Origin of the sequence: Phreatobacter sp. (assembly GCF_022843985.1) — a bacterium.
Classification (GTDB): Bacteria; Pseudomonadota; Alphaproteobacteria; order Rhizobiales; family Phreatobacteraceae; genus Phreatobacter.
The window spans coordinates 1-55,567 of the sequence record NZ_JALHMP010000017.1 but is presented as its reverse complement, the minus strand read 5'-3'; the positions used below and the strand labels follow the sequence as shown (position 1 = coordinate 55,567).

At 64.9% G+C, this 55,567-nt stretch carries 55 protein-coding genes, 1 tRNA gene, 1 pseudogene and 1 other annotated feature (1 of these 58 cut by a window edge); of the genes and pseudogenes, 32 read left to right on the top strand and 25 right to left on the bottom strand.

Annotated elements, in window-relative coordinates:
* From Q0C57_RS13130 to Q0C57_RS13115, 4 genes are all read left to right on the top strand, one after another.
* On the top strand, window positions 1-474 hold the final stretch of the coding sequence (locus tag Q0C57_RS13130) for a cysteine desulfurase (RefSeq protein ID WP_296576881.1). 783 nt of this gene lie to the left of the window's left edge; 474 of the gene's 1,257 nt are visible here — the last part of the coding sequence; its start codon lies beyond the left edge, outside the window; its stop codon occupies window positions 472-474.
* Window positions 475-516: 42 nt separating this feature from the next.
* Window positions 517-888 carry an SUF system Fe-S cluster assembly protein gene (locus tag Q0C57_RS13125; protein WP_296576880.1) on the top strand — a complete coding sequence of 124 codons (372 nt, stop codon included), beginning with the start codon at window positions 517-519 and terminating at the stop codon, window positions 886-888.
* Window positions 889-992: 104 nt separating this feature from the next.
* Window positions 993-1,370: an iron-sulfur cluster assembly accessory protein gene (locus Q0C57_RS13120; protein ID WP_296576879.1), complete on the top strand. Its 378-nt coding sequence runs from the start codon at window positions 993-995 to the stop codon at window positions 1,368-1,370.
* A gap of 2 nt (window positions 1,371-1,372) precedes the next feature.
* Complete coding sequence (locus tag Q0C57_RS13115; RefSeq protein ID WP_296576878.1) at window positions 1,373-1,732, top strand: TfoX/Sxy family protein; 360 nt, start codon at window positions 1,373-1,375, stop codon at window positions 1,730-1,732.
* Here the strand turns inward: Q0C57_RS13115 and Q0C57_RS13110 are convergent.
* Both Q0C57_RS13110 and Q0C57_RS13105 read right to left on the bottom strand, forming a co-directional pair.
* Window positions 1,719-2,771, bottom strand: coding sequence for a GGDEF domain-containing protein (locus tag Q0C57_RS13110; RefSeq protein ID WP_296576877.1), 1,053 nt, complete (start codon window positions 2,769-2,771; stop codon window positions 1,719-1,721). The two genes, Q0C57_RS13115 and Q0C57_RS13110, sit on opposite strands and share 14 nt — an antisense overlap.
* Before the next feature lie 114 nt (window positions 2,772-2,885).
* Window positions 2,886-4,382 (bottom strand): DEAD/DEAH box helicase, encoded by a 1,497-nt coding sequence (locus Q0C57_RS13105; protein WP_296576876.1) that lies wholly within the window; start codon window positions 4,380-4,382, stop codon window positions 2,886-2,888.
* 263 nt (window positions 4,383-4,645) lie between these two features.
* Here Q0C57_RS13105 and Q0C57_RS13100 point away from each other — a divergent pair, with 263 nt between their 5' ends.
* A complete protein-coding gene (locus Q0C57_RS13100) occupies window positions 4,646-5,374 on the top strand; it encodes an alpha/beta fold hydrolase (protein ID WP_296576875.1) in 729 nt (242 codons plus the stop codon).
* Window positions 5,375-5,377: 3 nt separating this feature from the next.
* On the opposite strand, the gene Q0C57_RS13095 is transcribed toward Q0C57_RS13100, so the two are convergent.
* Together Q0C57_RS13095 and parE are read right to left on the bottom strand one after the other, a co-directional pair.
* On the bottom strand, window positions 5,378-5,839 hold the full coding sequence (locus Q0C57_RS13095) for a hypothetical protein (protein ID WP_296576874.1): 462 nt from the start codon (window positions 5,837-5,839) through the stop codon (window positions 5,378-5,380).
* Window positions 5,840-5,841: 2 nt separating this feature from the next.
* Window positions 5,842-7,887, bottom strand: a complete 2,046-nt coding sequence (parE, locus tag Q0C57_RS13090; protein ID WP_296576873.1) for a DNA topoisomerase IV subunit B — start codon at window positions 7,885-7,887, stop codon at window positions 5,842-5,844.
* A gap of 227 nt (window positions 7,888-8,114) precedes the next feature.
* Here parE and Q0C57_RS13085 point away from each other — a divergent pair, with 227 nt between their 5' ends.
* From Q0C57_RS13085 to argC, 4 genes are all read left to right on the top strand, one after another.
* Window positions 8,115-8,603: a TspO/MBR family protein gene (locus Q0C57_RS13085; protein WP_296576872.1), complete on the top strand. Its 489-nt coding sequence runs from the start codon at window positions 8,115-8,117 to the stop codon at window positions 8,601-8,603.
* A 14-nt stretch (window positions 8,604-8,617) separates the two neighbouring features.
* A complete protein-coding gene (locus Q0C57_RS13080; protein WP_296576871.1) occupies window positions 8,618-8,809 on the top strand; it encodes a twin transmembrane helix small protein in 192 nt (63 codons plus the stop codon).
* 17 nt (window positions 8,810-8,826) lie between these two features.
* Window positions 8,827-9,405, top strand: coding sequence for a cob(I)yrinic acid a,c-diamide adenosyltransferase (locus tag Q0C57_RS13075; protein WP_296576870.1), 579 nt, complete (start codon window positions 8,827-8,829; stop codon window positions 9,403-9,405).
* A 215-nt stretch (window positions 9,406-9,620) separates the two neighbouring features.
* Window positions 9,621-10,670 carry an N-acetyl-gamma-glutamyl-phosphate reductase gene (gene argC, locus Q0C57_RS13070; RefSeq protein ID WP_296576869.1) on the top strand — a complete coding sequence of 350 codons (1,050 nt, stop codon included), beginning with the start codon at window positions 9,621-9,623 and terminating at the stop codon, window positions 10,668-10,670.
* A 33-nt stretch (window positions 10,671-10,703) separates the two neighbouring features.
* On the opposite strand, the gene Q0C57_RS13065 is transcribed toward argC, so the two are convergent.
* Together Q0C57_RS13065 and phaC are read right to left on the bottom strand one after the other, a co-directional pair.
* Window positions 10,704-11,138, bottom strand: a complete 435-nt coding sequence (locus Q0C57_RS13065) for a thioesterase family protein (RefSeq protein ID WP_296576868.1) — start codon at window positions 11,136-11,138, stop codon at window positions 10,704-10,706.
* A gap of 2 nt (window positions 11,139-11,140) precedes the next feature.
* Window positions 11,141-12,901, bottom strand: a complete 1,761-nt coding sequence (phaC, locus tag Q0C57_RS13060; protein WP_296576918.1) for a class I poly(R)-hydroxyalkanoic acid synthase — start codon at window positions 12,899-12,901, stop codon at window positions 11,141-11,143.
* 1,012 nt (window positions 12,902-13,913) lie between these two features.
* Here phaC and Q0C57_RS13055 point away from each other — a divergent pair.
* From Q0C57_RS13055 to recJ, 6 genes are all read left to right on the top strand, one after another.
* Window positions 13,914-14,357, top strand: coding sequence for a hypothetical protein (locus tag Q0C57_RS13055; protein WP_296576867.1), 444 nt, complete (start codon window positions 13,914-13,916; stop codon window positions 14,355-14,357).
* 109 nt (window positions 14,358-14,466) lie between these two features.
* Window positions 14,467-15,696: an LL-diaminopimelate aminotransferase gene (locus Q0C57_RS13050; RefSeq protein WP_296576866.1), complete on the top strand. Its 1,230-nt coding sequence runs from the start codon at window positions 14,467-14,469 to the stop codon at window positions 15,694-15,696.
* A gap of 31 nt (window positions 15,697-15,727) precedes the next feature.
* Window positions 15,728-16,534 (top strand): 4-hydroxy-tetrahydrodipicolinate reductase, encoded by an 807-nt coding sequence (gene dapB, locus Q0C57_RS13045; protein WP_296576865.1) that lies wholly within the window; start codon window positions 15,728-15,730, stop codon window positions 16,532-16,534.
* Window positions 16,535-16,626: 92 nt separating this feature from the next.
* A complete protein-coding gene (locus tag Q0C57_RS13040) occupies window positions 16,627-17,946 on the top strand; it encodes a homoserine dehydrogenase (RefSeq protein ID WP_296576864.1) in 1,320 nt (439 codons plus the stop codon).
* Between the two features lie 32 nt (window positions 17,947-17,978).
* Window positions 17,979-18,980 carry a class II fructose-bisphosphatase gene (gene glpX / locus Q0C57_RS13035; protein ID WP_296576863.1) on the top strand — a complete coding sequence of 334 codons (1,002 nt, stop codon included), beginning with the start codon at window positions 17,979-17,981 and terminating at the stop codon, window positions 18,978-18,980.
* Window positions 18,981-18,984: 4 nt separating this feature from the next.
* Window positions 18,985-20,784 (top strand): single-stranded-DNA-specific exonuclease RecJ, encoded by a 1,800-nt coding sequence (gene recJ, locus Q0C57_RS13030; RefSeq protein WP_296576862.1) that lies wholly within the window; start codon window positions 18,985-18,987, stop codon window positions 20,782-20,784.
* Here the strand turns inward: recJ and Q0C57_RS13025 are convergent, their stop codons facing one another.
* Window positions 20,785-21,285: a hypothetical protein gene (locus Q0C57_RS13025; protein ID WP_296576861.1), complete on the bottom strand. Its 501-nt coding sequence runs from the start codon at window positions 21,283-21,285 to the stop codon at window positions 20,785-20,787. It abuts the gene before it with no gap.
* Between Q0C57_RS13025 and lysM the strand changes: the two genes are divergently transcribed.
* From lysM to Q0C57_RS13005, 4 genes are all read left to right on the top strand, one after another.
* Window positions 21,275-21,823 carry a peptidoglycan-binding protein LysM gene (gene lysM, locus Q0C57_RS13020; protein WP_296576860.1) on the top strand — a complete coding sequence of 183 codons (549 nt, stop codon included), beginning with the start codon at window positions 21,275-21,277 and terminating at the stop codon, window positions 21,821-21,823. The two genes, Q0C57_RS13025 and lysM, sit on opposite strands and share 11 nt — an antisense overlap.
* A gap of 70 nt (window positions 21,824-21,893) precedes the next feature.
* Entirely contained in the window at window positions 21,894-22,871 is a 978-nt protein-coding gene (locus Q0C57_RS13015) for a tripartite tricarboxylate transporter substrate binding protein (RefSeq protein ID WP_296576859.1), read from the top strand.
* A gap of 67 nt (window positions 22,872-22,938) precedes the next feature.
* Window positions 22,939-23,014: transfer RNA gene (locus Q0C57_RS13010), tRNA-Glu, on the top strand.
* A 154-nt stretch (window positions 23,015-23,168) separates the two neighbouring features.
* Window positions 23,169-23,585, top strand: a complete 417-nt coding sequence (locus tag Q0C57_RS13005; protein WP_296576858.1) for a DpnI domain-containing protein — start codon at window positions 23,169-23,171, stop codon at window positions 23,583-23,585.
* 38 nt (window positions 23,586-23,623) lie between these two features.
* Here the strand turns inward: Q0C57_RS13005 and Q0C57_RS13000 are convergent.
* Both Q0C57_RS13000 and Q0C57_RS12995 read right to left on the bottom strand, forming a co-directional pair.
* A pseudogene (locus tag Q0C57_RS13000) lies at window positions 23,624-24,851 on the bottom strand (IS3 family transposase).
* Window positions 24,449-24,567 (bottom strand) — a sequence feature (AL1L pseudoknot). It overlaps the preceding pseudogene by 119 nt.
* 48 nt (window positions 24,852-24,899) lie before the next feature.
* Entirely contained in the window at window positions 24,900-25,694 is a 795-nt protein-coding gene (locus tag Q0C57_RS12995) for an ion transporter (RefSeq protein WP_296576857.1), read from the bottom strand.
* A 530-nt stretch (window positions 25,695-26,224) separates the two neighbouring features.
* Here Q0C57_RS12995 and Q0C57_RS12990 point away from each other — a divergent pair.
* Both Q0C57_RS12990 and Q0C57_RS12985 read left to right on the top strand, forming a co-directional pair.
* Window positions 26,225-28,438: a methyl-accepting chemotaxis protein gene (locus tag Q0C57_RS12990; RefSeq protein ID WP_296576856.1), complete on the top strand. Its 2,214-nt coding sequence runs from the start codon at window positions 26,225-26,227 to the stop codon at window positions 28,436-28,438.
* Between the two features lie 577 nt (window positions 28,439-29,015).
* Window positions 29,016-29,897 carry a DMT family transporter gene (locus Q0C57_RS12985; RefSeq protein WP_296576855.1) on the top strand — a complete coding sequence of 294 codons (882 nt, stop codon included), beginning with the start codon at window positions 29,016-29,018 and terminating at the stop codon, window positions 29,895-29,897.
* Between the two features lie 433 nt (window positions 29,898-30,330).
* Here the strand turns inward: Q0C57_RS12985 and Q0C57_RS12980 are convergent, their stop codons facing one another.
* The 7 genes from Q0C57_RS12980 to Q0C57_RS12950 all read right to left on the bottom strand — a co-directional run bounded on the left by Q0C57_RS12980 (window position 30,331) and on the right by Q0C57_RS12950 (window position 37,056).
* Window positions 30,331-31,041 (bottom strand): glycosyltransferase family 2 protein, encoded by a 711-nt coding sequence (locus Q0C57_RS12980; protein ID WP_296576854.1) that lies wholly within the window; start codon window positions 31,039-31,041, stop codon window positions 30,331-30,333.
* On the bottom strand, window positions 31,038-32,471 hold the full coding sequence (locus tag Q0C57_RS12975; protein ID WP_296576853.1) for a glycosyltransferase 87 family protein: 1,434 nt from the start codon (window positions 32,469-32,471) through the stop codon (window positions 31,038-31,040). The genes Q0C57_RS12980 and Q0C57_RS12975 overlap by 4 nt, the downstream gene beginning before the upstream one ends.
* Window positions 32,468-33,058, bottom strand: a complete 591-nt coding sequence (locus Q0C57_RS12970; protein ID WP_296576852.1) for a rhodanese-like domain-containing protein — start codon at window positions 33,056-33,058, stop codon at window positions 32,468-32,470. The genes Q0C57_RS12975 and Q0C57_RS12970 overlap by 4 nt, the downstream gene beginning before the upstream one ends.
* Window positions 33,059-33,078: 20 nt before the next feature.
* Window positions 33,079-33,909: a DUF547 domain-containing protein gene (locus Q0C57_RS12965; RefSeq protein ID WP_296576851.1), complete on the bottom strand. Its 831-nt coding sequence runs from the start codon at window positions 33,907-33,909 to the stop codon at window positions 33,079-33,081.
* Window positions 33,910-33,954: 45 nt separating this feature from the next.
* Window positions 33,955-34,671, bottom strand: coding sequence for a VTT domain-containing protein (locus Q0C57_RS12960; RefSeq protein ID WP_296576850.1), 717 nt, complete (start codon window positions 34,669-34,671; stop codon window positions 33,955-33,957).
* 11 nt (window positions 34,672-34,682) lie between these two features.
* Window positions 34,683-36,134, bottom strand: coding sequence for an FAD-dependent oxidoreductase (locus tag Q0C57_RS12955; protein WP_296576849.1), 1,452 nt, complete (start codon window positions 36,132-36,134; stop codon window positions 34,683-34,685).
* Between the two features lie 151 nt (window positions 36,135-36,285).
* A complete protein-coding gene (locus tag Q0C57_RS12950; protein WP_296576848.1) occupies window positions 36,286-37,056 on the bottom strand; it encodes an IclR family transcriptional regulator in 771 nt (256 codons plus the stop codon).
* A 173-nt stretch (window positions 37,057-37,229) separates the two neighbouring features.
* On the opposite strand from Q0C57_RS12950, the gene Q0C57_RS12945 reads away from it, so the two are divergent.
* The 10 genes from Q0C57_RS12945 to Q0C57_RS12900 all read left to right on the top strand — a co-directional run bounded on the left by Q0C57_RS12945 (window position 37,230) and on the right by Q0C57_RS12900 (window position 45,466).
* A complete protein-coding gene (locus tag Q0C57_RS12945) occupies window positions 37,230-38,081 on the top strand; it encodes a fumarylacetoacetate hydrolase family protein (protein WP_296576847.1) in 852 nt (283 codons plus the stop codon).
* Window positions 38,082-38,127: 46 nt separating this feature from the next.
* Window positions 38,128-38,931, top strand: a complete 804-nt coding sequence (gene hpaH / locus Q0C57_RS12940) for a 2-oxo-hept-4-ene-1,7-dioate hydratase (protein WP_296576846.1) — start codon at window positions 38,128-38,130, stop codon at window positions 38,929-38,931.
* 10 nt (window positions 38,932-38,941) lie between these two features.
* A complete protein-coding gene (locus tag Q0C57_RS12935) occupies window positions 38,942-39,325 on the top strand; it encodes a RidA family protein (protein ID WP_296576845.1) in 384 nt (127 codons plus the stop codon).
* The gene (locus Q0C57_RS12930; protein WP_296576844.1) at window positions 39,322-39,957 is read left to right on the top strand and encodes a flavin reductase family protein; all 636 of its coding nucleotides are present in this window, start codon (window positions 39,322-39,324) and stop codon (window positions 39,955-39,957) included. Before Q0C57_RS12935 ends, Q0C57_RS12930 begins: the two co-directional genes overlap by 4 nt.
* Before the next feature lie 19 nt (window positions 39,958-39,976).
* On the top strand, window positions 39,977-40,849 hold the full coding sequence (locus Q0C57_RS12925) for an amidohydrolase family protein (RefSeq protein WP_296576843.1): 873 nt from the start codon (window positions 39,977-39,979) through the stop codon (window positions 40,847-40,849).
* A 27-nt stretch (window positions 40,850-40,876) separates the two neighbouring features.
* Window positions 40,877-41,851 (top strand): tripartite tricarboxylate transporter substrate binding protein, encoded by a 975-nt coding sequence (locus Q0C57_RS12920; protein WP_296576842.1) that lies wholly within the window; start codon window positions 40,877-40,879, stop codon window positions 41,849-41,851.
* A gap of 218 nt (window positions 41,852-42,069) precedes the next feature.
* Window positions 42,070-42,873, top strand: coding sequence for an ABC transporter ATP-binding protein (locus tag Q0C57_RS12915; protein ID WP_296576841.1), 804 nt, complete (start codon window positions 42,070-42,072; stop codon window positions 42,871-42,873).
* 1 nt (window position 42,874) lies between these two features.
* Complete coding sequence (locus Q0C57_RS12910; RefSeq protein WP_296576840.1) at window positions 42,875-43,711, top strand: ABC transporter permease; 837 nt, start codon at window positions 42,875-42,877, stop codon at window positions 43,709-43,711.
* 100 nt (window positions 43,712-43,811) lie between these two features.
* Window positions 43,812-44,834 (top strand): ABC transporter substrate-binding protein, encoded by a 1,023-nt coding sequence (locus Q0C57_RS12905; protein WP_296576839.1) that lies wholly within the window; start codon window positions 43,812-43,814, stop codon window positions 44,832-44,834.
* Window positions 44,834-45,466 (top strand): isochorismatase family cysteine hydrolase, encoded by a 633-nt coding sequence (locus Q0C57_RS12900; protein WP_296576917.1) that lies wholly within the window; start codon window positions 44,834-44,836, stop codon window positions 45,464-45,466. The genes Q0C57_RS12905 and Q0C57_RS12900 overlap by 1 nt, the downstream gene beginning before the upstream one ends.
* 2 nt (window positions 45,467-45,468) lie before the next feature.
* On the opposite strand, the gene Q0C57_RS12895 is transcribed toward Q0C57_RS12900, so the two are convergent.
* From Q0C57_RS12895 to Q0C57_RS12875, 5 genes are all read right to left on the bottom strand, one after another.
* Window positions 45,469-46,929 carry a class I adenylate-forming enzyme family protein gene (locus Q0C57_RS12895; protein ID WP_296576838.1) on the bottom strand — a complete coding sequence of 487 codons (1,461 nt, stop codon included), beginning with the start codon at window positions 46,927-46,929 and terminating at the stop codon, window positions 45,469-45,471.
* A complete protein-coding gene (locus tag Q0C57_RS12890) occupies window positions 46,929-47,792 on the bottom strand; it encodes an amidohydrolase family protein (RefSeq protein WP_296576837.1) in 864 nt (287 codons plus the stop codon). Before Q0C57_RS12890 ends, Q0C57_RS12895 begins: the two co-directional genes overlap by 1 nt.
* Window positions 47,789-48,949 (bottom strand): acyl-CoA dehydrogenase family protein, encoded by a 1,161-nt coding sequence (locus Q0C57_RS12885; RefSeq protein ID WP_296576836.1) that lies wholly within the window; start codon window positions 48,947-48,949, stop codon window positions 47,789-47,791. The genes Q0C57_RS12890 and Q0C57_RS12885 overlap by 4 nt, the downstream gene beginning before the upstream one ends.
* A gap of 118 nt (window positions 48,950-49,067) precedes the next feature.
* Entirely contained in the window at window positions 49,068-50,009 is a 942-nt protein-coding gene (locus tag Q0C57_RS12880) for an ROK family protein (protein ID WP_296576835.1), read from the bottom strand.
* A 12-nt stretch (window positions 50,010-50,021) separates the two neighbouring features.
* Window positions 50,022-50,567 (bottom strand): recombinase family protein, encoded by a 546-nt coding sequence (locus Q0C57_RS12875; protein ID WP_296576834.1) that lies wholly within the window; start codon window positions 50,565-50,567, stop codon window positions 50,022-50,024.
* 172 nt (window positions 50,568-50,739) lie between these two features.
* Between Q0C57_RS12875 and Q0C57_RS12870 the strand changes: the two genes are divergently transcribed.
* Entirely contained in the window at window positions 50,740-51,753 is a 1,014-nt protein-coding gene (locus tag Q0C57_RS12870) for a hypothetical protein (protein ID WP_296576833.1), read from the top strand.
* 163 nt (window positions 51,754-51,916) lie between these two features.
* On the opposite strand, the gene Q0C57_RS12865 is transcribed toward Q0C57_RS12870, so the two are convergent.
* The 4 genes from Q0C57_RS12865 to Q0C57_RS12850 form a co-directional block, all read right to left on the bottom strand.
* Window positions 51,917-53,884, bottom strand: a complete 1,968-nt coding sequence (locus tag Q0C57_RS12865) for an AAA family ATPase (RefSeq protein WP_296576832.1) — start codon at window positions 53,882-53,884, stop codon at window positions 51,917-51,919.
* A gap of 115 nt (window positions 53,885-53,999) precedes the next feature.
* On the bottom strand, window positions 54,000-54,284 hold the full coding sequence (locus Q0C57_RS12860) for a helix-turn-helix transcriptional regulator (protein WP_296576831.1): 285 nt from the start codon (window positions 54,282-54,284) through the stop codon (window positions 54,000-54,002).
* Complete coding sequence (locus Q0C57_RS12855; protein WP_296576830.1) at window positions 54,277-54,639, bottom strand: type II toxin-antitoxin system RelE/ParE family toxin; 363 nt, start codon at window positions 54,637-54,639, stop codon at window positions 54,277-54,279. The genes Q0C57_RS12860 and Q0C57_RS12855 overlap by 8 nt, the downstream gene beginning before the upstream one ends.
* A 76-nt stretch (window positions 54,640-54,715) precedes the next feature.
* Window positions 54,716-55,477: a hypothetical protein gene (locus Q0C57_RS12850; RefSeq protein WP_296576829.1), complete on the bottom strand. Its 762-nt coding sequence runs from the start codon at window positions 55,475-55,477 to the stop codon at window positions 54,716-54,718.
* Window positions 55,478-55,567 lie beyond the last annotated feature (90 nt).

Genomic DNA, 55,567 nt, shown 5'->3' with positions numbered 1-55,567 from the left:
AATGGCGGCGGCGAGATGATCTCGGTCGTCACCACCGAGGGCGTCACCTACAACGATCCGCCGCACCGCTTCGAGGCCGGGACCCCGGCCATCGTCCAGGCCATCGGCCTTGGCGCGGCGCTCGACTACATGCGCTCGATCGGCCGTACGGCGATCCGCGCCCATGAGGACAGCCTGGTCCGCCATGCCCATGAGCGGCTCGGGGCGATCAACTCCCTGCGCATCTTCGGCACTGCCCGGGACAAGGGCGCCATCGTCTCCTTCGAGATGAAGGGGGCCCATGCCCACGACGTCGCCACCGTCATCGACCGCTACGGTGTCGCGGTCAGGGCGGGAACCCATTGCGCCCAGCCGCTGCTTCAGCGATATGGCGTGACCTCGACCTGCCGCGCCTCTTTCGGTCTTTACAACACGACCGATGAGGTGGACCGTCTTGCGGAAGCCCTCCTCAAGGCCCAATCTCTCTTCGGCTGAGGCATTGCTGCCTTGGACCCTGACCCACGGACCTTGAACCCGATGGACGAGACCCAGACCCTCAACACCACCGTCGGTGGTGATACCAACGCCATCCCGCCGGAAGAGCTGGACCGTCTGACCGACGACATCGTCGCGGCCATGAAGTCGGTCTACGATCCGGAGATCCCCTCCGACATCTACGAACTCGGTCTCATCTACCGGGTCGATATCGATGATGCGCGCAAGGTCGCCATCGACATGACGCTGACCTCGCCGTCGTGCCCGGCAGCCGCCGAACTGCCCGGCATGGTCGAGAATGCCGTTGCCAGCGTGCCGGGGGTCTCCGAGGCCAAGGTGACGATCACCTTTGACCCGCCTTGGGACCAGAGCCGCATGTCCGACGAGGCCCGTGTCGCCCTCAACATGTGGTGATGCCGCGGGCGGCAAGAGGGATTTAACTCGGACGCGGCACTGTCTATAGTCAGACCTGCGCTTTGAACGCCGGACCTTGAATCCGGGCGCCTTCGGAGACCAAGATGCCCTTGCCCAGAATGCAGGCCATGCGCCTGACCCAATCCGCTGCCGATCGGGTGAAGGAACTCGTTCAGGCCTCCGGCCACGATACGTCGGGACTGCGCGTGGGCGTCACCAAGGGCGGCTGCGCCGGGATGGAATATACGATGGAATTCGTTGATGCCCCGGCTAAATTCGACGAGATCGTCGAGGATCGGGGCGTGCGCGTCTTCATCGACGCCAAGGCGGTGCTCTATCTCCTCGGCACCGAGATGGACTACGTTACCGATAAGCTGTCGGCCAAGTTCGTGTTCAACAACCCGAACCAGACCTCGGCCTGCGGCTGCGGCGAATCGATTGCCCTGACGCCGGCCAGGCCCGAGGCTCTCGGCACGGTGTGACAATGGCGCCGACCGATCCCGATGTCCTCGTGGATCTCTTCGCACCCTTCGCGCCCGTTACGATCCGCCGCATGTTTTCCGGCCATGCCATCTACCGCGCCGGCGTGGTCTTCGCGCTTTCGATCAGCGGCGAAATTTTCCTGAAATGTGATGCCGAAAGCGCCCCGACATTTGTCGCGGAGGGCCTGACGCCCTTTGTCTATGCAACACGCCGGGGTGAGACGACGGTCGGCAGCTATCGCCGCATGCCGGAGGCTTGTTTCGACGACGAGGACGCCTTGAGGCGCTGGGCGAACCTGGCTTGGCAGGCCGGTCTCAGGGCGGATCGCGCGCGACCCCGCCGGCCGGTCAAGCCACCTTGAGTTCGGCTTCCGGATCGGTTTCGCAGACGACGCGGTTGCGGCCGTTGCGCTTGGCCGCATAGAGGCAGCGGTCGGCGCGCTCGTACAGGCTGGCGACGGTGTCGCCGGGACGGAAGCTCGCGACGCCCAGTGATATGGTGATGCGGCCGAGATTCTCGCTGGTCGAGCGCTTGATCAGTTCCTTGGTCATGACCGAGCGGCGGATGTGCTCGGCCACCGTCACGGCCGCGCGCAGCGTCGTGTCGGGCAGGATGATGGCGAATTCCTCGCCGCCGTAACGGCAGGCGAGGTCCTGTCCCTTGACGTTCTGCTTCAGCGAGAGCGCCACGAGGCGCAGCACCTGATCACCGGTGAGATGGCCAAACGTGTCATTGAACTTCTTGAAATGGTCGATATCGCTGACAAGCAGGCTCAGGGGCATCTCGGACTTGTTGGCGAGCGACACGGCCTTGGCAATCGACTGGTCGTAATATTTCCGATTGCCGAGAGAGGTGAGGGGATCGGTGAGCGACTCCGTCCGCACCGCGTCGAGATTGTCCTGCAGAAGCTTGATCTCGCTGCGCGAGGCTTTCAGCCGCTGCTCCAGCGCCTTGTTGTTGGCCTCGATCTCGCGGGTCGAGCGAATCAGGTTCTCGATGATGGTGCGGACACCCTCGGGCGAGCCGACTGAGGCGAGCCGGGCGGTGGCACCGGCAAGGTCGTTGCCGTAGGCATTTGCCTGACCGGCGGCCGAATCGATCATCGACATGACGTGGCCGATTTCGTCCATGACCCGGTTGCCGACCACGTCGAGCTTCTCGCCCATGCGGTGCTGGGAGAGGAAGGTATCGTAGATCGTATCGAGCTGTTCCTGGGAAATGCTGCCCTTTTCGGACAGGACCATGTTCAGCGCGTCAGACAGATCGGCATAGTAGCCGGACGCGTAGCAGTACCAGATCTCGTAGTTGCGCGGCATGGCCGCCAAGCTGCGGCCCTTGATCTGAGAGAACGCCAGCTCGCCGAAGCTGTAGCTGCGCTCAATTTCGTCGCGGTTGTCCATCGGGGGCAAGCCTGTGCTGGGCGGGAGGGAAATGCCGATCCGCCCTTCCGACCTCAGCGGGGAGGCTAGCCCGATAATGCTTTATCGCAGGTAAAAATTAGACGTTACGCAACGTCATTTTCCGCGGTACGTCACCGGGCGCAGGAGGAATTGCGGCATGTGCGACATGTCGGCCTCCTCCGAGGCGGCGGGACGGGCCGAACTGCGGTCGCGGGACACCGAAGACTCTGACTGACGCGTCGCCCGCTCGGCTCGCGCCGGCCGTTCGCCTCGCGCCGGCCGTTCAGCTTGCGCCGGCCGTTCGGCTTGCGCAGGGGGTTCGGCACTGCGCGGGGCTGCCGCTCGTTGCTCGTCCGGGCGCCGTGCCGAGCGTTCCTCGCGGGCGCGCAGTTCGCCACGGGGTTCGCCGCGGCCGCCGGATGACCGGCCAGGGCGTCCGCCGGCGCCGCGCCGCTCGCGCTTGGCCTCGCTGGCTTCCTCGTCGGAGATCGCATTGCCCGCCCATTCGATCGGCTGACCGATCAGCTTCTCGATGGCCGAGAGGAGCTTGGTGTCCTCCGGCGTGACGATGGTGATTGCCGTGCCGAGACGCCCCGCGCGGCCGGTCCGTCCGATCCGGTGGACGTAATCCTCGGCATGGTGCGGCGTGTCGTAGTTGAAGACATGGCTGACGTCGGGAATATCGAGGCCGCGGGCCGCCACATCGGAGGCGACGAGGAGTTGCGTCTTTCCGTCGCGGAACGCCGTGAGAGCGGCCGTTCGGGCGCTCTGGTCCATGTCGCCATGCAGGGCAGCGACGGAGAATTCATGCTTCTGCAGCGACTTGTAGACGGTCGCGACCTCGCTCTTGCGGTTGCAGAAGATGATCGCGTTCTTCAGGCTGTCGGCGTCGCGGATGAGGGCGCGCAGGGTGTCGCGCTTCTCGAAGTCCTTTTTGCCCGATCGCACCAGGCGCTGGGTGATGGTGGTGGCGGTGGACGCCGCGCGGCTGACCTCGACCTTGACCGGGTTGTGCAGGAACTGCTCGGTGATGCGCTGGATCTCCGGCGGCATGGTGGCCGTGAAGAACAGCGTCTGGCGGGTGAAGGGCACCATCTTGCAGATGCGCTCGATGTCCGGAATGAAACCCATGTCGAGCATGCGGTCGGCCTCGTCGATGACGAGGAGCTCGACGCCGGTCAGCAGCAGGCGGCCGCGTTCGAAATGGTCGAGCAGGCGGCCCGGGGTGGCGATCAGCACGTCGACGCCGCGGGTCAGCTTGGCATCCTGGTCGCCGAAGGAGACGCCACCGATGAGCAGCGCGACGCTCAGCTTGTGGTTGACGCCGTACTTGACGAAATTGTCCTCGACCTGGGCGGCGAGTTCGCGCGTCGGCTCCAGGATGAGCGTTCGCGGCATGCGGGCCCGGGCGCGGCCCTCCTCCAGCATGGTGATCATCGGCAGGGTGAAGGCGGCGGTCTTGCCGGTGCCGGTCTGGGCGATGCCGAGGACGTCGCGGCGGGCGAGAACGTGCGGGATGGCCTGGGCCTGGATCGGGGTCGGCTCGGTATAGCCTGCCGCAGCGACGGCAGCCTGAACCTTGGCGCTGAGGCCGAGTTCGGAAAACGTCATGTTGTCAGAGTGTCCTTGTGGTCTGGCGGGGTCTTGCGACGATGTCTTGAGGCGTTAGGCGCGAAACGGCTTTCGCGCGTGGCGGCCCCTAGAACCCACGAGGCCGAACGGACAGTGCAGCGAAGGACCGGCATTTGCAGCGACCTTCGACGCGGCGCAACATAGTCTCAATTGGCTGATTGTCAACGAATGTCACCTGTGCGAACGCTTCCCGGCGCAGCCGGTCGGGCGGGATTCGCGGCGCATGGTGAAGGATCAGAACCATGTCGCTTCCTGCCTCGTCGCGGCCCGGCCCCGGGCGCCCGCCACTCGTTCTCGTGCCCGGCCTCAACTGCACTGTCGAACTGTTCGGACCCCAGGTCGAAGCCTTTGCCGGGCGCTGCGACATCACCATCGCCGACCATGCGCGCGATGAGACCATCGCCGGCATCGCCGGGCGGCTGCTCTCCGCCGCGCCGCCGCGATTCGCGCTCGCCGGCCTGTCGATGGGCGGCTACGTGGCGCTGGAGGTCATGCGGCAGGCGCCGCAGCGGGTGGAGCGCCTCGCCCTTCTCGATACACGCGCCAGTCCCGATGCGCCGGAAGACACCGAGATCCGGCAGGTGGCGATCAAATTCGCCGAGACCGGTCGCTTCGACGACATTCACGGCATTCTCTGGCCGCGGCTCGTCCATCTCGGGCGCCTCGGCGACGCGGCCCTGGAGAGCGTGGTCAGGACCATGGCCGAAAAGACCGGTCCGGCGCGTTTCATCCGCCAGCAGCGTGCCGTGATGGGTCGGGCTGACTTCCTGCCCGCACTCTCCGCCATCCGTTGCCCGACCCTGGTGCTGGTGGGGGCGGAGGATGCGATCACGCCGCGCTTCATGTCGGAGGACATGGCCGATGCCATTCCCGGATCGCGGCTGGTGGTCGTGCCTGATTGCGGGCACCTGTCGACGCTGGAACAGCCGGCGGCGGTCAATGCGGCGCTGGAGGCCTGGCTCGGCGCCTGACAGTCAGCGCAGCGCCGAGAAGGAGACCTCACCAGGCGGGCCGATCGACAGCAGGTAGCGGCGGTTGCGGTCGGTGCCGATGATCCGGCCGTCGAGGACGATGCGGGCGCCATTGGCGTCGGGCTCGACGCGGTAATCCCCGACGCCGATGCGCCAGTCGAAGATTTCCGGGATTTCCTCGGTGGCGGCCACGGCCGGGCGGCCGGCAGCGTCCTCGGGCCGGTTCAGCCACTGGACGAAGAGCCGCTGGGCCCCGTCCGGCGATCCTGAACGCAGGAGAACGATGCGCGTGGTTCCGCTCCGCTCGCCTGACGACCAGCTGCCCGTCGCCCGCACGAACATCACCTCCGGGGCGAGGGTGGAGAGGGCACGGACAGGGTCGGAACCCTGGGCGCGAAGGGGCCCGGCGGCGAGGGGCGTCACCAACAGCACCAGGCCTGCCGATACCGCCAGCAGCCCTCCCATGGTCAGATATCCAGCTCCTCGGCGAATTCGGCGCGTTCCTGGATGAAGGCGAAGCGCGGTTCGGCCTTGACGCCCATCAGCCGCTCGACGCTGTCGGAGGTCTCCGGGCGGTCCTCGGGCACGATACCCACGCGCAGCAGGGTGCGCACCTTCTTGTCCATGGTCGTCTCCTTCAACTGCTGCGGCATCATCTCGCCGAGGCCCTTGAAGCGGCCAATCTCAACCTTCTGGTTGCCCTTGAAGGCGGTGCGCAGGAGTTCGTCCTTGTGGGCGTCGTCGCGCGCATAGAGCGTCTTGCCGCCCTGGGTCAGGCGGTAGAGCGGTGGCACGGCCAGATAGAGATGGCCCTGGTCGATGAGGCGCGGCATCTGCCGGTAGAAGAAGGTGATCAGCAGGCTGGCGATATGGGCGCCGTCGACATCGGCATCGGTCATGATGATGACCCGCTCATAGCGCAGGTCGTCGTCGCGGTAGTGCGAGCCGGTGCCGCAGCCGAGCGCCTGGGTCAGATCGGAGAGCTGCTGGTTCTGGGCGAGCTTGTCGCGCCCCGCCGAGGCGACGTTGAGGATCTTGCCGCGGAGCGGCAGGATCGCCTGGGTCTGGCGGTCGCGGGCCTGCTTGGCGGAGCCGCCGGCGGAATCCCCCTCGACGATGAAGATCTCCGAGCCGGCGGCGGAAGTGTTGGAGCAATCCGCCAGCTTGCCGGGCAGGCGCAGCTTGCGCACGGCGGTCTTGCGGCTGACATCCTTCTCGGCGCGGCGGCGCAGGCGTTCCTCGGCCCGCTCGATGACCCATTCGAGCAGTCGGTTTGCCTGGTTCGGATTTCCGGCGAGCCAATGGTCGAAGGGGTCGCGGATGGCGTTCTCGACGATGCGCGAGGCCTCCGAGGTCGCGAGCTTGTCCTTGGTCTGGCCCTGGAATTCCGGCTCGCGGATGAAGACCGAGAGCATGACGCAGCAGCCCGAGAGCACGTCGTCGGCAGTGGCCTGGGCGGCGCGCTTGTTGCCGGTGCGCTCGGCATGGTCCTTCAGGCCGCGCAGCAGGGCGATGCGCAGGCCCTGTTCGTGGGTGCCGCCGTCCGGTGTGGGGATGGTGTTGCAATAGGAGGAGACGAAGCCGTCCTGGTCGCCGACCCAGCCGATGGCCCACTCCACCGAGCCGTGGCCCTGCTTGTCGAGCCTGCCGCCAAAAATGTCCGGGTGGACGCGTGTTGCGCCGTCGAGGGTTGCGGCGAGATAGTCCTTGAGGCCGCCGGGGAAGCGCAGCACGGCCTTGTCCGGCGTGTCGATGCCCTTGACGAGGTCGGGATCGCAGGACCAGCGGATTTCGACCCCGCCGAAGAGATAGGCCTTGGAGCGCGCCATCTTGAACAGGCGCGCCGGCTTGAAGGTGCTCGTCTCCTTGAAGATCTCCGGATCCGGCACGAAACGTACCCTGGTGCCGCGACGGTTGTTGACGCGGCCGAGTTCCTCAAGGCCGGTCTGCGGAATGCCGCGCGAGAAGCGCTGGCGGTAGAGCATCTGGCCGCGGGCCACCTCGACGTCGAGCGTCACGGAAAGGGCGTTGACGACCGAGACGCCGACGCCGTGCAGGCCCCCGGAGGTCTCATAGACCTTGGAATCGAACTTGCCGCCCGCATGGAGCGTGCACATGATCACTTCGAGCGCCGACTTGCCAGGGAACTTCGGGTGCGGGTCCACCGGGATGCCGCGGCCGTTGTCGGTGACGGAGAGCGAGCCGTCGGACGACAGTTCCACCTCGATCCAGGTGGCGTGACCTGCCACCGCCTCGTCCATGGCATTGTCGATGACCTCGGCGAAGAGATGGTGCAGGGCCTTCTCGTCGGTGCCGCCGATATACATGCCCGGGCGGCGGCGCACCGGCTCGAGCCCCTCAAGAACCTCGATGTCGGAGGCGGAATAGCCCTGTTCGCCGGGCGTGCCGGCCGCCTTGACCGCCTTGGCGGGCTCCGGCCGGGCGCGGGCCACCGACGGCGGCTTGGCTGCGGGTTCCTTCGGGCCTCCGAAAAGGTCGTTGGAATTGTCCATCGTCATAACATCCTCAGGCCGCGGGGCGGCCGCGAATCACCCAGCGCCATGATGGCATAGCGTGGCTTCGGCACGAACGGAACGGAAACGCTCCGGACGCATCGGCGCTCCCTGCCGGGGGCGCCGTCCTGCCTCGCTACCATGGCGGTGGCGTGGTTTGCGGAACGCCGCTGATCCCCCTGCGTTGCCACAACGTAGTGGTCCGCATGAGCATGAGGAAGCCCGGCGTGGACAATCGGATATCGACCGGCGGCACCGTCGCGGTCCATGCGGGCTTCATCCTGGTCTGCGCTCTGGTCGCAGCCACCGGGGGTCTTGCGAATTCCTATGGACTCACGAGCTGGTATCCGGCCCTGGTCAAGCCCATCTTCAATCCGCCGAACTGGGTCTTCGGCCCCGTCTGGACTGTTCTCTATGTCATGATCGCAGTGGCCGGTGCGCGCTACGTTCTCTCGCCCATGCGCGACAAGGAACCGGTGCTGGCACTCTACGCCACCCAGTTGGCGCTCAACGCGGCATGGTCCTGGGTGTTTTTCTACGGCCAGTCCATGGGCGCGGCCATCGCCGTCATCGTTGCCCTGTGGTTCGCCATCCTTGCCACCATCGTCTATGGCTGGACCAAGGATCGCTTGGCCTCCCTCCTTCTCATCCCCTATCTTGCGTGGGTCAGCTACGCCACTTTGCTGAATGTCGCCCTCTGGCGGCTGAACGGCTGACAGGAAATCGCCCGATGTCCTTCAATATGCTCGTACCCGTAGCCATCGCGGCCGTGGCCATTGTTCTGGTCATGGGTCTTGCAAACATGATGCGGGGCGGCGACCCGAACACGTCGCAGAAATTGATGCGCTGGCGCGTCGGTCTGCAGTTCGTCGCCATCGTCATCATCGTCATCGCCATCTATTACAAGTCGAGCGGCGGCTGAGGACAGGGACGAACGGCATGGTCAAGCTGAACAAGATCTACACCAAGACCGGCGACGACGGGACGACGGGGCTGGCGGCAGGACCGCGGCGGCTGAAGTCGGATCTGCGCGTCGAGGCCTATGGCTGCATCGACGAGGCCAATTCGGCGCTCGGCGTCGCGCGGCTGGCGACCGCCGGACACCCCGTGGTCGACGCAATGCTGATGCGAATCCAGAACGATCTGTTCGACCTTGGCGCCGATCTCGCCACACCTGATCTCGGCGAGGACCTCGGTTACGAGCCGCTCCGTATCGTCGATGCCCAGGTGAACCGCATCGAGCAGGAAATCGACCAGCTCAATGCCGAACTCGATCCGCTGAAAAGCTTCATCCTGCCTGGCGGCAGCCCCGCCTCGGCGCATCTCCACGTCGCCCGCACCGTGGCGCGGCGGGCCGAGCGGATCATGGTCGACCTCGTGCGCCGCCCGGGCGAGGGGATCTCGGCACCGGCGCTGAAGTACGTCAACCGCCTGTCGGACTTCCTGTTCGTGGCCGCGCGCTATCTCAACGACAAGGGCAAGGCGGACGTGCTCTGGGTGCCGGGGAAGAACCGCTGACGGACCGTCGGTCGGACCTGTCTTGACAGTGACATGAGCCGATTGCATGAAGCGCTGATGTCACCGGCCTTCACCCGTTCCCGACGCTCCATCTTCATCCAGCGATGAGCGCGCGGGCCCGTGCCCTGATAATCGATCCGATTGCCGCGCTCCCAGCGCGGCTTTTTTGTCCGTGACATGCTGAACCCGACTTCTCGCACCCTGCGGAGACTGCCATGGCGACCAAGGCCAAAATCGCGATCCTCGGAGCCTCTGGTTACACCGGCGCCGATGCCGTCCGCCTTGCCGCGCGCCATCCGCATGTCGAGATCGTCGCTTTGACGGCGAACACCCATGCCGGCAAGGCGATGGTCGACGTCTTTCCGCATTTCTTCATGCTCGATCTGCCGAAGCTGGTTGCCTGGGAGAGCGTCGACTGGACCGGCCTCGACGCCGTGTTCTGCGGCCTGCCGCATGGGACCACCCAGGAAATCACAGCCGCGGTCCTCGCCGCCAATCCGAAGATCAAGATCCTCGATATGTCGGCCGATTTCCGTCTGCGGGACGGCGCGACCTATGCCGAGTGGTACGGCCACGAGCACCAGGCGCCGGAACTGCAGAAGGAGGCGGTCTACGGCCTCACCGAGCTCTACCGGAAGGAGATCACGGCGGCGCGCCTCGTCGCCTGTCCGGGCTGTTACCCGACCGCGACGCTGCTGGCGCTGGTGCCGATCGCCAGGGCAGGCCTCATCCATGCCAACGACATCATCGTCGACGCCAAATCGGGCGTCACCGGCGCCGGTCGCGGCCTGAAGCAGAACACGCTGTTCTCGGAGGCCGGCGAGGGGCTCTCGCCCTATTCGATCGGCAAGCACCGCCATGCGCCCGAGATCGAGCAGGAGATCGGCGTTGCAGTCGGCGGCGAAGTCACGATCAATTTCACGCCCCACCTCATTCCCATGGCGCGCGGCGAGCTTTGCACGTCCTATGTCCGGCTGAACGGGGCGACTGCCGACGATCTGCGCCAGGCCCTGGCCGAGGCCTACCGGGACGAGCCTTTCGTCCATGTGGCGCCGAAGGGTGTCGTGCCGCAGACCCAGAATGTCCGCGGCTCCAACTACGTGCAGATCGGCGTCTTCGCCGATCGCATTCCCGGCCGCGCCATTGTCATCTCGACGCTCGACAACCTGGTGAAGGGTTCGGCGGGACAGGCGCTCCAGAACATGAACCTTGTCCTCGGTTTTCCCGAGACGACGGGCCTTGAGCAGATCGCCCTGTTCCCCTGAGCGGGCGAGGGCGCAGCCGCGGCGCCGGGCTCCTCACCGCATCATCAGCCGCGCGAACTTGGCGCGCTGGACATCGTTCCACGGCGTCGAGCGCTTTGTCGCCTTGTCGACCTGGGCTGTCGTCGTGGAAGCCGAGATGTGCCGCATGCCGTCGACAAAAACGGCCTGGTCGAAGGTGAGCGACGAGGATCCCACCCGGCGGATGCCGGAGACGATCTGGACGAAGCCGGGGTAGAGGATCTCCCGGTGGAACTCGATCTCCATGTGGACGAGCGAGATGCCGCGCCCCTCGGCCGTCAGGCGGATGCCCTCGCGGTCGAAGAATTCGGTGCGGCCAATCTCCAGATAGGTGCCGATGACGGCATTGTTCACATGGTTGTTGGGGTCGAGATCACCGTAGCGGACGGGATGCACGGTCAGGAACGGATAGGCTTCGAGCGCCGGGCGCTCGCTGGGCGGTACAGGCACTGTCAGTCCTTCACTTTCACATAGCGCCCAGGGGCGTCCTCGATGGGCGGATGGGCATTGGAGCCGATGCGGCGCGCCTCAACCTCCGCGCCGTCGTGGCTGCGGATCCATTCGCGCCAATGCGGCCACCAGGAACCGGGATGCTCGCTGGCTGCGGCGATCCAGTCCTCGAAGGTGCCCTCCGGCTTGCCGCCGGTCCAGTGCTGGTATTTGTTCTTCGCGGGCGGGTTGACGACGCCGGCAATGTGCCCCGATCCGGCCACCACATAGTCAACCGGTCCGCCGAAGCACTGCGAGCCGATGAAGACCGAACGGGCCGGGGCGATGTGGTCCTCGCGGGCGGCCAGATTATAGACCGGCACCTTGACCTTCTTGAGGTCCAGGGTCTCGCCCGCCACCTGCATCCGGCCCTGGCTGAGATCGTTCTGCAGGTAACAATGGCGGAGATAGAAGGAATGGTTCGCCGCGGGCATGCGGGGGGAATCGGCGTTCCAGTAGAGGAGGTCAAAGGGCATCGGCTGCTTGCCCTTCATGTAATTGTTGACGAAATAGCTCCAGATCAGGTCGTTGGAGCGCAGCATGTTGAAGGCATTGGCCATTGCCTTGCCTTCGAGATAGCCCGTTTGAGCCATGCGCTTCTCGAGGCTCTGGATCTGCTCTTCGTCAACGAAGACCTTGAGATCGCCGGCATAGGTGAAGTCCACCTGGGTGGTGAAGAAGGTCGCCGTCTGGACGTTGTCGATGCCCTTCGCCGCCATGTAGGCGAGGGTCACCGCCAGCAGAGTGCCGCCGACGCAGTAGCCGATGGTATGAACCTTCTCCTCGCCGGTGATCTCGCCGGCCACGCGGAAGGCCGATAGCGGTCCCTCCAGCATGTAGTCGTCGAAGCTCTTGGTGGCGTGGCGCTGGTCCGGATTGACCCAGGACACGACGAAGACTGTCAGGCCCTGGTCGACCGCCCATTTGATGAAGCTCTTCTCCTGGGTGAGATCGAGAATGTAGAATTTGTTGATCCAGGGCGGAACGATGACCAGCGGCACCTTGCCCACGGCCTTGGTCGTCGGTTCGTATTGGATGAGCTGGATCAGGTCATTCTCGTAGACCACCTTGCCCGGCGTCATGGCGAGGTTGCGGCCGAGCGCGAACTGGCTGTCGTCGGACTGGCGGATGCGCAGGTCGCCGCCACCGCGCTCCACGTCCTCGGCGAACATTTTCATCCCGCGCACGAGGTTCTCGGCGTTGGACGAGATGGTCTCGCGCAACAGTTCCGGGTTGGTGACGACGAAATTCGACGGCGAGAGCGCGTTGGCGATCTGCTTGGCGTAGAAGGCCGCCTTGTGCTTGAGGTGCTCGTCGAGTTCGGCCTCGGTGACGAATTTATCGGCAAGATGGGTGGTCACCAGATAGAACTGCTTCAGGAAGTCGAAGAACGGGTTCTTCTCCCATTGCGGGTCCTTGAACCGCGCGTCGCGCGGGTCAGGCCGGGCCACCGGCTCGGCGGGTTCTCCCGCCATGGACTTCAGCGACTGCGTCCACAGGTCCATGTAGCGGGTGGCGATTTCTGTCTGCGCCACGATGGCCCGCTGCGGGTCCTTCAGCCAGAATTCCGCGACATGGCCGAGAGTCTTGGCGACGTCGGCGACGCCGTCCGGCGAATCGGCGGGGTGGGCGCCAGCCTCGCGCGGCTTGAGATAGGCGGCGAGTGCCTTGCCGCCGAGCTCCACCATCCTGGCAATGTTGGAGGACAGCCGCTCGACATCCATGGCCTGGAAGCGGAAGGGGTCGTCGCCAGCCGGTTCCGGGGCAGGCGCGGCGGCTTTCGGTGCGACGGTGACGGGTGCGGGTTCCGGTGGCGGGATCGGGGCCGCGCTCTTCTCGGAACGGTTTTCGCCCAGCAGGGTCGAGAGCGGCAAGCGCGCGGCGGGCACGGCCCGGCGTGGCGAAGTTGACGGTGCGACGGGCTTTACCGGCACCGCAACCGGGGGTGCCTTGGCCGCCGCGGCGGGCGGTGCAGGCGCGGCGATGCGCAGCGCCGTGCTCTCGGCGGTGGCGCTCTTGGCGGTGGCGCTCTTGGCGGTGGCGCTCTTGGCGGTGGCGTTCTTGGCGGTGGCGTTCTTGGCGGTGGCGTTCTTGGCGGTGGCGCTCTTGGCGGTGGCGTTCTTGGCGGTGGCGTTCTTGGCGGTGGCGTTCTTGGTGGTGGCGCTCTTGGTGGCGGCACTCTTGGCGGGGGTGGGTCTGGCGTTAGCGGGCTTGGAAACTGTTGCCGCAGGCTTGCGCTTGGGGGATGGCGCAATCGTCGATGTTTTGCTCCCGGAGGGTTCGATCCTGGAGATTGCGACCTTTGCTTCCGTCTTCGACACGGGCTGCGTCGATTTGGGTGCGGCGGCTTTCGTGCTCCCGGATTTGGGGCTGCCGGCCTTTGGCATCTTGGTCCTTGCCTGCGTGACCTCGGCCGCCTTTGCCGTCACTGTTTGGGACAAGGGCGCTACGGGCTCGGCCGGGCGTGCGGATGCGGCGTCCCGCTTTTTCGACCGCTTGCCGGACTTTTTCTTCTTCATCCGGGGGGCCGCTGCGACCTCATCTTGCGGGGAGGGCGCTTTCCGCGAGGCCTTAGGCGACTTCGGCTTGCCCGAATCGCGTTTCGCCATGAGCGTCCCTCCGAAAATCGCCGCTTTCGTCCATTACGAAATCGGTCCACTTTTTCATCTGAGCATATTAGGAAGGCGATGCGGTGGCCGCCAAGCAAAAGATGTGCGGCTTCCCTCGGAGAGCGCTATGGCAGTTTCATCCCGCCGCTTGGTCGACCGCGCCGCGCCACGCCTTGTTGTCGTGACGCTCGCCGCGCTGGCGCTCGCCGGTTGCCAGCACGCCAATGACGGCTATCCCTCGCCCTATGGCCCTTCGCAGCCCACGCCCCTGCCGCCGGTCGCTGGCGGCGGCCTCTGGTATCCCGCGCCGATCCGGGCGACGGGTTACGGTGCTGCGTTGTTGATCGCGCGTCTCCCGCCCCCCGATCGCGTGGCGCCGCCACCACGTTCCTCCGAGACGCCCGAACTTCTGACGCCGGCCGAGCAGGCCGCCCGCCGTCAGGAGCTTGAGGCGGCCCGTGCCGGCACCACGCCTGCCATGGCGCAACGGCTCGAACGGCAAGGCCGGGTTCGCGGGGCCGGAGCCGGCGCCCGCCCGGCCATCGATCCGGCGGAAAGCGACCGCGACTAGGACGAAAGACGGCAGGGATCGCACGGTCGTCCCGTTCCAAGCCGTATTGCAATGTGATACGAGGCAAGCCCCTTGCGGCAAGGCCTGCCGCCCGAGCGACCTGTCACCGATGACCCACTCCCAGTTCCACCGCATCCGCCGGCTGCCGCCCTATGTCTTCGAGCAGGTGAACAAGGTGAAGGCCGCCGCCCGGGCCAAGGGCGTCGACATCATCGACCTCGGGATGGGCAACCCCGATCTGCCGGCGCCTGAGCACGTCATCGAGAAGCTCAAGGAGACGATCGGCAAGCCGCGCACCGACCGCTATTCAGCCTCGAAGGGCATTCCGGGCCTGAGGCGCGCCCAGGCGGCCTATTACGCGCGCCGGTTCGGCGTCAAGCTCGACCCCGACACGCAGGTTATCGCCACGCTCGGCTCGAAGGAGGGCTTTGCCAATATGGCGCAGGCCATCACCGCGCCCGGCGACGTCGTGCTCTGCCCCAATCCGAGCTACCCGATCCACGCCTTCGGTTTCCTGATGGCGGGCGGCGTCATCCGCTCTGTGCCGGCGACCGCCGACGAGGAGTATTTCAGGGCCATGGAGCGGGCGATGCAGCACTCCATCCCGAAGCCGATCGCTGTGGTGACCTGCTACCCGTCGAACCCGACGGCCCAGGTCGCCGACCTCGACTTCTACGCCGAACTGGTGCGCTTCGCGAAGAAGCACGACCTGATCGTCCTCTCCGACCTTGCCTATGCCGAGGTCTATTTCGATGACGCCAATCCGCCGCCGTCCATCCTGCAGGTGCCTGGCGCGTTCGACGTGGCTGTCGAGTTCACCTCCATGTCGAAGACCTTCTCGATGGCCGGCTGGCGCATTGGCTTCGCGGTGGGCAACGAGCGTCTCTGCGCAGCCCTTGCGCGGGTCAAGAGCTATCTCGACTATGGCGCCTACACCCCAGTGCAGGTGGCGGCGACCGCCGCCCTGAATGGGCCCGAGGACTGCATCCATGAGATGCGCGGAACCTATCGCAAGCGCCGTGATGCGCTGATCGAGAGCTTCGGCAAGGCCGGCTGGGACATTCCCGTGCCGCAGGCCTCGATGTTCGCCTGGGTGCCGATCCCGGACCAGTTCAAGCCGCTGGGATCGCTCGAATTCGCCAAGCTGCTGGTCGAGAAGGCGGAAGTCGCCGTCGCTCCGGGAATCGGCTTCGGCGAGCACGGCGACGACTATGTCCGTATCGCCGTGGTCGAGAACGAGCAGCGGATCCGCCAGGCGGCGCGCAATGTGAAGCGCTTCTTCGATGGCGCCGCGACCACCCTCCACAACGTCATTCCCATCACCGCCGCCAGCCGTTGAGCCGGACGCGGACAGTCCGGCAGGAGCCGCCATGATACGCATCGTCGTCGCCGGAACGTCCGGCTGGGTGGGCCGCGAGCTGGTCAAGGCCGTCACCGCCGCTCCGGACCTGACCCTCGCAGCCGCCGTGGCGCGCTCGTCGGCGGGACGGGATGCCGGCGACGTCGCGGGCATGGCCGCGACCGGCGTGACCGTCGTGTCGAGCCTGGCGGAGGCGCTGGCCGTCCCGAGCGACGTGGTCATCGACTACACCAAGCCACATGTGGTCAAGGGCCATACGCTGGAGGCTCTTGCCGCCGGCCGCCATGTGGTCATCGGAACGTCTGGCCTGTCGGCTGATGACTATGCAGAGATCGACCGGGCAGCCGTTGCCGCCGGGCGCGGGGTGATTGCCGCCGGCAATTTCTCGATTACGGCATCGCTGCTGAAGCGCTTTGCCACCATGGCGGCGCGGCATGTGCCCGATGTCGAGATCATCGACTATGCCTCCGCCAAGAAGCCCGACACGCCGTCAGGCACGGGCCGCGAGCTCGGCGAGATTCTCTCCGCGATTCGTGGCGCGCCGACCTCTAAGCCGGTGGACGAACTCGGTGGCATCCGCGAAACGCGGGGCGGCGCGGTCAATGCCGGCGGCATCGCAGTGCAGGTCCATTCGGTGCGCATGCCGTCCTTTGTCCTGTCTGCCGAAGCAATTTTCGGGCTGCCGGACGAGCGGCTGACCATCCGCCACGATGCGGGGTCCTCGGCAGCGCCCTATGTCGGTGGCACGCTGCTGGCGGCGCGCAAGGTGAGGGGTTCTACAGGGTTGATCCGCGGCATCGATCACCTTCTGGATTGAGCCCCAAGAGCCGGCATTCCTTGCCTTGGCCGGCCAAATCGGGCACAAGCCCGGCGCGACGCGGTGGTCGCGGCAGTGCGGATCGATTACCCATGCAGGACGTCTTGAAAGTCGGGATCGCCGGCCTCGGTACGGTCGGGGCTTCGGTCGTCCGGCTCATTGCCAAGCGTGACAATCGCCTGGCCGAAGCCGCCGGGCGGCCCATCCGCGTTACGGCGGTCACGGCCCGCTCGCGCGGCAAGGACCGTGGCATTGATCTGGCCGGGGTTCGCTGGTGCGACGATTCCGTCAGCCTCGCCGCCGATCCCGAGATCGACGTTTTCGTCGAACTCATGGGCGGAGCCGGTGACCCCGCCAAGGCGGCGGTCGAGACGGCGCTGGAGAGCGGTAAGGCGGTGGTCACCGCCAACAAGGCGCTTCTGGCCGCCCACGGCACGGCCCTTGCGCGTAAGGCCGAGGCCAAGGGCCTCGCGCTCAATTTCGAAGCGGCGGTCGCTGGCGGCATCCCCGTCATCAAGACGCTGCGCGAAAGCCTGCTCGGCAATACGATCGAGCGCGTCTATGGCATCCTCAACGGTACCTGCAACTACATCCTCACCCGCATGGCGGAGGAGGGGATCAGCTTCGAGGAGTGCCTCAGGGACGCCCAGCGCCTTGGCTATGCGGAAGCTGATCCGACCTTCGACGTCGATGGGTTCGACACGGCCCACAAGCTGTCGCTTCTCACCAGCCTCGCCTTCGGCACGCTCGTCGACACCAAGGGCATCTCGATCGAGGGCATCCGCTCGATCAAGCCGGTCGACCTGAGGATGGCCGAGGAACTCGGCTACCGCGTCAAGCTGCTCGGCGTCGCGCAGCGCACCGCCGACGGCGTCGAGCAGCGCGTCCATCCGACCTTCATTCCGAAGGACGAGGCCATCGCCCAGGTCAATGGCGTGTTGAACGCCGTGGCCATCGACGCCGATGCTGTCGACCTCACTCTGGTCGGCCCCGGCGCGGGCGGCGATGCGACGGCCTCGGCTGTGATCGCCGACATCGTCGATGTGGCGCGTGGACATCGCACGGCACCGTTCATCCGGCCGGTCTCGGCCCTGACCAAGCCGAGCCGTGCGCCCATGACGCGCCACGAGGGCGGCTACTACATTCGCCTCGAGGTCGTCGACAAGCCTGGAACCGCGGCGCGCATCGCCTCGCGCATGGCGCAGAACAATATCTCGCTGGAATCGATCGTGCAGCGCCGGGCCGGACCCGTGCGCGGCGGAACCGATCCGGCAGCGGCGGCCGCTCCGGCGCCCGTTGTGCTCATCACCTATGCCACGACGGAGGCGGCCGTCCGCCGCGCCGTCAAGTCGATGGACGCGGACGGCATCCTTCTTGGAGCCCCGCAGGTCATCCGCATCGAACGCAACTGAACGCACGACAAAAGCGCGAAAAGGACGTCACAATGGCCGAGCAGGGGCTTTCCATCCCGAAGAACCTCATCATCGAGCGCGTGCTCTCGATGGAGCTCGTCCGGGTGACGGAGCGGGCGGCTGTGGCCTCCGCGCGCCTGCGCGGTCGCGGCAACGAGAAGGCCGCTGACCAGGCGGCGGTCGACGCCATGCGCCGCGAACTCAACAAGCTGCCCATCGACGGCACGGTCGTCATCGGCGAGGGCGAGCGCGACGAGGCGCCGATGCTCTACATCGGCGAAGAGGTCGGTACCAAGAAGGGTCCGAAGGTGGACATCGCGCTCGATCCGCTCGAGGGCACAACGCTCTGCGCCAAGGACATGCCCGGCTCGATCGCCGTCATCGCCATGGCCGAGCACGGCTCCCTGCTCTATGCCCCTGATGTCTACATGGACAAGATCGCCATCGGTCCGGGCTATCCGAAAGGCGTTGTCGATCTCGACGCCTCGCCGGTCGAGAACATCCATGCCCTCGCCAAGGCGAAGGGCGTGAAGCCGGGCGAGATCACCGCCCTGATCATGGACCGGCCCCGCCACGCCAAGCTGATCGAGGCCGTGCGGAGCACCGGCGCCGCCATCCGCCTCATTACCGATGGCGACGTCGCGGGTGTCATTCACACCGCCAATGCGCTGGAGACCGGCATCGACATCTATCTGGGCATTGGCGGCGCGCCCGAGGGCGTGCTGGCAGCGGCGGCCCTGCGCTGTGTCGGCGGTCAGATGCAGGCGCGGCTGATCCTCGACAGCGAGGCCAAGATCGAGCGTGCCCGCAAGATGGGCGTCAAGGACCCGACCAAGAAGTACGAGATGGAGGAAATGGCCTCCGGCGACGTGATCGTCTCGGCCACCGGCGTCACCGACGGCGCCCTCCTGAAGGGCGTCGTCTTCGGCCCCGACCTTATCACCACCGAAACCATCGTCTACCGGTCGACGACCGGCACCGTGCGTCGCATCTTCGGCGAGCACCGCCAGCTTGAGAAATTCCATCTCGACTGACCCGATGGAACGCCGCCGGCTGTTTCTCGGCATCGAAAAGTCGGCCCTGGGCCGCGCCTGGCGCGACCGGCTCGATGAGCCGGGGCGCGCCAGGGCCTTGGCCATCACCCAGGCCCTCGCCTTGCCGGACATTCTGGCCCGTGTCCTTGCAGGTCGGGGCGTCGACGCCGACACGGCGGAGGCCTTCCTCGAACCGACGATCCGCGCGGTGATGCCGGACCCTTCCGTCCTCACCGACATGGACCGGGCCGTCGAACGCCTTGCCAAGGCGGTGCTGACCGGCGAACAAGTGGCGATCTTCGGCGACTATGACGTCGACGGCGCCTCTTCGTCAGCGGTTCTGGCGCTGTTCCTTCGCGCCGCCGGGCTCGACCCCCTGCTGCATATCCCCGACCGCATCTTTGAGGGTTATGGACCCAATGCCGAAGCCCTGCGCATGCTGGCGGGGAAGGGGGCAACGCTGGTCGTCACCCTCGACTGCGGCACCACAAGCCACCAGGTGCTCGGCGAGGCGGCGGCGATCGGCCTCGATGTGGTCGTCTGCGATCATCACCAGGCCGACGAGACGCTTCCCGACGTTGAGGCAATCGTCAATCCCAACCGGCAGGATGATCTTTCCGGACTGAGTCAACTCTGTGCTGCCGGCGTCACCTTCATGATGGTGGTGGCGCTCAACCGCCATCTGCGCGCCAAGGGACACTGGACGACGGCACGGCCGGAACCTGACCTGATGGGACTGCTCGACCTCGTCGCTCTCGGCACGGTCGCCGATGTCGTGCCGTTGATAGGTCTCAACCGCGCCTTCGTCACGCGCGGCCTCGTGGTGATGCGGCGGCGTGAGAATGCCGGCCTGAGGGCCCTCATGGACGTGGCGCGGCTCGACGGACCGCCGACACCCTACCATCTCGGTTTCCTGCTCGGGCCGCGCATCAATGCAGGTGGTCGGATCGGCGACGCGGCCCTCGGCCTGCGGCTTTTGATGACCGAGGATACGCTGGAGGCGGAGCGCATCGCAGCTGATCTCGACCGTCTCAATCGCGAAAGGCAGGTGGTCGAACTGGGCACCGTCGCCGAGGCCGAGGCCGAGGCCCTGGCAGCGCTCGGGCCGCTGGAGGAGGGGGCCTCGGTGGTGGTGACCGCCGGTAACGGCTGGCACCCGGGTGTCGTCGGCCTCGTCGCCTCACGGCTGAAGGAGCGATTCAAGCGCCCCGCCTTTGCGATCGCCTTCACCGGAGAGGTCGGCACCGGGTCCGGCCGCTCCGTCGCAGGGGTCGATCTTGGCGCCGCCGTCCGCCGTGCCGTCGGTGCCGGGATCCTCGTCAAGGGCGGTGGCCATGTCATGGCGGCCGGCATCACCGTGCAGCGTGACCGGCTCGCGGCCTTCCGCGCCTTTCTCGAAGGTCATCTCGCCGATGCTGTGACGCGCGCGCGCCGTGAGGACTCCCTCCTCGTCGATGCGGCGACAACGGCCGCGGCGCTGACCCTGGACCTCGTCGCCATGCTCGACCGGGCCGGGCCCTTCGGTACCGGCAATCCCGAGCCCGTTCTCGTCTTGCCCTCGCATACGCTCGTGCATGTCGATGAACTGGCCGGCGCGCATTTGCGAGCGCGCCTGCGCAGTGGTGACGGTAGGACGGTGGAGGCAGTCGCGTTTCGTGCGGTGGGGCAACCGCTGGGCCAGATGCTGACGGCAAGTCGCGGTCGGTCCCTGCATGTTGCCGGCTTCGCAGGGACCAACCGCTGGCAAGGGCAGGAACGGGTACAGTTCCGAATGATCGACGCCGCGGCGCCGCCGGCCGGCTGATCAGCCGGCGAAGAAGGCCGGACGGAAGTTCGCGAGCCGGCGCCGGGGCTTCGAGGCCGGGGCCATGGCGGCGACATCCTGGGCCTGCCCGCGCGCTGCCATGAGTTCGACCGCTTGCATGGCGAGGGACCTGGCACGTGGCGCCAGCGCATGGTCAGCCGTCACTATTTCGCGCAGAACCGACAGGAGGGTCGTGGCCTCGGTGGCCGGGTTGGCGCAGGTGCGGGCATCTTCCAGAAGGTCCCGGAAAGAAGGGGTCCAGGCGGGATCATGCAGCCGCCAGAGGACGAGCGCGACGAGGCCATCGTCGTCAATCCCGGCGCCTGTCGCCGTTACATTCGCTGACCCAGAACCCATGACATCGCACCTGATACGCAACTGACGATACGGAATCGGCACACCCGACAAAACCGATTGCACTCCGGTGCTGCCGCAACGGCAACTGGTAGATAGCACCGGATCGGCCTTATCCACAACCAGCGATGCTGCGGTGCGCCACATCCGATATCTGGCTTTACGTAAGGTCCGCTGGTCAGAGCGCCACGCTGGCGGTAGTGTGCGCCCGGTCGCCTTTGAAGAGCGGCTTGGCAGCGAGGAGCAGAGCATGGGTTTCTTCGATTTCGTTAAGAATGTCGGCAAGAAGCTGATGGGTGCCAGCGAGGCACAGGCGGCGCCGGCCCCGGCGCTGACACAGGAGGTAGCGAGCCACGGCTTCGACACCAGCAAGCTGCAGATCGACACGTCCGGCAACAACGTGCAGTTGTCCGGCCAGGTCAAGTCGCAGGAAGAGGCCGAGCGCATCATTCTTGCCCTCGGAAATACAGTCGGCGTCGCGCAGGTTGATACAAGCCAGTTGATCGTGGCGGCCGAGACGCCCGCGGCCAAATTCTACACGGTGAAGAAGGGCGACACGCTCTGGAAGATCGCCGAGACCCATTACGGCAAGGGTGCGGAATTTCCGAAGATCGTCGCGGCCAACAATCCGCCGATCGTCAATCCGGATCTGATCCAGCCAGGCTGGGTGCTTCGCATTCCCTGAGCGCGCCCTATACTCCTGTTCGGGCGGGGGCCTCGACGCCTCCGCCGGCACATCGACCGGGAGAACGCCAATGCCATCCATCACGCGCCGCGGCCTCACCGCCGCTGCCTTCATCGCGCCGCTCGCCCCCGCCGTCCTGAGGGCTCAATCCTGGCCTTCCGGGACCATTCGGATCATCGCGCCCTTTCCGCCGGGTGGATCGGTCGATGCGCTCGCGCGACTCGCCCAGCCTGTCCTGGAGCGCAGCCTCGGCGCGACGGTGATCGTCGAGAACCGCGCCGGGGCCGGCGGCAGCGTCGGTGCCAATGCCGTCGCCAAGGCGGCGCCGGACGGCAATACCTGGCTGTTCGTCTTCGATACCCACGCCGTCAATCCGACCCTGTTGCCAAACATGCCCTTCGATTCGGTGAAGGATCTCGATCCGGTGATGCTGATCGGTACGGCGCCGATGGTGCTGGTCACCCATCCCTCGCAGCCCTTTCGCACCCTCGCCGACGTGGTCCAGGCCGGCAAGGACCGCGCCGGTGGTGTACCCTACGGGACCATCGGCAATGGTAGCCTTGGGCATCTTGCCATGACGCTGCTGGCGCGTCGCGCGGCGACCACTTTCAACCACATCCCCTACCGGGGCGGCGGTCCGCTGGTGAACGATGCGCTCGGCGGCCATGTCCCGCTGTCGATCGCCTCGGTCGCCGTCCTCGCCACGCATCTGACAGCCGGCACGCTGCGGCCGCTCGCCCAGACCGGCGCTCAGCGGGCTACAACGCTGCCCCAGGTGCCGACCGTGGCGGAGAGCGGATTCGCCGGTTTCGAGGCGGAGGCCTGGTGGGGTGTCTTCGCGCCGGCCGGCACGCCGGGGCCGATCGTCGCACGGTTCCAGCAAGCGCTCTCCGCCGCTTTCCGCGAGCCGGCGACGGCCAAACAGCTCACGGAAACGCAGCAGATCAAGCTCCTCGCCAGCGGGCCGAACGAACTGAGGACATTTTTCGCCGACCAGATGAAGATCTGGGGCGATGTGGTGCGGGAGAATTCCATCACGGCAAGCTGATTTTCCGCCGGGGACGCTTGATGGCTGCCGGGAACACCCCTATAACCCGGCCGCCGCCAAGCGGTTCGCTCCCTTCGTCTAGAGGCCTAGGACACCAGCCTTTCACGTTGGGTACACGGGTTCGAATCCCGTAGGGAGCGCCAGCCGCTTTTTGCAAAGAAATCTTCATTTACAACAACGACTTAGTTGGTCAGCAATTCTGACCTATCCCCCAGTGGGCGTCGAGCTTATCCCCCAGAGCCGCGGGCTTGCCGAGAATCGCGACTCACCGTCCAGAATGGCTGCGAAGGTGGGAGCATGCCGACAGCACGCCAAGAGCTTGGTCAGTTCGCTGAGACGCTGGTCGCCAAGTCCTGCACATGCCCCCGCTGTAAGCGCAGTCGGACCCTCATCAGGCTCCCTACCAACTTCAAGTGCGCGGACCTGATCTGCGACTTCTGCGGTTATCTCGCACAGGTCAAAGGGGCGACGGTGCGGGATGTCGGCGTGATACCCGGCAGCGTGATGGGGGCGGCTTGGGGGCCGCAGAAGGAGCGCATGGAAAGCGGCATCTATTTCCCCCTCTTTCTCGTTTTGGTCACGGCGGACAAGACCCAACAGGCCATCTTCTACCCGTCCGCTGACCTCCAGCGCCCCGAGATGTTCAGAAAGCGAAATCCACTGGGTTCCAGCGCTCGCCGGGCCGGTTGGACTGGCTTCAACTATGACACGTGAACCGCCCCGGTTTTGCCGGAGGGCAGTTTGCGTGAGTCCTACGCGGCGATTTTGATTGGCTCAAGTGCCGCGTAGTAGTTCGCTTCCGCATCGGCAGGCGGGATGTTGCCGATCGGCTCCAGGAGGCGCTGATGGTTGAACCAATCGACCCATTCGAGGGTTTTGTACTCCACGGCCTCGAACGATTTCCACGGCCCGAGCCGGTGGATGACCTCGGCCTTGAACAGCCCGATCACGCTCTCGGCCAGCGCATTGTCGTAGCTATCGCCGACGCTGCCGACGGAGGGATCGATACCTACCTCGGCTTGTCGCTCGGTGTATCGGATGCTCACATATTGCGATCCGCGGTCCGAATGATGGACGAGGCTCTCGGTCGGCTTGCGGGCATGCCGGGCCTGCTCCAGCGCGTCGAGCACGAAGCCCGCCGTCTGCGTACGGCTGACCCGCCAGCCAACGATGCGCCTGGCGAAGACGTCGATGACGAATGCAACATAGACCATGCCGCTCCAGGTCGAGACGTAGGTGAAGTCGGACACCCAAAGCTTGTTCGGCGCTTGGGCATGGAACTGTCGATTGACCAGATCGAAGGGGCAGACCGCTCCCTTGTCTGGCACGGTCGTCTTCACGACCTTGCCGCGCACCACGCCTTCTAGCCCGAGATGGGCCATCAGCCGGGCCACCCGGTCGCGGCCGACCTTGAAACCCTCGCGGTTCAGCTGCAGACAGACCTTCCGTGCGCCGTAGACGCCAAAGTTCTTCTTGTGGACCCGGACGATCTCCGCGGACAGCCGTTCATCCTCCTTCGCCCTTGTTGAGCGAAGTGCGGGATCAGCCTTGCGGCGGGCGTGTTCGTGCCAGGTGGAGGGGGCGATCCGCAGAACCCTTCACATCGGCGCGACCCTGTAGCTCTGCACATGGGCCTCCATGAAGGAGGTCACTTACGAAATGGTCGGTCGAGCTCTCACCTCGGGCGAAATACGCGCCCGCCTTCCGCAGGATCTCGTTCGCCTGGCGCAGATCACGGTTCTCCCGTTCGAGCGCCTTCAGCTTCGCCGAGACGTCGGAGGAAACACCAGCACGCTTCCCGCCATCGACCTCCGACTTCTTGACCCACTCCAGCAGCGTGTGGGTCGAGCAGCCGATCTTGGCGGCGATCGAGGCGCAGGCAACCCAGCGCGAGGAATGCTCGCCCTCCTGGTCGAGCACCAGCCGCACCGCCCGCTCGCGGACCTCAGGTGAAAACTTGTTCGTCGCCTTGCTCGTCATGGCTCCATCCTGCTTCGAAGTTGGAGCCTCCGGCAAAACCGGGGCGGTTCAGTTCGCGCTCTTCAAACCCTCACGCAGCGTCTGCATCTCGGCACGAAGCGTTCTCATTTCCTCCATCATCATTGTCTGCTCGTTGTGGATCGTCTCTCGCTCAATGGCCGTGGCGGCATCGTGCTCGGCCTGCATCGCCGCGACGACGACACCGATGAACAGATTGAGCACTGTGAACGTGGTGCAGGCGATGAAGGGTATGAAAAACGCCCAGGCCCACGGATAGGCTTCCATCACCGGGCGAACGATCCCCATGGACCAGCTCTCCAGCGTCATGATCTGGAACAGCGTGTAGGCCGAAGCACCGACCGTGCCGAACCACTCCGCGAACCGGCTGCCGAACAGCTGCGTGGCCATGACCGAGAAGACGTAGAAGACAAGCAACAGAAGCAACATGATCGATCCCATGCCCGGCAGCGCGCCGAGCAATCCACCCACCACCTTGCGCAGCGAGGGCACACCGCTCACCAGCCGAAGAACGCGCAACACGCGCAGGGCGCGCAGCACCGAGAACGCGCCCGTCGCCGGGAAAAGGGCAATGCCGACAACGACCAGATCGAAAATCCTCCACGGATTGCGGAAGAAATCGAGGCGGTAGACGATGATCTTAGCCACGAGTTCGGCGACAAAGACTGCAAGAATGATCTTGTCGACGGCCATCAGCAGCGGACCGAATCTGGCCATGACGGTTTCAGACGTCTCGAGTCCCAGGGTGATGGCGTTGACGACAATCAACAACATGATTGCAGACTCGAACCGGGGGGATTCGACGAGGGTCTTGAGCGCGTGCATGGGTGTGCCTGGTCAGATGATGAACAGCGGGGGGATCGGCGCGGCGAAGCGGCATGTCGCCCTTTTGGATTCGGACCATTTAGGCAGGGCCTTTTGGTCTGACGCAAGGCTGGTGCCGCCAGCGCGGTCGGATGTGGCGGCCAAAGGCTGATCCACGGACATTGGCGGAGGTTGCGAGCAATGCGAGTACCGTACGCCGTGGCGTGCCGTCTGTGAGCAGGCCGGACGCTGATCCTTGTGTCCTTATCGGACGCGTGTTTCGCGTCGAGAGCGATCCGCACAGAGTCTTAAGAGACAGAATGTCGCGTCGGTAATGTCTCTTTGAATGGCAATCGTAACCCGAAATTTACCAGAATGTCGTTGCGTAAAGGAGTGGTCTGGGGGCGTCGATGTTCAGGTCTATCAAGCATATCAGCCTCGCTCTTTGCGCGGTCCTGGGTGTGACTGTGGTCGCTTTCGCGGCCGCTGGGGTTTGGCAGGAATATGATCGGCTGCGCGCGAGCGAACGGGCCGCCCGTTCCGTCGAAGCCATGACGCTCTTGACCCGAGGCCTGGTTGAACTGTCGTTCGAGCGGTCGCTCACCCAGGTCGGCCTCGCCCTCGACGATCCCTTCCCGGAGCAGTTTGCAAACCTGCGCCGCACCCAGCGCGACAAGGCCGAGGAGCTCTTCCGGCAGTTGGACGCCCATCTCGCGGCCCATGATTTCGTCACCAACAGGCAGGAGTTCGACCAGCGCATGAACGCGCTGCGCCGCGAGGTCGCCGAGATCAGGAGCCAGGCCGATCGCGACCTCGTGCTGCCGAAGTCGCGCCGCACGGCCAATGCCGGTCAATTGGTCGATGGACTGAAACGCTCCATCTCCGACATGTTCGCCAACGCGGATCGGCTTCGTGTGGACAGCCGCTATTTGACCGCCGAGATCATTGCCCACGATCTTCTGATGCAGCGCGCCTGGGTGGTGCGGGAATATGGTGGCCGGGAACGGACCTTCTTCGCCATCGCTGCCCTGACGCGGGCGCCGCTCAGCCAGGCTGCGATCATCGAAATGGCCGCCTCCCATGGTCGCGTCCTGCAGAGCTGGGAACTGTCCCAGCTCGCCTTGCAGCGCCCGCTGATCGCGGCGCAGGTCAAGGACAGCGCGGCGCGCCTCGGCGCGAACTATTTCGGCGCCTATGAACGGGTCCGCCAGGCCATGTATGCCGCCGGTGCCGACGGCGCCTATCCGCAGGACTTCAACACCTACTTCGCGGCCTCATCGGCGGCTCTGGATGATGCGACCGCCATGATCGAGGCGGCAAGTGCCACAAATCTGGCTCTGGCTGCCGAGATGACAGCCGCCTCGCGGCGGGCTTTGGCGACGATCATCGCCATGACGGTCCTCGCCCTCGCTGGTGTCGGCTTCATGATCTACTTCTTCATCATGAGGGTTTCCGTTCGGGTCGCCAAGACGGCGGACCTGATGGAGCGGGTTGCCAGCGGCGATCTCACCATCTCGGCGGAGACCCTGTCCGGCCAGGACGAGATCGGTCGGCTTGAGGCCGCGCTGGGTGTCTTCCGATCCAATGCGCTGGAACGCCAGCGGCTCGAACAGTCCGCCCGTTCGGAAGCCGAAAGGGAGCGTCACCGCCAGGTTCGCCTCGATGCTCTCATTGCCACGTTCAAGGGGCGAATCTCGACCTATCTCGACAGCCTCGGCACCAAGACCGGGAGCATGCGCAACTCCGCATCGGTGCTCAGCGACGTCGCCGGGCATGCGACGCGTGAAGCGGGGGCGGCCCGGACCGCGTCCAGCGCAACGGCGCATGATGTGGAGACGGTGGCGCGCACCGCCGAAGCGCTGATCGCCTCGATCCGCGAGATCGCTCAGCAGACGCAACGGACAAGCGTCGTCGTCGATGACACCAATGCGGTTGCCGCACATACGCAGAGCCAGGTCGGGCAACTTGCGGACCTGACCGACCGGATCGGGGCGGTTGTCTCGACCATCCGGGCGATCGCCGAGCAAACCAATCTTCTCGCCTTGAATGCGACGATCGAGGCGGCCCGTGCCGGTGAGGCCGGCCGTGGCTTCTCGGTTGTGGCGAGCGAGGTCAAACAACTCGCCAGCCAGACCGCGAAAGCGACCGAAGAGATTGCCAGCGAGATTGCCAATGTCCAGCAGGCGACGCGCACCGCCGTGGGCGCCATTGGCGAGATCACCAGCCGCATCGGCGAAATCAAGACCGTGGCCGGTCTCGTCTCCGCCGCGATGGCCGAGCAGGACACCTCGACCCGTTCCATCGTCGCGGCGATCGAATCCGCCGCTGCCGGTGCGAACCAGGCGACCGGCAATGCCGATACCGTGACGACTTCCATCGAAGAGACCACCCGTCAGGCTGGTGAGGTCCGTGTCGTCTCCGATGAACTGGGCGAGGTGACCAAGGAGCTGTCGACAGCCGTCGACGGGTTCCTCACTGCCGTCGCTTCTGATCTCGGTGAGCGTCGCCAGCACATGCGCCACAAGCTGCGCGAGGCCGTTATGGTCAGCGCCGGCGGTCGCCGGACGCCGACTGTGATCGTCGACATTTCGGAGGCGGGCGCCCGGATCGAAGGCACGGCTATCGCCACGCCGCACCAGAAGGTGATGCTGGAATGGCCCGCGGGCCGGATGATTGCAGCCACCGTGGTGCGGGTGGGCGAGACCGACGTCGGTCTCAAGTTCGATCAACCGATCGAACTCGCCCCCTTCGGCATCGCCGCCTGAGAGTTGAACACAGATGGACCGCCGATCAGGTGCTGCGCCGCTGCGAGGGCCGGGGTTTTTTCCCGGGTGCCCGGCGCCGGGCGTGTCCGATGCGCCCTGTGTCGCCACCGCCTGCAGGTTCACGTGAGGCTTGCCGTGGAAGGATGCTGACAACAGGTCCTGGCCGCACAAGACGCCCGGCCCCCGGTCCAGCCGCGCGTGTCGCATCGGGCTGTTCGGCCTCCAGCGCGGATGCGGATGAAAAAACGGCAATAAAACTCTCAATCATTGAGATAAAATCCGGTCTGGTGAGGACCGTTCCTACCAAAATGCACCAGCGTGGCAGTCCTTGAACTCCTCCGGGCTTTCTCCGCCACACGACACGGAACCGTCTGGCGCGCCCAGCCTCGTGATGCCGTGATGGCGTCATGGCCGCGAGACGCCACTGCGCGGCAGGTGCCGTTCTGCTGTCGTCGATGTCGCGGTGCCATTCCCGCCATTGGGGTTGGCAGCGAATTCCTGTAGAGGCGGGGCCATGCTGGATGCCGCATCGCCTTTGCAGGGCGCCCGGAGCCGGGTCGACAGACCATGAGAACCCATGTCCGATCAGCGACAGAACTACGGACTTGGCATCTTCATGATGCTGCTGGCTTTTTTCCTTTTCGCCGCCAACGACGCCCTGGGCAAGTGGCTGCTCGCCACTGCAACGGTCGGCCAGTTGATGCTGGCGCGCGCCGTGGTCGGTCTGACAGTGGTCGGTGCTCTGCTGGCACCCGCCGGCCCGGGACCGCTCCGCACGCAGCCCCGCATCGGTCTGCAGGTCCTGCGCGGCTTCCTGTCGGCGCTGGAATCGGCCCTGTTCTTCTGGGCCCTGACGTTTCTGCCGCTGGCCGACGTGATGACCTATTATCTGGCCGGACCGATCTATGTGACCGCCATGTCGCCCTGGTTGCTTGGCGAGCGTGTCGGATGGCGCCGCTGGCTCGCGGTCATCCTTGGCTTTGTCGGGGTCGTCATCGCCATCCAGCCGGGACAGGAGAGCTTTTCCTGGGGTGCGCTGGCGGCCCTTGTCGGCAGTTTCGCCTATGCCTGTTTCATGATCGCGACCCGCAAGCTCGCCGCCACCGATGCCCGGGTGCTGATGGGCTGGCAACTTGTTGCCGCCCTCGTCATCGGTATCGCCCTGTTGGCCTATCAGGGGTGGGCGCCGCTCCGGCCCATCGACCTGGCCCTGATGGTCGTCCTTGGGCTCGGGTCGCTTCTGGGCAATTCCTGCGTCAACATTTCGCTGAAGATCGCCCCCGCATCGGTCGTCGTGCCGTACCAGTATTCGCTGATCATCTGGGGTGTGTTGATGGGCTATCTCGTCTTCGGAGAGATCAGCGAACCCCCGACCTTCATCGGAGCAGCCATCATCATTGGCGCGGGCCTGTTCATCTTCCTGCGGGAGCAGCAGCTGCGCCGTGAGGCGCGCGGATAGCCGATCTTCCGCCAGGCCGACAGGATCACAGCCGCGCACTGGCTCGCAACAGGGGCCTCATCTCTTCCGCGAGGGCCGAGTCTCCGATCAGGCTGTCCGCGGCCCTGCTTTCAGCGGCCAGACGGGCCGGCTCGAACGGCAGGGGATCGTACGGCCTTCACGCCCAGCGGCTTTGCACTGACGACGAGGTCGCACGCTGCGGGATCGGATGGGCCGCTCGCCACCCTCAATTGCGGGGCATGGGAATGCAGGCGGGCGGCGAGGGCCTGGCCGCGCCCCGTTTCCGTGTCGACGCCACCGCCGCCCTTCAGTGGGGCGGTCCGGTCGCGCTGATCTCGCACGAGCGCGCCGGACGAAGCAAATGTCGACATGAAAGCCGCGGACGGCGTCGGGACACGCGAGGCGCGCGCATGGTGCGAGCGGCCAACGGTCGTCAGAGCGGGTCCCGCCGCGTCGGCCGGAGAGCCTCCCGGCCGATCACCCACAGGATCTTGCTGCCGGCCTTGATCGTCCCGCTCACTGTCCCGGAAACCTTGGAAACACCGATGCGGCGGCGATAGTCGACGGCAATTTCTTGTGTCCGCAGTCCCTCGCGGGCCGCCTTGATCTGCATTTCCACGGTCCAGCCGTAGTTGAGGTCGGCCATTTCGAGCCGCTGGAACGCCGCATGCGAGATGGCCCGGAACGGGCCGAGATCGGTAAAATGCCGGCCCCATACGAGGCGCATCAGGGAGCAGGCGAGCCAGTTGCCGAAGACCTGCTGCGGAGTCAGCGCGCCGGCTTCCCGCTGCCCCAGAACCCGTGAACCGAGGACCATATCGGCCTCGCCGTCGATGACCGGCTGGACAAGGCGGGCCATGACCGAGAGATCATCGGCGGCATCGCCATCGACGAAGACGATGATGTCGACGGGGGGCAGTGCCGCGATCGCTGCAAGACAGGCCCGCCCGTAGCCGGCAGCCTCGACGGGCACGACGATGGCGCCAAGCCGCCTGCCGACGTCCGGGGTGCCGTCGTTCGAGCGGTAGTCGCCAATGGCGACGGCGTCGACGAAGGCAGGCATCGCGCCGAGCACGGCCGGCAGCGCCTGCGCCTCGTTGCGCGTCGGGATCACGACGCCGATCCGCGCCCCGCCGAGGCTCATGTCGAGGCTCCCTGGGGCGTCGCGCGCCGGGCCAGCAAGGCGACGAGGATCACGGGTGCGACATGCAGGGCGGCGAGCCCGTAGCCGTGCACGTCGCGCAGGCCGGCGACCGCGAGCGGGAAGAAAAGGTAATAGATCGGCAGGCCGATGGCTGCGACCGACAGCGGCCAGGCGCCGCTGGCCGCCGCCAGCGGCAGGAACCAGACCGCATACCAGGGGAACTGTGCCGGAGAGAGGTAGAACAGGATCGCTGCAAGAAGGGCGGCGCGGCCGATCAGGCCCTGCAGTCCGTCAGGGCGCCGCAAGGCTACGGCAAGACTTGCGACCGCGGCGGCGCCAACCACCAGCGCCCGGAGAATGATCTCTCCCGTGCCGGACCCGAAGATCTGAAGGAAGAGATAGGACGCCCAGGCGAAGGGCGTGTTGTTGATGCTCCAGCTGCCGGCATAGGCAGTCAGACCAGCATTCGCCGTGAGGCTGCTCCAGACCAGCGGACCGCAGAGCAGCAGCGTCGTTGCGCCGAGCGCCAGTGCGAAACGTGCCAGGGCCCGCCGGTCGGGCCAGAGGGCACGCGCGACCAGCGGCGCCAGCAGGACCGGCCAGAGCTTCACACCCACCGCGAAGCCGATTGCGAGCCCGGCCACCAGCCCGGCGCGCTGCCGGGTGGCGACCAGCGCCAGGAGGATCGGTGCTGCCAGCGCTGCATCGATATGGGCTTGTCCCGTCAGACAGAAGGCCAGCAGGGGGTTGCACCAGTAGAGCGCCAGCGCCAGCGGGCTTTGGCCCGACGAGACCAGCAGCCGCCAGATCAGGACGGCCGTCAGGGCCTCCGCTGCGAAGATCACCGCGCGCAGCCCGTCGAGGCTCCAGGGCGCAATGAGATGGGCGAGGGCGAAGAGCGCCTGGGCGCCGCCCGGGTAAATCGAACGCAAGGTGGGGAAATTGATCGCTGCGATGGCCTGATGGCCGGCTGCGACCACGTCAGGCGGTAAGGCGCTCAGCCCCTCCAGCACCTGCTCGGGCGCGACAACATAGGGGCTCGCGCCCTGTGCCACCATGGCGCCGTCCAGAAGATAGCGGAAATGGTCGTCTTCCAGCAGCGGGCCGGCGCCGAAATAGGGCAGGCGCATGAGCATGCCGGCGAGGATGACGGCCGTCCCCAGGCGCCAGTCGACGGCCCGGTCGCGTCCCGTCCAGACCGCCCCGACGATCGCGGCAGTCGGCAGCGCCAGCACGACGGCAAGGAGGCTGGAAGCCCACCAGGCGTCGCGCGTGGCGACCGGCATCTGACCGAACGTCCAGGCCAGGGCAGCCTGGGACGCGACGGCGAGGCCGAGCGCGGCGAACAGCGCCGTCGCAAGGCGATCCGGCGATTGGGACCCGATCGCGGCCGCGGCGGCGCGTGCCGATGGGGTGCCGTGCGGGATCATGGGGCGGGCGCGGTTCTGGCCAGCAGGCGGCCCCAGTTCTCGTCGAAGGGATGGGCACGGCCGGGCGCGGCACGGCTGACCAGAGCACGGCCTTCCGTCGACCAGCGGAAAACGCCGCCCCGCAGGTTGTAAAGGCCGGCCCGGGCATGCGGCGCGATCTGCGCCATGGTCCGCATCATCAGATCCGAGGAGCGGACGCCGACCGCACAGTAGAAGACAACGGGACCGGCCGTGATCCGGTCACGGTGCAGCCTCAGGATCTCCTCGGCCGAGCTGCCGGGCTCGATCCGGATGGCCCCGGGAAGGTGCCCGGCCTCGAATTCTTCCGCGGTCCGCACATCGAACAGGGTGACCTCGGCGGCGGGGAGCCGTCCCGCCAGCGTTGCGGGGGTCATCTCGGGCACGCGGTAGCGGCGGACAACCTCGCGCTCGACATCCAAGAGGGAGACCCTCGGATCGGTCGGATCGAGGGTCCATGGCGCCAGATTTGGCAAGACGTTGGCGATGAATGCTGCCGCTCCCGCAAGCAGCATCGCTCCGGCCAAGGCGCGGATTGCGAACTGGAGGATCTTGGGGCGGAACGTCATCCGGGGTCCGTGGTCTGTCGTCAGCTGCGCGGCCGGGCTGTCGCTGTGCGATTCAGAGCCCAGTCATAGGCGTCTTCGGCGATCCTCGGCGATCCGGCGAGTTGACGCGCCAGGGCCGGCTCGGCATAGGCGCGGAAATGGGCGATCAGCCCCGCATCATTGCCGCCGAAATCCTCAATGAACCACTTGTAGATCGACGACACCCTGAGACCGCCGGACGGCAGCACGGCAACGCCGCGCGGATGGTTGACGAAGGCCCGTGCCCCCGCATCCAGATCGGCCTCCAGCGTCGCCGCCCGCCAGGCACGGTTCATCAGGTTGGGACAGCCGTTCGAGGCGCAATTGACGATGTAGTGGACCCGCGGATCCTTGAAGGTCGGGCGCATGATCACGTGCTCGATATCGTCAAGAGATAGCCGGCGGCCCTCGACCGTGACGCGCTGCTGGCGCCACGGACCCGTGTAGGCCTTCGGGTCGAGCCAGGAATCGCTCTTGATGTCGCGGATGGAGGCGACGGGATAGCGGTCGAGGATCACCTTGAGGGTGACGGCATTGTAGAGGTTGCCCCAATAGGCCATGGCCTCTGCGCGCGGCATGGCCGAGGGCCGCCGAGCCGTGAGGTCGGCGATATAGACGTTGAGAGCCGCCATGTCAGCGGGACTGGCACGCCAGGCGGCATAGTCGACGCGGTTGATCCCGTCGGGATCGACGCTGACATACTTCTGCAGGAGGGCCTCATAGCCGGCCTCGGGGTCGGCGCCCTGGGCCCAGGCGGCCGAGGTGACGACGGCGATCGCGAGGCCGAGAGTTGCGCGGCGCGAAAGGGAATGCACAGGAGCCAGAGGGGTCATGGGACTCTCCAGATGAGGGGTCGATGTAAGGGGACGTCGATGGGTTCAGCCACTGCGTGCCTCGAACCGCTTGCGCAGCGGAATGGCGGCAAGGGACAGGAGCGCGAGACCGACCAGTCCCGCGATGATCTCCCGGGTCAGGATCGAGCCGGCCGTTACCGTGCCGCCCTGGTCGAGGACAGAACCCAGGCCGGCGCCAGCCAGCGAAAAGACCGCCGTACCGGGGATGATCCCGAAGAAGGTTGTGACCATGTAGGTGACGAGCGGCACGCCGACGAAAGCCGGCACCAGGTTGACCAGGAAGAAGGGGAACAGCGGCACGAGACGCAGCACGAGCAGATAGGACCCGGCATTGCGCCTGATCCCCTCGGCGAGGCGCGCGGCCGGGGCGCCGAAACGGTCAAGCGCATTCTCCCCGAAGATCGACTTGGCGAAGATGAAGATCAGCGTCGCGCCAATGGTCGCGCCGGTCACCGTCAGCAGGGTGCCGAGCACCGCCCCGAACAGAAAACCGCCCGAAAGCGTGAGGAAGACCGCCCCGGGAAACGAGAAGGCCACCGCGACGACATAGACCGTGACATAGGCGAGGGCGGCGAGAACGATATTGCTGCCGACCCAGGTGGTGAGCGCGCCCCGGTGGGTCTTCAGCGTGTCCAGCGACAGGACATCGGTCAGGCCGGACCAGCGGAGAAGAGCGAAGGCGCCGAGGGCTGCGACGACCAGCCAGAGCCTGCGGTCCTTCAGAAGGGTTTCGGGAGACATCGGTTTCACCATCACGGGAGGATACGCTGCACGAGGCCGACGATCCGGCGGGTCAGGGCCCCGAAGAGCTTCGGCGTGTAATAGCTGCCGGCTGCCCGTTTCGAGATCTCCGACAGGGTCGGGTAGGGCAGGACCGCGCCGGCGATGGCGCCGATCTTGAGGCCTGCTGAAATGGCGAGACCCCATGTGCCGATCAGTTCGCCGGCGCGGGGGCCGACGATGGTTGCGCCGAGGATCCGGCCCCTGCGGCCGAGCACGATCTTGGCAAGCCCTTCGGTCGCACGTTCGGCCTGGGCGCGGTCGTTGCCGTCGAAAGACCAGGTCAGAACCTGGACCTCGTGGCCGGCCTTGCGCGCATCGGCTTCGGTGAGCCCGGCATGGGCCAGTTCCGGATCGGTGTAGGTAACCCAGGGCAGGGCGGCATAATTGACCTTGGCCGGCAGCCCGAACAAAGCGTTGCGGATGACGATGCCGGCATGATAGCCGGCAATATGGGTAAACTGCGGACCTCCGGCGACATCGCCGATGGCGAAGATCTTGCGGTTGCTCGTTCGCAGGCGGTCGTCGACGGTGATGCCTTTCGGCGTATGGGCAATCCCGGCGGCGTCAAGGCCGAGCGCCTCGATATTGGGACGCCGTCCGGCGGCGACGAGGATGTGACTGCCGCTGAGGCTGCGGCCCGTCTCCCCATCGAGGGTTACGACCACGCGCCCGTCGGTGCGCGATACCGCGGCGACGCCTGTACGCTCGAGCAACTGGACCCCGTCGCGCTCCAGCGCGCCGCGCACAACATCGACGGCCTCCGGCTCGTCCTTTGACAGGATGCCGAATTTCTCGACCACGGTGACCTCTGATCCGAGCCGGCGGAACGCCTGGGCCATCTCGATGCCGATCGGACCCCCACCGAGAACGATGAGGTGTTCCGGACGGTCGGTGAGCTCGAAGACGCTCTCGTTGGTGAGTAAGCCGGCTTCGGCGAGGCCCGGAATCGGCGGGACCGCGGCACGCGAGCCGCTGGCGATGACGAAGCGCCGCGCCGTGATCCTGTCGCCGCCGGCCTCGACCGTTTGATGATCGATGAAACGCCCTGCGGCCTGGATCACGTGGACGCCGAGCCCCTGGGAACGTTCGACACTGTCATGCGGCGCAATGGCGGCAATGACGCCGTGAACATGGGCGTGAACCTCGGGGAAGCGGATGTCAGGGGCGGCGGCATGGATGCCGAACCGGCTGCCGTCGCGGATCGCATGCGCCGCATGGGCTGCGGCGATCAAGGCCTTGGAGGGCACGCAGCCGGTGTTGAGGCAGTCGCCGCCCATGGCGCCCTTCTCGATGAGCACGACCGAGGCACCCATCTGCACCGCGCCCGCGGCGACCGACAGCCCGCCGGAGCCCGCGCCGATGATGCAGAGATCCGTATGCAGAACGCCATTTCTACGCTCGGGAAGCTTGGGCGGAAGCAAGGATGGTGTCGGGCTGGGCAAGGACATCGCTTTCGTTAGGGACCGTTCGAACCCCTCTACGGCGCCATGACGGGCGCCGTTACAGGGCTCACGCTTTCGTGTGTAACGGATGGGGTCGCCGGGCGTGAGGCGCCTTCCGCCGCGGGGGACCTCAGCCGAGCGACCGCTCGATCCGGGCGGCGGCTTCCCAGAGGGTTTCAGCAATGTCAGACGTGCGACGATGCGACAGGCGGCGGACGACGCCAGCGACGGTCAGCGCCGCCGAGGGCAGGCCGGCCGCATCGCGCAACACCACCGAGATCGCCCGCGTTCCCGGCACGATGCCGCGATCGCGCAGGGCGTAGCCAAGCCGCCGCGCATCACGGACCATGGCTGCAGACGCTTCGACCGTCAGGCGATATTCGGCGAGTTGGGGGGCATTCAGGACGAGGATGCGACGGGCCTCGTCTGCCGGCAGCGCCGCGAGTAGGGCAAGTCCGGCGCTCGATACCCCGAGAGGCCTGCGGTCGCCCACTCTCAGCGGCACCACCTGGACCGGATAGGCGCCCAGTCTTCGGGCGACACAGATCGTCTCGGCTCCGGTGCGCTGGGTCAGGAAGAGCGTGTCGCCCAAGAGATCCGCCAGGCGGCCGAGGTGCGATTCCGCGGCGGTCATCAAGGGCGTCTGGGGCGCGCGGGCGAGGGCGAGGAACTGAATTTCCTGCCCCACCACATAGCGGTGTGTTGCTCCCTTCTGCTCGACCAGCCCTTCCTCCATCAGGGCGCGCAACATCCTGTGCACGGTCGGATGAGGCAGGCCGGTCAGACGCGCCAGATCGGTCAAGCCGTAGCCGCTGTCCCGCGCCATGGACAGGACGCGCAGGAGATTGACCGCCCGCCGGACGGCCTGCGCGCCGCTGGTCGTGCCGCTGCCGACGGGCATGTGTCCCTCCGAGCGCCAGTTTGCCTGCGACAGTCACATGCGGCGGCAGGCAATGTCCACTATGTGGACAAGTGAGGCGACGAGTCGATTGTAGCGTAGCGGCATTCCGTGATGGGTGGGGCATCGACAGAAAGCTCCGGTCAAGGAGCGCGGGAAACGTCCAGGAGAGATCGATGAGGCTCGCGAGCTACCGGACCGCCGGGCGCGACAGCTACGGGATCGTGCGCGACGATGGCATCCTCGACCTCGGTTCACGGATGCCGGGCATGCCGGACCTTATGGCCGCCATCGCCGCAGCGGCATTGCCCGAGAATCTCTTCGCCGGCGAGGCCTCGGATCTCGCCACGGCCGACGTGACCTGGACCATCCCTGTGCCGCGGCCGGAGAAAATCTGGTGCATCGGCGTCAATTACGCCGACCGCAACGCCGAGTACAAGGACGGCACGGCGCCGCCGAAATATCCCAGCCTGTTCTGCCGCACCCCGTCGTCCTTCGTCGCCCATGGCGCGTCGCTGGAGCGCCCGAAGGTCTCGTCGCAACTCGATTACGAGGGCGAGATCGTTCTCGTGATCGGCAAGGCCGGACGGCATGTTCCGCGCGAGACCGCGATGGACCATGTGTTCGGTTACACGCTGTGCAACGAGGGCAGCGTCCGCGACTGGCTCCACCACGGCAAGTTCAACGTGACCCAGGGCAAGAATTTCGATCGCTCGGGTGCGCTCGGGCCTTGGATCGTCATGCGCAGCGGTGCGGGTGACGACCGCCCCTTCGAACTGACCACCCGGGTCAATGGCGAGGTGCGCCAGCACGAGACGACCGATCGTCTGATGTTTCCCTTCGACTATCTCATTGCCTACCTGTCTACATTCGCCACGCTGAAGCCTGGGGACCTCATCGTCACCGGCACCCCGACGGGGGCGGGGGCGCGTTTCGATCCGCCGCGCTGGCTCAAGCCCGGCGATGTCGTCGAGGTCGAGGTTCCCCGCATCGGATGCCTGTCCAACACCGTGGTGGACGAAGCCTGACCCGGCCGCGCCAGCCCTTGCCCCTCTGTTCCCGAGCGAGACCATCATGCTGACGACAGCCCAGATCGAGGATGCAGCCACAAGGCTGGAGGAGGCCGAGCGCACCGGGCGCCAGATCGGCCAGCTCAGCCTGCAATATCCGGGCATGACCATTGACGACGCCTATCGGGTGCAGAGCGCCTGGGTGGCGCTAAAGGTCGCCGGTGGCCGCAGGATCAAGGGCCGCAAGATCGGCCTGACCTCCCGCGCCATGCAGCTCGCGGTCAATATCGACGAGCCGGACTACGGTGTGCTCCTCGACGACATGTTTTTCGATGATGGGGGAACCATTCCGACCGATCGCTTCGTCCAGCTCCGCGTCGAGGCCGAACTTGCCTTCGTGCTGAAGAGTCCGATCGCCGGGCCGGATTGCACCATTTTCGACGTGCTCAATGCCACGGACTATGTCGTGCCCGCGCTCGAGATCCTTGATGCGCGGATCCAGCGCGTCGATCCGGTGACCAAAGCGACACGCAAGGTGGTGGACACGATCGCGGACAACGCGGCCAATTGCGGGATCGTCATCGGCGGACGGCCATTCAGGCCCGACGCGGCGGATCTGCGCTGGGTCTCGGTGATCTGCGCGCGCAACGGGCGGATCGAGGAGACCGGCGTCGCGGCCGGTGTCGTCAACAATCCGGCCAACGGCATTGTCTGGCTCGCCAACAAGCTCGCCGCCCACGACGTTGCCCTCGAAGCGGGCCAGGTCATCCTGTCGGGTTCCTTCATCCGGCCGATCGACTGCGCCAAGGGGGATACGATCCAGGCCGATTACGGCCCCTTCGGCACGGTCTCCTGTCATTTCAGCTGAGGCGAACTCCATGGCGCGCAGAACCAGCTATTACGTCGAAGGCTTCGGTCACAAGAACCCGATCCCGGCGGCTTCCCGGATCGGCGACATCCTGATGTCCGGGATCGTCTACGGTCTCGACCCGGCGACCGGGAAGCCGGCCGAGGGCCTCGACCAGCAATGCCGGCTGATGTTCCAGCATATCAGGGCGATCATGGCGGCGGCCGGGGGCAGCACCGACGATATCATCAAGGTCACCGTCTGGCTCGCCGACCGCAGCCAGCGCGACCCGGTCAACCGCGAGTGGCTCGCGATGTTCCCTGACGAGGCCAACCGCCCGGCGCGCCAGGCGATGGCGGGCGACCTCGACGGCGGCAAGCTCGTCCAGTGCGACTTCGTGGCGGTGATGGCATGACGGATCCGGGCGCGACCACGACCGACATCGCGGCGGCGGATCTGGGGGCGGAACAGAGCTACAGGCTGCTGACCGGGCTCGTCGTGCCGCGGCCGATCGCCTGGGTCACGACCCTGTCGGCGACGCAGTCGGTCAATCTCGCGCCGTTCAGCCATTTCACTTTCGTCTCGCCCAAGCCGCCGATGCTGGCGATCAGCGTCGGGCGCAAGGGCGACACCTACAAGGACACGGCGACGAACATCCTCCGAACCGAGGAATTCGTGGTTCATATCGCCGACAGCTCGCTCGTCGGCCCGCTGCACGACAGCGCCGAAGAGCATCCGCCCGATGTCAGCGAGGCGGATCTCCTGGGGCTGGAGACCGTCCCGAGCCTGCACGTCAAGGTGCCGCGGCTGAAGATCGCGCCGGTGGCGATGGAGTGCCGACTGCGGCACTGCATCGAGTTCGGCGAGACGCGGAGCCGGCTGCTGGTCGGTGAGGTCCTGGTGTTCCGCTTGCGGCCCGATCTCCTCAAGGACGGCAAGGTCGATACGCGGAGCCTCGATCCAATCGGCCGGATCGCCGGCCCGAACTATGCGCGCCTGGGCGAGATCATCACCCAGAGGGCGATCCAGCAGACGTCGAAATCATGAGCAGCGGGGGCACAGAGCCATGACCGTCTATCTGCCCTTCGATCCGGCGCCCCGCGCGCCGAAGACGGCCCTGCCGCCGATGTCCTGCGATAGCCAGTTCCACGTTCTCGGCCCTGTCGACCGCTATCCCGTGCGGCCCGGCGCCGTCTACGAGATGCCGTCGGCGACCATCGAGACGGCGCTGAAGCTGCACGCGACGCTGGGGATCACGCGCGGCGTCATCGTCCAGCCGACAACCTATGGCGCCGACCACGCGGTGACGGTGGATGGGCTCGCCCTGGCCGGCCCGAACTATCGCGGCTGCGCCAATGCCGCCGTCTTCGCCGAGAAGGACGACCGCTATCTGCAACGGCTCCATGACGCTGGCGTACGCGGCGCGCGGTTCACGCGCGCAGGGCTGGGGATTTCCTTCGAGGGCGCCGCCTTCGCGCGGACACTCGACCGCATCCGCGCACTCGGCTGGTACGTCAAGGTGCAGCCGGAAGTCGACGGCATCGCCAAGAACATCGCGCCCTTCGAGCGCCTGGATATCCCGGTGCTGCTCGACCATATGGGCCGCCCCGATCCGCAAGCCGGCGGCGACGATCCGAGCCTGCGGAAGGTTCTGGACCTGCTGAAGCGCGGCAATGTCTGGGTGATGCTCTCACTCACGGAGAAGGTCTCGCGAGCCGGTCCGCCGTGGGACGATGTTGTGCCGATCGTGCACCGCCTGATCGCAGCGGCCCCCGACCGTGTCGTGTGGGGCAGCGACTGGCCGCACCCAGTCTCGACAAAGCAGCCACCAAACGAGGGCGACCTGCTCGACTTCATCGACCGCGCGCTTCCGGACAATGCCGCGCGCCATGCCGTTCTCGTCGCCAATCCGGGACGGTTCTTCGGGTTCGACGCATGAATCACAAGCAATAATCGGGAGGAACACATGAAACCTATGGTGATCTTCAGTCTCATGGCCGCGCTCATGGCTGTCGTGCAGCCGACCGCGGTGGCAGCCCAGGACTGGCCGTCCCGCACCGTGCGCCTTGTCGTGCCCTATCCGCCGGGCGGCAATGTCGACGTCGCTGCGCGCATCCTCGGCGAGCGGCTGCAGCAGGAACTCGGCCAGCCCTTCATCATCGAGAACCGGGCCGGCGCCGGCGGGCTGATCGGATCAGAAGCCGTCGCCAAGGCCGAACCCGACGGATACACGATCCTGATCGGCGCCAATGGTCCGATCCTCTTCGCTCCGGAAATGTCGGCGCGGCGCGCCTATGAATGGCGCCGCGACTTCATTCCCGTCACGACGGTGACGTTGACCCCGCTCGTCCTGCAGGTCCGCGCCAATCTGCCGGCCGACACGCTCGCCAAGTTTCTCGCCCTGGCACGCACGCCGCAGGCGCCACTGAAGATGGCGTCACCCGGACCCGGGACCACCAATCACCTGATCAGCGAGGTCATGCAGGCGCGACTGGGCATCAACTGGACGACAGTCCAGTATCGCGGCAACGCACCGGCGACCAACGACGTTATCGCCGGGCACATGGACTTCAACCTCGACCAGTTGTCGGTGGCTCTGCCCTTCCTCAAGGATGGCCGCACCCGCGCCCTGGCGATCACCGGAGCGCAGCGCTCGCCCGACCTTCCGGATGTTCCGACCTTCACGGAGCTCGGCTATGCCGAGTTCGACGGACAGACATTTACTGGCCTGATGCTGCCCGCCCGGACCCCCGAGGCCATCGTGGCGCGGCTTCACGCGGCGGTGGTCAAAGTTCTCGGCGAGCCCGGCGTCCAGGCGCGCCTGCGGGCCATCGGGACCATGGCCGCCCCCATGAGCCGGGCGGACTTCCAGCAATATCTCGAGAAGGAAGACAGGACCTGGCTGCCGGTCATCAAGCGGCTGGAGATCAGGTCCAACTGAGCGGCAGCCGGTCGGCGGTTTTCGCGGCCGGGATCCGCCAAGAATGGTCAATGCCGGCGCCCGATGCCCCGGCATTCCGTCGAAGGGCGCCAGGGCGGCATGCGTCCGCCCATCGGCACTCGGCCAGTCGGAAGGGCTGGCGATCCACGAGCGGCCTGCGCGCCAGCCGTACCGATTTGTCGGTTGTGGCGAACAGTGGCCCATGGTTCATTTGTTCTATGCTGTCTGATCGCGTCGCCGCTCCTCCGGTCATCGCGCTCCGTGCCATCGAAAAATGGTATGGAACCCGCGACCGACCTGTCCATGCTTTGTCGGCAACCGATCTCGATGTCGGGGCGGGCGAGCTCCTGGTGCTGCTCGGCCCCTCTGGCTGCGGCAAGACGACGCTGCTGCGCATGATCGGTGGCCTGATCGCGCCGACATCGGGAGACCTCTCCATCGTCGGACGCAGCCTTTGGTCGCGGGGCGAGCGGCAGTCTGACGCGCTCGCCGATCTCGGCATGGTGTTCCAGGACGCCAACCTGTTTCCCTGGCTGTCGATTGAGGACAACATCTCGCTGCCGCTTGAGCTGAAGGGCATGTCCGCGGCGGCGCGGCGGACGAAGGCCCATGACCTCATGAAGCTCGTCGGCATTGCCGGTTTCGAGAAGCGCTGGCCGCGGGAGCTCTCCGGCGGGATGCGCCAGCGCGCGGCCATCGCCCGGGCCCTGTCCTACGACCCCAAGATCCTGCTGATGGACGAACCGTTCGGCGCGCTCGACGCCATGACGCGCGACGCCATGAATCTGGAACTTCAGCGCCTGTTCCTGACCACCGAGAAATCCATCGTCCTCGTTACCCATTCCATCGCCGAGGCCGTCTTCCTCGCCGACCGCATCGTCCTGCTCTCGCCGCGTCCCGGCAGGATCGACCGGATCGTCACGGTACCCTTCGCGCGGCCGCGCACGCTCGAGCTCCAGGCGACCGCCGAATTCCAGGCCATCGTGCTCGGACTGCGCCAGCGCCTGACGGAGATTTCCTGACATGGTCGAGGCCACGAGCAACACGCTCCATCCCGGTCGGCCGGCGCCGCAGCGCCGCTCGTGGCTGGCCGGCCGCGAAGCGACCATCCCATGGATCACGACCCCGCTGCTGCTCGCGATTCTCGTGGCGATCTGGCATAGCTATGTGCGCGTTTCCGGCATTTCGCCCTTCATCCTGCCGGGACCCGGGGCGGTCCTGTCTGACTGGATCGACCTGATCCAGAGTCCGCGCGCCTGGTTTCATGCGGGCATGACGGTCTATGCGACGCTGGTCGGGTTCTTCTGGGCGGCACTGATCGGTGTGGTGCTCGGGGTTCTGATCGCCCGGATCCGCTGGCTGGAACTGACTCTCAACCCCTTCATCGTCGCGACCCAGGTGATCCCGAAAGTGGCGCTGGTGCCGCTCTTCGTCGTCTGGTTCGGCTTCGGCATCACCTCCAAGGTCATCGTCGCCGGGGTGCTCGCCTTCTTCCCGATCCTGACCAACACGGTGCTCGGGGTAAAGTCGATCGATGAGGGCCACCGCGACGTAATGACCGCGCTCAATGCCAGCCGCTGGCAGATCTTCCGCCGGCTCGAACTCCCCTCGGCCTTGCCCTACATCCTGACCGGCTTCGAGGTCGGCATCGTCCTCGCCATTATCGGGGCGGTGGTCGGCGAATATCTTGGCGGCAACCAGGGACTCGGACATCTGCTGATCCAGAGCATGAACGGCTTCGAGACCAGCCAGATGTTCGCCGTGCTCATCCAGATGTCGCTGATCGGCTTCGCCTTCTACTTCTCCATCGGCCTCCTGAAGCGCCTGCTCATCCCCTGGCATGCGACCGGCGGGGCATGAACGCGGCCGGCCCGCAACTGTCTTATGGGCAAGCCGATTGCGGCGCGCTCGAATGCCCCTAGTCTCGTTAGTCGCTGACCACAGGACGACGGAGAGCCCCATGACGATCCTCGACGGTTCCATCTCTCGCCGCAAGGCGCTGTCCGCCGGTGCCGCCGGTCTCGTCGCCATCACCGTGCGGCCGGCCGGTGCCCAGGGCGCTAGGGCCATGACCTTCATCACGCCCTTCTCCTACATTCTCGCCTTCGTCGACATCCTCCATGCCCAGGGTGGTGGGTACTTCCAGCGGGAGGGCTTGGATGTGACGATCCAGCAGGGACGCGGGTCGGCGATGGCCGTGCAGCAGGTCCTCGCTGGCGGCGGATTGCTGTCGCGGACCGGCGTGTCAGATCACATCCGGGCCTCCAGCCGTCCGGGCGGCGACGCGCTGATATCGGTCGGAACGATCAGCCAGGGCTCGCCCTTCTTCGTCATCTCCTCGCCCGACAAGCCGATCCGGACACCGAAGGACATGGCAGGCAAGACGATCGGCGTGTTGTCGGTCGGTGGCGCGACCGAGATCGTGCTCGACTGCATGCTGGTGGCCCAGGGCGTCGACAAGGCCACGGTGGCGCGTGTCCAGGCACCGAATACCCCGGCCGGCATGGCGCTGATCGCGCAGGGGCGCATCGACGGCTATATCGTCAGCGCCGGCGTGCCGGTGGCGCTGAAGGCGGCGAACGAGCGGTTCCTCTCCTGGAACACCGACGAATTCGCGCCCATTCCCGGCCAGTGCTACATCGCCAAGCGCGAGAGCGTGCAGCGCGACGGTGATCTCGTCGTGCGGTTCCTGCGGGCGGTGAAGAAGTCCATCGACGACATGCTGGCCGATACCGACCTCGCGACGACGCTAAAGCGGATCGAGGGCTTCGAGATCGCCGAGATGCGCAACCGCGCCGTGGCGCCGGACATCCTGCGCAACGAGATGCAGTTCTGGCTGACCGCGGGCCGTCAGAACATCCTCAGGCACGTGCCGGACCGCTGGCAGAAGGGCTATGACCTGATGGCCGCTGCCGGCTTCACTCCGGCTGGCAAGGCCGACGGGCTCTATACCAACGAGTTCGTCGAAAAGGCGCTGGCTTGATGCGCTTCGACCGGCGCGAATCCGCACTCGTCCTCATCGACCTGCAGCGCGGCTTCGTCGACGCGGAGGGTTTCGTCGCCGTCCAGGGTCGCGACGTCTCGGCGAGCCGCCATGCCGCCGACCGCTGCGTGTCGCTCGCCCGCGCGGCCCGGGCAGCCGGCATGAGGGTCATCTGGACGCGTCATGTCCTGCGCGCTGACTATGCCGATGCGGGGCTGCTGGTCACCGAGATCCGCCCGCGCCTCGGGCAACTCGGTGCGCTGAAGCGCGGCACGCCCGATGTCGAGCTCTATAGCGGTGCCGAGGTCCACCCCTCCGACATCATCGTCGACAAGCCGCGCTATTCTGCCTTCTTCGGCACCGATCTCGACGTGATCCTCGCTTCCAACGGAATCCGCAGCTTGGTTCTCGGCGGTGTGACGACGTCCATGTGTGTCGAGACGACGGCCCGCGACGCGGCGCAGCGGGACATGCGCACCTTTGTCGTGCGCGAGGCCGTCGCCGATTTTGACCAGGCCCGCCACGCGGCCTCTCTGTCGGCCATCGCCTTCGGCTTCGGGCGCGTGGTCGGCCTCGACGCCATGGCAGCGGCCATGGCCGAGGGCACGGCGGAGTTTCCCATCGCGGCCTGAGGTCAGAGCGGCGGCAGCCTTGCCGCAAGATCGCGCTTGAGCACCTTTCCGGCGCTGTTTTTGGGCAGATCGTCGACGATGAACACGGCCCGCGGCCATTTCGCCCGCGCCAGGCGCGCCGCCGCAAAGGCGATGAGGCTGGCCTCGTCCGCGGAGCCGGACAGCCGCACGAAGGCGGCGATCTCCTCGCCGAATTCCCGCGACGGCCAGCCGACGACGGCGGCCTCAGCCACGGCCGGGTGGGCAGTGAGCGTGGCTTCGACATCGGCGGGATAGATGTTGATGCCGCCGCGGATGATCATGTCCTTGGCGCGCCCCTTGAGGCTGACGAAGCCGGTCGCGTCGATCTCGGCGAGATCGCCGGGATAGAACCAGCCGTGGCGGAAGGCCTCAAGGGAGGCTTCGGGGTCGCGGTAATAGGCGGTCGCCACACCAGGCCCGCGATAGCGCAGGCGGCCGATCATCCCGGAAGGCAGGGGGGTGTCCTCGTCGTCGACCACCTCGACCTCGACGGCGAAGACCGGCCGGCCGACGCTGTCGCCGTGGCCGTCGATGTCGGCGGGGCCGAGGAGGGTGATCCCGCCGCCCTCGGTGGAGGCGTAATATTCGAAGAAGCGGTCGCAGATGCGGGCCCGGATCGCGCGGCGCTCGTCTGCCGAAAGCGGGGCGCCGGAGGAGAACAGCAGGTTCAGCCGCTTGAGCGGGGCAAGGGTGGCGTCCGGCAGTTCCAAGAGCCGGCGGAACTGCGTCGGAACCAGGAAGAGGCTGGTGGCATCCGCCGCCGCGACGGTCGCGATGAGGTCTTCCGGGCTCCAAGGGGGCGGCTTCATGATGACTGTGCCGCCTGAGAAGAGGACGGACATGGCGAAGGTGCGCCCGCCGCCGAAATAGAGCGGTGTCGCCATGACGAAGCGGTCCCGTCCGTTCAGGCCGAGATTGATCCAGTGCGTCATGAAGCGGCGGAAGAAGTGGCGGTGGGCGATCAGCGGGCCCTTCGGCCGGCCGGTCGTGCCGGAGGAGAGCGAGAGCACGAAGGGGGTTTCGCCGTCCCGCGGGAAGGCCATGTCGGGATCGGCGGCGGCGATGGCCTCGTCCAGGGCTCCGTCCCAGGCGATGGTCGCGATGCCGTCAATGGCTGGCTGTCCCGGCTCGGTCAGGACCAGGCTGGCGCCGAAATGGCTGGCGACATTGGCGCGTTCGGCTGCGCTCCAGCGCAGGTCCATGGGCAGGATGATGCGTCCCGCGCGCGCGAGCGCGTAGAGCGCGACCACATGCCGGGCCGTATCGGCGAGGCAGAGGCCGATGACGGCGGTCTCGTCAGGCACCCGTGCCGTCACCCAGGCGGCAAGGTGGCGAACCCGCGCCGTCAGTTCCCCGTAGCCGATGACCGTGCCGTTCTCGATCAGCGCCGGATGGTCCGGCCGCGCCCGGGCATGGATGTCGAGGGCGTCCGCAAGGTTCATCATCGCTGGTCGAGCTTGTAGAGCCTGACGGCGTTGTCACGCAGGAAGAGGGCTCGGACCTCGTCGGAGAAGCCGAGCGCGTCGATCTCTGCCATGGTGCGCTCGAAGTCGAGGACGGGGAAGTCGGTGCCGAACAGTACCTTGGTCTTGCCGAAGCTTCTGATGAAATGGACGAAGGACGGCGGCCAGTATTTCGGGCTGTGGGCGTCCGAACCGATATAGACGTTGGCGTGTTTCCAGGCCATGGCGATCATCTCGTCGGTCCAGGGAATGCCCACGTGGATGCCGACGATCTTCAATTCGGGAAAGTCGCAGGCGACGGCATCGAGGCAGATCGGCCGCCCGACGCTGCGGCGCGGATAGCGCGGGTCGTAGACCATCGACTGGCCAACCTGGAGCTGGATCGGCACGTCGAGTTCCACGCATTTGGCGTAGAACGGGTACCACTTGGCATGGTCGGGAGCGAGCTCGAACCAGTGCGGGTAGAAATGCGCCCCGATGAAGCCATATTCGCGCACCGCATGCTCGAGCTCCCGGACGCCGGTCATGCCCTCGGTCGGGTCCAGACCGGCGAGGCCGAGGAAACGATCAGGATGGGCCTGCACCGCATCGGCGACCAGTCTATAGGGCACGTGATAACAGGCGGGATGGCCGATCTGGCCGACCTTGGCGGCGATGAGGAAGCTCTTCTCGATGCCGGCTCGGTCCATGCGCTCCAGCATCTGCTTGTGGGTCACGCCGGCAAAGGTTTCGGCCTTCACCCGCATCTTCTCGGTATAGAAGCCGGTGCGGTCGGGGCGGCCGGCGAGGGCCTCCGGGGTCCAGATGTTGACCACGGTATCGATGGCCTTGATGCCGCTCATGTTCGTCCCTTTCCCATGAACCCGAGTTCGCGGGCGATCCCGTCACGCAGGATCTCGTTGGTGCCTTCACCGAAGGTGTAGAGCCTGGAGTCGCGCCAGAACCGCTGGATGTCGCTGCCGGCCGCATAGCCGGCACTCGCCATGATCTGCATGCCCTGGTCGGCGACATCGCGCAGGGTCTCGGTGGCGACGATCTTGGCCTGCGCCGCCTCGCGCCGGCAGGGCAGGCCGCGCGTGATGAGGGTCGCGAGGTGGCCGACCATCAGGCGCGACAGGTCGATCCGCATCTGCAGGTCGGCGAGGCGGTGCGCGATCACCTGGAAGGAGGCGATCGGCTGGCCGAACTGTTCACGTTCCCTGGCATGGGCCATGACGCCGTCAAGCGCCGCCTGGGCTGCGCCGGTGACGGTCGCCGCCATGCTGGCGCGGGAAAAATGGAGGGTCGACATGAGATGGCGGAATCCGTCATCGGGCGTGCCGATGACTGCATCCGCGCCGACCTGCACCTCGTTCAGGCCGACCTCGAAGCTCGGCATGCAATTGTTGCCGACCTTGGCCAGGGGCGTCAGCGAAACGCCCGGCGCATCGCTGGGCACGAGAAAGAGGGTGATGCCCGCGGCGCCGCCATCAGCGGGTCCGGTGCGCGCGGCGGTCAGCAGGTAGCGCGCGCCCTCGGCATCGCTGATCCAGATCTTACTGCCCGAGATCACATAGCCCGAGCCGTTCGGGCGGGCCCGCGTCCTGATCGCGCCGGCATCGCTCCCCGCGCCGGGCTCGGTGAGGGCCAGCGCCATGAAGAACTCGCCGGCGAGGAGGCCGGGCAGCAGGGTGCGCTTCTGGGCCGGTGAACCATAGGTGAGGACCGACATGACGCCGAAGCCGACGACACGGTTGAAGATCGAGGCCGCCATGTAGCCGTGACGCCCGAGGCGCTGCTGCACCAGCGCCACCTCGGTCCAGCCGAGCCCGAGGCCGCCATGGTCCGCGGGCACGGCCAGCCCGAAGAGGCCGGCTTGGCCCATGAGCGGTAGAAGGTCATAGGGCGGCAGGTGGGCGGCGTCCCGGCGGCGTACCTCCTCGGGGGGGAGATGGCGCGCGGCAAAGCGATCGACGCTGTCGACGATGCCGCGCTGTTCCTCGGTCAGCAATGCATCCATTCGCCGGCTGTCCCACGTCGCTGTCGGGGCAAGCCTTCCTCATATAACAAGATGAAACAAGCGATCATTTGGCGTGGCGGCTCCGCCGGCGGCGCGAGCCTTCCTCCGGCCGACGGCGTCAATAGCCACGCGCCCGGTCGACGAGGCCCGGCACGTCCTCGGGGCTCTCGATAAAATCGGGCTCAAGATAGCTCGGGACGTAGGGGTCGGCTCGATCTATTTCGCGTAGGCGCATGAGCGCACCGAATTCCTCGCGGATTCGCTTCACGGTGTCTCCGGCTGATGGCTCGATGTCGGCCGCGATAACGATCTTATGAGGCGAGAGGATCACTGCTGTCGCGAGTGCGGCCTGAGCCGCGTAGTAGGCGCGCAAATTCGGAATTTCGGCATCTGGCATCTTCAAGTTCTGACGACGCTCGATCGATGGATTCGCACATAAGCTCGACAAGCTGCGAGCGTAGGTTTCCGCGCCTTCTGGCGGATACAAAATTTCCGTGGGGTGAAGCCGAACGTGCATAAGGCCAATCTCGGGGTGAAGTCGAGATCGGAAAACGGTCCGCCCGGTTACAATCCCCGCTCCCACGCCCTCGGTGAGAAGGAGAAACACCAAGGTGTGATCGTCGGGAGTGCCCCGCGCATAGGCTTCGCCGATGGCGCACGCATTGGCATCCGTCTCAGCGAGCACGAATAGCGGCCTGCCCTGGGGAAGATGCCGCGCTGTTTCGTCTCGAAAAAACTGCGCCACGCGTTTCCCCTTGAACGGAAGGTCGGCTCGATCCGGGCATACAGTCGTGAGGAGAGGCGTGGCGGGATTGAGAGATTGGAACGGGCCGTAGCAGGCAACCCCTATATGCGAGAGGTCAGGGCACAATCTGCCAAGCTTGCCTGCGAGCACGGCAAGCGCATACTCCGCCTCACTTGAATTGCTCGGATCAAATCTGAGTTCGCTGAAGGTCCGAAAATGCAAGGCCGGTCGGCCGGCTCGCTCGACCGCCGTCGCAACCAGGAACATCGCTCGATCGCGCTCGATGTAGACGCCTGCGACAAGCGTGGGCTTCATGCCGGATGTCCTTTACCGAATGCGAGAGACTGTCGATCGCGACACGCCAAGCACGCGGGCAATCTCGGCATTGTCCTGACCCTCCGCGCGAAGACGCAACGCCATATCACGCTGATAGGGTGTGAGCTTGGACGGTCGGCCCAAATGTCGGCCGGCCTTCTTCGCACGGGCTCGGCCTTCTGACGTGCGCTCCCGGATTAAGCTGCGCTCGAATTCGGCAAGCCCTCCCAGGACAGTCAGGATCAAGCGGCCGGTCGGGGTGGTGGTGTCGGCCCATGCATCGGCAAGAGCCTTCAGCTTCGCCCCTCGGCCATCTATCGTATGGGTGATGTCGAGTAAGTCGCGGGTGGACCTCGCAAGCCGATCGAGACGGGTGACCATCAGGATGTCACCTTCGCTCAAGCCGGCAAGTGCCCTCTTCAGCTCGGGCCTATCTGAGCGCGCACCGCTCATCGTCTCCCGGAAGATCGGATCACAGCCCGCCGCCTTCAGCTGTTCAAGCTGCGCATCCAAAGTCTGGCCGGATGTCGAGACGCGGGCATAACCGATCGATTTCATGCCCTAATTATGCACGCGATTTCTGCACGCTTCAAGAGGTTGAAATTGCTGGCATTCTGAAAGCGTGCATAAGTCTTGATTTATGAACGCCGGCCAATCTTGACACGTCTACAGGCTACCTCATAGCGTGCTTCAAATTCGGCAGGCTACGCAGAGTTTGAGGAACATTCAAATGAGTAAGGTTCTTGTCGAACATAAGGTCGACATCACCGCTAAGATTGATGCAGCGATCGACTTAGACCTTTCATTCCAATTTAGCTTCGGTTCTGTTATCACAGCTGCCGTTCAAACTTTGATTGAAATCGCTGTATTCAGATCGGACATAAAAAAGCTCAAGGCTGCAATATCGGACATATATAACCATATCAACAAAATATATGGCTTAATTGCTGATATTCAGCGAAACCAAATTGTTCAAAGAGATGCCCTTTTCGTAATTGCAACCAAATTTGAATATAGCGACAGAGTTGAAGAATATTTCTATGTTTTAGAGAGAATTTCTGGCGATAAAAAGCCCTCAGATGAGGCATTAAATATACTTATAGGTACGTTAATTCAAAACAATCGCAAGCTAGCCAATTGCTGTGTTACTCTCAGAGAAGAGGTTAATCGTCGCCTTAAGGAGATTTCCCCTGATGGAACGTGGGAATATTTCCTTTCTTTACATGGAAAGTCGCTTAAGGATACGAACTTTGATAGTCGGAAGACATTGGGCCTAGCTGCTCAGGAATATATAAGATTTGTTATGCTGACTTATAGCAACGCAATAATTGCAATATCGCACATCCCTCTAATGACAAATCTATCTGAAGACGAGAAAATTGATTATATAAGTGAGATAAAAGATACTTTATTGAAACATGTTATCAATTCTTATGACATTTGGGAATCATGGATCCGACTTTATTATATAATTTGGGTTGGGCGCGTATTTGTAGATAATCCTCCGCCTGGTGGCTGGCCCCCTGGAGAAGATGTTTTGACAAGCGACTATCTTGAAGTCGGCTTTTTAGAATTAGAGACTGAAAAGGCAAAAATCACTCACAACATTTATAATACAATATCGACAGCTTATTCACCTGAGTATGCTGAAATTGAGAAAGAGATAAAGATGATAATTGATGACATCGTCCGACAAAGGCGTGAGAGCGCTATATCGCTTGTTAAAGACGATGTTTCATCATAAATTGTCTAATTTAATATTGCTTTGTCAGTACGGCAAAGGCGCCTTCATAATTCAGAAGCTCCTTCTTGAGATCATAAAGCCTAGCCACTTCACGTCCTTCACTCGCTTCAGGGCGATCTCAATTTTCAGTTGCACGTCTGAGCGATCTCCAAGCACACGCCGTTCAAGGCAGGAACTTTCCGACGCGCTCAAAAGCGGCCTCAAACCGCGCCAACGTCTTTTCAATATGGTCGTCCTTCCCCTGGAGCAGCTCCGGGTGCTGCAATAGATACATGGACGGGTCGAAATGGCTAAACTCTGGAATGTCCGACGGAAGGACGCGGAAATAGGCCTCTGCCTTCTTGACCAGCCGCATGGTCGACGTGTCGGCCGCTTCCAGCTTTTCGACCGTCAGCGCGTGCTCACTGGGGAGCTGATAAGCTTTGTTCACTAGCTCGACGAACAGGGCCGGTTCAAAGAAATCCTCGATGTCGGCTTCTTCCTTATCAGCAATTTCGGTGGCGAGGATGATGCGCTCATGGTCAAGCAGTGCGGCCTTGTGCAGATCGTCTAGCTTGCGCTTCTGGCCCCGCTCGAAGTCGGTCAGGACGGCCACGTTCAGCTTGTTGCCGTAGAACAGGCGGACGAAGGGAAGCACCTTATCGATGCCGCCGGACGGGCAGATGGCCCATTGCGGCGCAAGGTGCGGCCGTCCCGCCGCTTTCAGCACTGCAGAAGCCGCCTGCAAGTACAGGATATCGCTCGGCCTTTCGACCAGCAGCGTGTTCTTACCGATGACAAGAGTCTGCGTAACTTCGAAGCCCATCGCGCCGAATATAGGGAAATTGGTCTGCGGGTCGGTCGTCAGTACGTCCGACCGGATTTTTGTACCCTGCGACTGCTTGCGGTCGCGAGCATCGCGCGTGACGACATCCTCGACCGTGCGCACGCTGGCGAGGTCGTCGGCCGGCACCAAAAACGGCGAATGGGTCGTAAAGATAAGCTGGTGGTGCGGTGCAATCTGTTCGGCGAAGTATCGCAGCAAGTCCTTCTGTGCCGTGCCGTGCAGCGTCAGACCCGGCTCGTCCAGGAGCAGGATAACGTTGCCGTGGCTCTTCTTGATCTGTGCGAACTTGACCAAGAAGGAAAAGAACCAGATGAAGCCGGCGGACCGCTCGGAAAACGGGACGGTGACGCCGTGCAGCGTATTCTTCACGCGAGCACGCGCAACGGGACCGGCATTGAAAGGTGCGGGGTCGGCCGACTTGCCTTCCGACAGGACGACGGTGATCTCAAGGTCGTCGTTTTGGGTCCAGTACTCGAAAATCTGTTCGGTGATGCGCAAGGCGGCAGCCTCGCATTTGGCATTCAGTTCCTCGAAACGGTTCAGGGCCGATAGTTCCTGGATAGTCGTCCCGGCATATTCCAGAAAATCAAGGAAGACCCGGTCCCCGTTGTCGATAGCTTTCCCGGCCTGCTTGTCGGCGTTCAGCTGATTTATCGACAGTGCACCGCTCATGCGGTCGTAGTGCGAAAAATACATGAACTTCGGTGTGCGAGGGCTCAGGATGTCAATGGCTCTGCACCGAGCCGACTGGTCGCGGAATTTCTTGATGGCCGCCAGAAGCTCATTCTGTCGCTCCGTGCGCGTGTCCAAAGCCTCCAAAGAGGCTGCGGCCTTCGCCGTCGTTTTCGCGCCGCCGAACCCGCCGCGTTCTTCCTTGTTGAGGGAGTAGCGTTTGACCAACCCCTCAAGCACCTTCTCTTCGTCCACCGGCACGTTCCAGGTGGTGCTCTCCTGGTCGTAAGCTTTCTCGATCGTCACGATGCGGCCGTTTACAATGCCCTCACCAAGCTCTGCTTCAATCGCAGCCACGTCGGCGTCATCCATGTCCCATTCGGTGCGCATGACGACAGCCTCCCCGTCCGGGTGACGGGCGTCATATTCCGACAGGTAGCGGCGGGGATAATTCTCGGTCTTGCCGTACTGTTTGAAAGCGGCGTTAGTCGAGCGTAGGCACTCTAGCGCCTTAAGAAATGCAGTTTTTCCGGCTTCATTCTTGCCGACGAGGCACGTTGACTGCGCGATATCGACCGGATTCGAGTCAATTATATTCCGGTAGTTCGTTGCGTGTGCCTTCGTAAGCTTCATACCGATTGCGCCTTTCCACTAAAGTATAAGAACAAATTAGGAACGAAGATAACCTGAGTCAAGCGTCGCGTAATTGGCGACGGACTTATCCCAGCATCTTGGGCCTGTCCGCTCATCACACCAAGCTCACGGCAAGGTTCTTCCCGACTGCCGATGCGGCCTTCACCAGGGTGTCGAGCTGCACGCGGTCGTTCTCGGGATCGAGCAAGCGACCAAGCTGTGAAGCGCTCGTTTTCATCCGGCGCGCCATCTCCGATTTGGAAATGCTCTGGGCGGCCATCTCATGCTCGATCTGAAGCGCCAGAGCCCGCTTGATGGCGGTTGCGATCACGGCGTCATGGATGCCTTCGTCGCGGAGAAAGCTTTCGAAGCTCTCGCCGATGCGGGGGTTCTTATTCATGGCGTTGCACCTCCTTCATGCGAGCGGTTGCCAGTTTCAATTCCTTGTCGGGGGTCTTCTGCGTCTTCTTGATGAACCCATGCAGAAGGATCATCTGGTTCCCGACCAGGACGAAGAACACGCGGGCGATCCGTCCCGAGGTAATGTTCGAGCGGACCTCATAGAGCCCTTTGATCCCCACAATCTGGGAGCATTTGGGCTTGCCGATTGGCCAGCAGAATTCCAGGGTGGCGATGTCCTCGCCGATCGCTTTGCGATCTTCCGGCGTCAGCTCCATCAGCCAATCCCGGACGGGCCGCTTGCCGGTTTCGCTCACAAAGAACGCTGCTTGTAAAACCTTTTGCGGCCCCGTCATTCTTCATCCTTACCTTATACGGTATGCCTTTTAAGGTCTTTTGTCAAATTCTTTCGGCTCACGGAAGCTGCGAGTGTCATAGCTGCACCTCCGCGTCTGGTTGTCCGGCGGCGAGCGCGCTCATGTAGGCGAGGCATAGATCGCGGGACCGGTATCGGCCGCCATAGGCCTCTGCCTCCTGGCGCTCCACGATCGGAAAGGTCGAATAGATGTAGCGCACGTCCTCGCGGTCGGTGATGCCGTAGAGATGGAAGAACACGGCATCGAGCTTCGCGCGCAGTTTCAGGCGGCGCTCTTCATCCCAGATGAATGGCGGCTTCACCTGGCCGGCGTCGTCCACATAGCCCATGTCACGGGCGAAGGGTGCCATGTCATGAGCGGTGTAGGTCAGCTCAAGCACGGTCTCTTCAACGATCACACTGGCATGCTTTGGACCAAAAGCTCGCACATATGCTGCTGGCGGGATGATTGGAAGTTGCTCAAGTATGTACTTATTCAGATTCCGGCTTTGTATTTTGTTTCGCGCAAAATAATCACATACGATCGAATTTAAATTACCAATCAATTGAGCGGATTCAATCGCACTCGCGCCATCGAGGATCGGCAACTTATTGCCAGCAGCAACACGCGGAATAATTGCCGATATCAATGAACGTGCATTATTTGTATTGCAGATATCATTAAAGTCGATTGCGTAGCCACGGTCTATGCCCCTAACATTTTTTGAATTAACCCAATATCTTGGGGTTGTCGAAAATGCCGGCGACTTCAGTTCATCGATACTCGAATGAATGCTTTGACCCTGACCACTAGGCCGTAAACCCATAAACGGCCACATCGGATTCCCTCACATGGACATTCGTGATTCAAGCTCCTTTTTGGGAGCTTCACGATGGGCCGCTACGACCTGACGGATTTCGAGTGGGAG

Coding starts and splice junctions, on each gene's coding strand:
- parE (WP_296576873.1), bottom strand. CDS start 7,887: ATGGACAATTCCAACGACCTTTTCGGAGGCCCGAAGGAACCCGCAGCC.
- Q0C57_RS13115 (WP_296576878.1), top strand. CDS start 1,373: ATGGCGCCGACCGATCCCGATGTCCTCGTGGATCTCTTCGCACCCTTC.
- argC (WP_296576869.1), top strand. CDS start 9,621: ATGGCGACCAAGGCCAAAATCGCGATCCTCGGAGCCTCTGGTTACACC.
- Q0C57_RS13040 (WP_296576864.1), top strand. CDS start 16,627: ATGCAGGACGTCTTGAAAGTCGGGATCGCCGGCCTCGGTACGGTCGGG.
- Q0C57_RS13100 (WP_296576875.1), top strand. CDS start 4,646: ATGTCGCTTCCTGCCTCGTCGCGGCCCGGCCCCGGGCGCCCGCCACTC.
- glpX (WP_296576863.1), top strand. CDS start 17,979: ATGGCCGAGCAGGGGCTTTCCATCCCGAAGAACCTCATCATCGAGCGC.
- Q0C57_RS12855 (WP_296576830.1), bottom strand. CDS start 54,639: ATGACGGGGCCGCAAAAGGTTTTACAAGCAGCGTTCTTTGTGAGCGAA.
- recJ (WP_296576862.1), top strand. CDS start 18,985: ATGGAACGCCGCCGGCTGTTTCTCGGCATCGAAAAGTCGGCCCTGGGC.
- Q0C57_RS13120 (WP_296576879.1), top strand. CDS start 993: ATGCCCTTGCCCAGAATGCAGGCCATGCGCCTGACCCAATCCGCTGCC.
- Q0C57_RS12885 (WP_296576836.1), bottom strand. CDS start 48,949: ATGGATGCATTGCTGACCGAGGAACAGCGCGGCATCGTCGACAGCGTC.
- Q0C57_RS13080 (WP_296576871.1), top strand. CDS start 8,618: ATGTCCTTCAATATGCTCGTACCCGTAGCCATCGCGGCCGTGGCCATT.
- Q0C57_RS12980 (WP_296576854.1), bottom strand. CDS start 31,041: ATGAGCCTCGGCGGGGCGCGGATCGGCGTCGTGATCCCGACGCGCAAC.
- Q0C57_RS12880 (WP_296576835.1), bottom strand. CDS start 50,009: ATGAAGCCCACGCTTGTCGCAGGCGTCTACATCGAGCGCGATCGAGCG.
- Q0C57_RS12960 (WP_296576850.1), bottom strand. CDS start 34,671: ATGTCTCCCGAAACCCTTCTGAAGGACCGCAGGCTCTGGCTGGTCGTC.
- Q0C57_RS12860 (WP_296576831.1), bottom strand. CDS start 54,284: ATGAATAAGAACCCCCGCATCGGCGAGAGCTTCGAAAGCTTTCTCCGC.
- Q0C57_RS13015 (WP_296576859.1), top strand. CDS start 21,894: ATGCCATCCATCACGCGCCGCGGCCTCACCGCCGCTGCCTTCATCGCG.
- Q0C57_RS13050 (WP_296576866.1), top strand. CDS start 14,467: ATGACCCACTCCCAGTTCCACCGCATCCGCCGGCTGCCGCCCTATGTC.
- Q0C57_RS12895 (WP_296576838.1), bottom strand. CDS start 46,929: ATGAACCTTGCGGACGCCCTCGACATCCATGCCCGGGCGCGGCCGGAC.
- Q0C57_RS12950 (WP_296576848.1), bottom strand. CDS start 37,056: ATGCCCGTCGGCAGCGGCACGACCAGCGGCGCGCAGGCCGTCCGGCGG.
- Q0C57_RS13005 (WP_296576858.1), top strand. CDS start 23,169: ATGCCGACAGCACGCCAAGAGCTTGGTCAGTTCGCTGAGACGCTGGTC.
- Q0C57_RS12970 (WP_296576852.1), bottom strand. CDS start 33,058: ATGACGTTCCGCCCCAAGATCCTCCAGTTCGCAATCCGCGCCTTGGCC.
- Q0C57_RS12995 (WP_296576857.1), bottom strand. CDS start 25,694: ATGCACGCGCTCAAGACCCTCGTCGAATCCCCCCGGTTCGAGTCTGCA.
- Q0C57_RS13055 (WP_296576867.1), top strand. CDS start 13,914: ATGGCAGTTTCATCCCGCCGCTTGGTCGACCGCGCCGCGCCACGCCTT.
- hpaH (WP_296576846.1), top strand. CDS start 38,128: ATGCTGACGACAGCCCAGATCGAGGATGCAGCCACAAGGCTGGAGGAG.
- Q0C57_RS12935 (WP_296576845.1), top strand. CDS start 38,942: ATGGCGCGCAGAACCAGCTATTACGTCGAAGGCTTCGGTCACAAGAAC.
- Q0C57_RS12890 (WP_296576837.1), bottom strand. CDS start 47,792: ATGAGCGGCATCAAGGCCATCGATACCGTGGTCAACATCTGGACCCCG.
- Q0C57_RS13025 (WP_296576861.1), bottom strand. CDS start 21,285: ATGTGGCGCACCGCAGCATCGCTGGTTGTGGATAAGGCCGATCCGGTG.
- Q0C57_RS12865 (WP_296576832.1), bottom strand. CDS start 53,884: ATGAAGCTTACGAAGGCACACGCAACGAACTACCGGAATATAATTGAC.
- Q0C57_RS12910 (WP_296576840.1), top strand. CDS start 42,875: ATGGTCGAGGCCACGAGCAACACGCTCCATCCCGGTCGGCCGGCGCCG.
- Q0C57_RS12900 (WP_296576917.1), top strand. CDS start 44,834: ATGCGCTTCGACCGGCGCGAATCCGCACTCGTCCTCATCGACCTGCAG.
- phaC (WP_296576918.1), bottom strand. CDS start 12,901: ATGGATGTCGAGCGGCTGTCCTCCAACATTGCCAGGATGGTGGAGCTC.
- Q0C57_RS13075 (WP_296576870.1), top strand. CDS start 8,827: ATGGTCAAGCTGAACAAGATCTACACCAAGACCGGCGACGACGGGACG.
- Q0C57_RS13110 (WP_296576877.1), bottom strand. CDS start 2,771: ATGGACAACCGCGACGAAATTGAGCGCAGCTACAGCTTCGGCGAGCTG.
- Q0C57_RS12925 (WP_296576843.1), top strand. CDS start 39,977: ATGACCGTCTATCTGCCCTTCGATCCGGCGCCCCGCGCGCCGAAGACG.
- Q0C57_RS13125 (WP_296576880.1), top strand. CDS start 517: ATGGACGAGACCCAGACCCTCAACACCACCGTCGGTGGTGATACCAAC.
- Q0C57_RS12985 (WP_296576855.1), top strand. CDS start 29,016: ATGTCCGATCAGCGACAGAACTACGGACTTGGCATCTTCATGATGCTG.
- Q0C57_RS12930 (WP_296576844.1), top strand. CDS start 39,322: ATGACGGATCCGGGCGCGACCACGACCGACATCGCGGCGGCGGATCTG.
- Q0C57_RS12945 (WP_296576847.1), top strand. CDS start 37,230: ATGAGGCTCGCGAGCTACCGGACCGCCGGGCGCGACAGCTACGGGATC.
- Q0C57_RS12850 (WP_296576829.1), bottom strand. CDS start 55,477: ATGTGGCCGTTTATGGGTTTACGGCCTAGTGGTCAGGGTCAAAGCATT.
- Q0C57_RS13105 (WP_296576876.1), bottom strand. CDS start 4,382: ATGACGTTTTCCGAACTCGGCCTCAGCGCCAAGGTTCAGGCTGCCGTC.
- Q0C57_RS12875 (WP_296576834.1), bottom strand. CDS start 50,567: ATGAAATCGATCGGTTATGCCCGCGTCTCGACATCCGGCCAGACTTTG.
- Q0C57_RS12920 (WP_296576842.1), top strand. CDS start 40,877: ATGAAACCTATGGTGATCTTCAGTCTCATGGCCGCGCTCATGGCTGTC.
- Q0C57_RS12870 (WP_296576833.1), top strand. CDS start 50,740: ATGAGTAAGGTTCTTGTCGAACATAAGGTCGACATCACCGCTAAGATT.
- dapB (WP_296576865.1), top strand. CDS start 15,728: ATGATACGCATCGTCGTCGCCGGAACGTCCGGCTGGGTGGGCCGCGAG.
- Q0C57_RS13095 (WP_296576874.1), bottom strand. CDS start 5,839: ATGGGAGGGCTGCTGGCGGTATCGGCAGGCCTGGTGCTGTTGGTGACG.
- Q0C57_RS12990 (WP_296576856.1), top strand. CDS start 26,225: ATGACGCTCTTGACCCGAGGCCTGGTTGAACTGTCGTTCGAGCGGTCG.
- Q0C57_RS12905 (WP_296576839.1), top strand. CDS start 43,812: ATGACGATCCTCGACGGTTCCATCTCTCGCCGCAAGGCGCTGTCCGCC.
- Q0C57_RS12915 (WP_296576841.1), top strand. CDS start 42,070: ATGCTGTCTGATCGCGTCGCCGCTCCTCCGGTCATCGCGCTCCGTGCC.
- Q0C57_RS12975 (WP_296576853.1), bottom strand. CDS start 32,471: ATGATCCCGCACGGCACCCCATCGGCACGCGCCGCCGCGGCCGCGATC.
- Q0C57_RS12965 (WP_296576851.1), bottom strand. CDS start 33,909: ATGACCCCTCTGGCTCCTGTGCATTCCCTTTCGCGCCGCGCAACTCTC.